A 49092-nucleotide genomic window follows, 5' to 3' on the forward strand; every position below is an offset into this window, starting at 1 on the left:
GCCGTAGCCGGTGCCGATGTGCCAACCGTCCGGCGGGGTGATCCCACCGTCGCGCAGGGCCGTTTCGTGCATCTGCAGCGTGCGGTCGGGGGCGTAGTGCCACTTGTCGCCCGCGATGTTCTCGACGATGTGCCCGCGGGTGGGGCCGGCGTCGGTGACGCTGTGTCCGGCGACGGCTACTCCATTGGCGTCGGCCAACGTGAGGTTGGTCGAGCCCGGCGTGGTGCGGATGTGGGTGGCGGTGCCGCCGGGGGCCGGGCCCGGGCCGTGCGTCAGCTGCTGATCGAAGTGCTGGAGCGTGCCGTCCGCACCGTAACGCCACCTGTCTCCGGCGGCGTTGGTGAGGGTGTGCCCGGTCCCGTCGGAGGCGAGGGTGTGGGTGCCGACCGGCGCGCCGTCGCGGTTGAGCAACGCGTGCTCGTTCGTGGCCGCGTTGGTGCGGATGCCGGCGACGCCGTCCGGGGCCCGCATGCCGCGCAAGGTGACGTCGCTGTGCTGGAGCGTGCCGTCCGCGCCGTAACGCCAACTGTTGCCGGTCGCCCTGTCGGTGAGCGTGTGCCCGGTGGCATCGCTGGTGAGGCGGTGGGTGTCCACCGCTGCCCCGTCGCCACCGACCAGGGAGCGGGCGTCCATGGCGTCCGTGCGGATATGGGTGACACCGGCCGGGCCGTTGGCGCCCAGCGAAAGGTCGTGGTGCTGGAGCCTGCCGTCCGCGCCGAAGCTCCAGCGGCTGCCGGTGACGTTGTCGGTGACGGTGTGCCCGGCCGCATCGCTGACGAGGGTGTGGGTGCCGACCGGTGTCCCGTGACCATCGACCAGGGAGGCGGTGCCCGTGGGGTCGGTGCGGATGTGGGTGATGCCGGTCGGGGAGTTGGCGCTCCGCAGTTGGAGTTCGCTGTACTGGAAGTCGCCGTTCGCGGCGTAGACCGAGCTCGGCCCACCGTCCCTGGTGATGACGAGGGTCCCGTCCGGGTTGCGGGTGACCGAACTGCCCGTCACCACTTCGGCCCGGTCCATCAGCAGGGTACGGTCGTTTGCGGCATTGGTCGTGATGCTCATGTCGCCGAACTGGCCACCCGTGAGCCGGACCGGCCGCTCCGGCTGCATCATGCCGCCGAAGGCGCGGAAATCGTCGGGCGAGCGGGTCACCATCATCGCCTGGAGGTCGTGCTGCATGACCTGCGGGTTGATCCCCATGGTCTCCAGGGTGTGCTCGGTGTTGGCGACCTTGAGCTCGGCCTTGCTCACCTCCAGCTTCGCTTGCGCCTCTTCGAGCGAGACGCCCTTGGACGATTCCCCGGCCGTGCCGAGCGTCGGGTCGGCGCCCTGGATCTCCTTCAACGTCCGCTGGGACTGGCCTAGTTCGCTGAGCGACTGCTCGTAGTTGGACCATGCCTGGACACGCGCCAGGCCCTCGCTGTCGGCCTTGCCGCCGGAGATGATCTCGAACCGCCCCCTGCGGCCGGCGTCCATGTTGGCGGCGGAGGTCTCGCCCTTCATCGTCCAGCCGTTGTCGGGCACCTGCGTCGGCTGGAGAGCCTCCTTGCCCTTGTCCAGGCTCTGCGCGGTCTCCAGTGCGCTGTTTGTCTCGGTTCCGGCCGGGGAGTGGCCATGGTCCAGGAGCTCCAGGGCAGGGTTGGCCGGGCCGGGCTCGGGGCGAACGGCCACCAGTTGCTCGTCGAGGGCCGAGAAGGTGTGGCTGCTCTCGGATCCGGCGAGGTCGAAGCCCGTGACCTTGGCGCCGGCCTGGTCGAGTTCCCCGGCGGCCGACACCCCGTCCGTACCCGGTGCCTTGATCGCGGCCTCCTTGACGACGGCGGACTCGTCCAGTGCGTGCGAAGCCGTGCTGGAAACCGAACTCGGTTTGACGGCCGGCGCCTTGAGGGATTCCTTGCCTCCGAGCAGGTTCATCGCCAGGTCGCGCGAAGCGGTCGGGTCGTGCGTCAGGGCGGTGGTCTCGACGGCCTTGAAGCTGCCGAGACCCGCGTCCCCCTTGGTGCCGACTGCGGCGCTCCCCCCGGCGGTGTCGACACTGTGCGTCGTGAGGGCACTCCCGCCGACGGTTTCGACGCCGTGCGTCGTGGTGGTGCTGCCCAGGGTGGGGTGCACGCCCGGCGAGACCGCCGGGGGCTCCCCGATCTGGAGGGTGATGCCGTTGTGGCCGGTACTGACGATCCTGACATCGCCATCCGAGAGGGCCTTCAACTCCGGTATGCCGAACTCGAACGCGGAGTCGGCGTGCTTGGTCGCGCCGTGTGCGAAGCCGAGTCCGTCTCCGACGCCGGCCGTGTTGATCCCGCCGATCTCGATCTTGCTGGGGAGCAGCGTCGAGTGCTGCGTCATGTCGAGGCCGTGGAAGCCGAGCGACTGGCTGCCGGTTCCCACCGACTCCACGTGCGTGGACGGCATCGACAGGTCATGGGAGCCGAGCGAGGTGATGCCTGGGGAGTCCAGAGAGGTGGACGGCACCAGCAGACCGCCGTCGGTGCGGCTCAGGCCGGAGAATTCGTCGAGCGCGTGCAGCTTGTCCGTGGCGTTCAGGCCGTGGCCCACGTCGCCGAGGCCGCTGCTGACGCCCTGCAGGGGCTGGATTCCGTTGCTGCCCAGGGTGAGCGGACCGTTCTCGGTCAGGTGCGTGAACGTGCTCGTGGTGAATCCGGCGTTGTCGAGGTGGAGTCCCGGTCCCGACAGGCCGGCGTGCATCTCCGTCGGGGAGACGAGGGATGACGTGGGATGGTTCAGTTCCAGCCCGGCGTGCGCGACCTGGCCGACGATGAGCTTCTCCAGACCGGGCTGGGCCAACCCGAATCCGCGTTCAAGCACCGCGAGCTTGAACGCACCGCGGTAGCCGACCGTCGCGATTTCCCCGTAGTGCAGCGGCATGAGGGCGCTGACCGCGAGGTCGAAGGCCCGGCCGCCGAGGGTCAGCACATAGGCGCCGACCTTTCCCATGGTGCCCGTGGCGAACCAGGTGCTGAGGAAGAAGTCCTGCTTGACCGCGAGGGTGAGGCTCTTCCACTGGCTGGCGACGAACCCGCCCGCCGTGGCGAGTATGGCCGGTACGGCCCGCAGGCCGGCGGCGATCGCGCCGGGGATGGCCTTGATCGTGCTGAGGATCAGCTTTCCCACGCCCGCCGGGTTGGTGACGATCTGGTAGAAGCCCTTGGCGGTGGCGACCACGGCCGTCTTGGCGGCGATTCCCAGGGCTTTGGCGCCGGCGCCGATCCCCTTCAGGACGCTCAGGAAGCTGATCGCCTTGGTCGTGGGACCGAGCAGGCCGAGGACGGACAGCGCGAGTTCCACACCCGAAGCCTTGCCCTGGGCGAAGTCGACCGCTGTCTTGGCGAACAGCGCCGCGTTCATCGCGAACGCCAGCAGGCCCAGCGGGCCGCCGACGAAGATCGCCACGACCGAGACGGCGATCGCCATGTAGCTGAAGATCTCCCAGAAGATCTTCCAGCCGCTGACCGGGAGTTTGACCTTCTCCCCCGCCCGGCGCACTTCGCCCTCCATGGCGCGGTTGGCGGCGAGGAAGTCGAGGCGGGCGTCGGTCGCGTCCTTCTTGGGTCCGGCCAGCTGGGTCTGGTGGTCGTCGGCGTTCTTGTCCAGGGCCTGCGCGGCCGTCAGCGCGCGATCCGCCTTGGACTGGTACTCCTCCATCTTGGTCTTGTAGGCGCTCATACCGGCGGAGGCGATGGTGAAGGACTCCGACAGCGCGCTGATGAACGTTTTGAGCTCACCCGAGATCTTGGCGCGCAGCGCGTCCGCGGTCTTGCCGACGAACTTCCCCTCGCCCTGGTTGAGCAGGGCGGTCAGGCCGTCGTTGACGTCGTCGGCGAGTTGCTTCAGGGTGTCCATCTTGTTCTGGATCTCCTGGATCACGGTGGTGTCGCCGGGGGTCGGGTCCTTTCCGAAACCCAGCACGCTCCAGTCCCCGCCGCGCGCCATCGCGCCTCCCCTGTGGTCAGCCCGTCCATTCGATGGATGAACGGGGCGGCCCGGCGGCCGGGTTCACATGAACCTCGCGCTCGTCGCGCTCCGTTGAGCCGGTATCGGGACATCTGCCGGCAGAGAGGAGGAGGCCCTTGCCTGATTTCCTGATCGACTACGAGACGCTCTACAAACTGGGCACCAAGGCCGGTGAGTTGAAGAAGACGGTGGACGACGCCCAGGCCCATGACACGGGTACCACCCGGTACACCGAGGACCAGCTCGGGTCCTGGACGACCCCGGAAGTCCTCGGCGACTTCTACCAGGCATGGCGGTACGCGTTCCAGCGGGCCCAGGAGGTCCTGGGCAGCGTGGAGGGCACGTTCACCAGCGTGGCCAAGGCGTGGTTCGACCAGGACGCGGCGCTGGCCGCGGGCGCGCGGCAGCAGGCGGCCCAGTTCGACTACGCCGACTACCAAGGCAGGGCTGCCGCGTACCAGTCCTGGGAGAAGCTGTCGCAGACGTACGTGACGATGCACCACTGGGACGAGAGCGGAAACCTCGTCGAGGAGAAGGTCGCGCTCGCCGACCAGAGCAACAAGCCCGACCTGCCGGGTGAGCCGCCCAAGGAGTTCAACTACACCAACCCGGACGGCAGCACCAACAACACGACCTTCACCTACGGCGACGACGGCAAGGTGAAGGGCACCACCACGTCCGTCACCAACAAGGACGGCCTGTCGTACAAGGAGAACACCTCGTTCAGTGGCGACGGCGGCTACAAGACCGACATCGACCACTCCGACGGCAAGTCGACCCACGTCGCGATGGTCGTCTCGCCCGACGGCAGCACAGGGACTCGGACCCTCACCGATGAGGACGGCAAGAAGACCGAGTACAAGGGCGACCTCAAGGACGATCCCTCGACCTGGTCGAAGACCTACGACCAGAAGGAGAGGGAGAAGCAGGACGCCGCAAATGCGCAGAACGTGAACAACCCCAACTACTGAACCCACCCCACCACTCACCCAAGGAGTTCCCATGGCCGCGAACGACATCCAGCTCAACTACGCGCAGATCGAAGCCGTCTCCGCCAAGCTGAAGGGGGCCGTGACGGAGGTCGTCCCGGTGCTGAGCGGACTGCGGACCGACGTCTCGAACCTGCTCCATGACGGCCTGGTCTTCCGGCAGAGCAGCCCCGCGCTGGAAGCCTCCTACGACAAGTTCAACAACTCGCTCATCCAGGCGGTGAACAACATCAACAGCTTCGCCAAGCAGTTCACCGACATCAAGCAGCAACTGGAGGACATGGACGGCAAGATGTCCAGCTCGATCTCCTCGGGCTCGTCCGAGTAACGTCGGAAACGCTGCGGCCCGTCGCGACTGTCGCGACGGGCCGCAGTGCTGTGTGGATGGTCAGCCCCGCAGGACGGTCTCCGGGACCAGTACGGTGATCAGCGCTCCGGTCTGCGGGTCGGTGGTGAGACCGCGGCCGGCCGGGCGGTTGACGCGCAGCAGGTTGTGCGCGAGGCGGGCGCCGATCAGGTCGCCCTCCATCATGGACTGGGGCGAGAGCAGGATGCCCTTGCGGCCTCGTTTGGCCTCGGAGAGCCAGCCCGAGAGGCAGTTGGTGAGGGTCTCCGCGGTGGCGGCGCACGCCAGGCCGAGGCCACGGTCGCGGCCGGAGGCGATCAGGTCCTTCAGGACGGGCTCGGCGGCCGGGAAGTTCTCTATCAGGTCCGCGTCGTCGACCAGCACCACCGCCGGGCCGCCCAGCTCCTCGATGGCGCCGCGCAGCTCCTCCGCCGAGGGGTTGGTGCGGGCCAACACGCGTGCCTGCGGGTGTTGGTCCAGTGCGCGCAGCGGCGATTCACGGGGTGTGACGGCGACGATCTTGGTGCCGCCCGCGAGCAGGGAGACCCCGAGCGAGGCCAGGGTCGTGCTGCGGCCCGTTCCGGGTGGCCCGGCCACCACGAAGGTCGGCGCTTTGTCGGCGAAGTCCACGCCGACGGGGGCGACGTCGTCTCCGCCAAGTCCGAGCAGGGCCCACAGCGGGCGCCGCCGCTCGGCCGGCACCTTGTCGTACGCCTCCTTGAAGTCCACCCGGGCGGGCAGTACGCCGACCCGGAACGGTCGCCGGCCGGTGGGCACCTTGGCATGCCGGGTGGTGGCCGTCTTGCCGATCGCCCGCAGTGCCTCGGCCTGCTCCTGTCCGGTGCTGCCCGGCCCGAGGAGCGCCACCTGGAGTTCGGCACCGTTGGTGGTCCGCCAGCCGCGACCGGGCGGTACCGCCGCCGGTACGCGTCGGGCGTCGATGCCCGCGACGGAGTACTCGGTACGGTCGTTCAGGCGCAGCAGCAGGTGGTCGTCGTTGAGCACGGAGAGCCGGCCGCTGGCGAGCGCGCGTTCCGAGGTGGCGATGACGTGCATGCCCGCCGCCGTGCCCTCGCGGAGCAGCGCGAGGAGGTCGTTGAGCAGTCGGCCGTTGTCGTGTTCGGAGATGATGCCGTTGAGCGCGTCGTAGCCGTCGATCATCAGGATGATGTGCGGCGGGCGCAGCCCGGCGGGCAGCGTGGCGCGCAGTTCGGTGAGGTTGCCCGCGCTGTGGGCGGTCAACAGCTCCTGGCGACGGGCCAGTTCGGCCACCAGTCGGCTGATCAGGCGGTCCAGTCGCTCAAGGTCGGCGCGGGAGACCACCGCGCCGCAGTGCGGCAGGACGGTCATGGCGGTCAGTGCTCCGCCGCCCGCGTCGATGCCGTAGAGGTGGACGTCTTCGCAGCTGAGAGTGGAGGCGACCGATCCGGCCAGGGTGCGCAGCACCTGGGTACGTCCGGAGCGCGGCATGCCGAGGACATACAGGTGGCCGAAGTGCGCGAGGTCGAGGGTGACGGGGACTTGCAGCTGTAGGGCGGGCAGGTCCTCCATCGCCCAGACGACCGGGGCGAGTTGGCCGCGCCCCGGGGGTGGCGGCTCGGGGAGGTCGCCGAGCCGCACCTCGGTGCCGAGCGCGGGCAGCCAGGGGCTGGGGAGGGGGGTGTGGTCCAGCGACGCGGCGGCGTCCGAGACGGCCTCCACCAGCGCGGTGAGGTCGGTCGGGACGTCGGGCAGCTCGATCTCGGCCGTCTCCTCGCCCGGGCTCGGTGCCTCGGCCGCCCGGCCGAGGCGCTGCCAGGGCAGTTCGGCGGACCACAGCCGGGACCGCGGCTGCTCGTCGGCGGACTCGTCGGGCAGCCGCGGGGCGCCGACGAAGGCCGTCTGGAATGCCTGCACCGAGCGGTGTCCGGTGCGGGCGAGGGCGCGGCCCGGGGTGGCAGAGGAGATGGTGACGGCGTCGGAGGTGTCGAGGACGTCCTGGCTCTCGCCCGCGTCAGTGACGCGTAGGGCGATGCGCAGGTTGGTGTTGGCGCGGATGTCGTTGGTGACCACGCCGGCGGGTCGCTGGGTGGCGAGCACCAGGTGGATGCCGAGCGAGCGGCCCCGCTGGGCGATGCCGACCAGACCGGGGATGAAGTCCTCGACGTCGCGGGCCAGAGTGGCGAACTCGTCGATGATCAAAAGGAGTCGGGGCAGCGGCGGCAACGACGGGTCGCGGCGGCGCATGGCCCGGTACTCGGGGTGGTCCTTGGCCCCGGTCTTCGCCAGGATGTGCTCGCGGCGGACCAGTTCGGCGGTGAGGGATTCCAGCGCCCGCTGGACGAGGTGGCTGTCGAGGTCGGTGACCATACCCAGGGTGTGCGGCAGCCGTACGCACTCCTTGAAGGCGCTGCCGCCCTTGTAGTCGACCAGCACGAAGGACAGTTCCTCCGGGTGGTTGGCGACGGCCAGCGAGGCGACGAAGGTCTGCAACAGCTCGGACTTGCCGGAGCCGGTGGTGCCGGCGATCAGGGCGTGCGGGCCGTCCCGGACCAGATCGAAGGCGACCGGCCCGTCGTAGCCACTGCCGAGCACGGCGGAGGTGTTCGCAGGCCGTTTGCGCCAGCGTTCGGCGATCTGCTCGCTCTGCGGCGGTTCCAGCTCCAGTACGTCGAGCAGGTTGACCTTGTCGGGCAGCCCGCCATCGGCGTCCGGGGTGACGTCGCGCACCGGGGCAATGCCGCGGGCCAACCGCTCGCACCAGGCGGGCTCGACGAAGTCGGGGCGGATGCCGGTCTGGTCGGGCTGACCGGTACGACGGGCCGTCAGTTCGTGGCGGCCGACCGAGACGACGGTGACGCACTCCTCGGGCAGCAGTCGTTCCTCCTGGTCCACACAGAGCAGGAAGATCCGGAAGGCCGGCCCCTCCTTGAGTACCTGCACGACCCCGGGGATGTCACGCAGCCGCCGTGCTCCGTCCAGGACGACCATGATGTCCGGCTCGCTCAGCAGCGCCCGGCTCATCGTGGCCCGGTCGGCCTGGGATCGGGTGCGGATCGCGGAGACCAGTTCGGCGACCCGGTTGGCGACCGTCTCCGGGTCGTTGCCCAGCAGGGTCACGGGCTTCCCACCGTCCTCCTGCCCGCTCCCGGACCCGGTGCGGGCGTGCGGCAGCCAGCGGATCCAGGACCAGGAGTCCGCCGATTCGGCGTCGGTGAGCACGGTGATCCGCAGGTCGCGGGGGCTGTGCAGGACGGCGGCCTGCGCGACCGCCCAGCGGGCCAGCGCACGGGCCTGCGGACCCTCGCCGGCCAGGCCGACCACCCCGCTGCCCGCCAGATCGACGGCGACCGGCACGTCCGGGATCTGCCAGCGCACGCTGCGGTGGTTGTCCTCGCGGGCGCCGTCGTCGACCAGCAGCAGGGAGGGTTGACGGGAGGTGCCGATCCGGAGCATCAGGTGGTCCGGATCGCTGCGGCGGCGCTCCCAGAGCCGGGCCCCCGGCCCGACTGCCATCAGCCCGACGGCGGCGGGGTCCGGTGCGGACAGGACCCGCAGGCGGCGCTCGTCCTCGACCTTCTCTCGGACGTCGGCCTCCAGGTTGGCGCGCCTGGCGCGGTAGTTGCGCACGTTCTCGTGGTACTCCCGCCGCCCCTGTCGCCGACCGCTGATGTGGTTGCCGATGATCATGATCGGGCTCATCAGGGTGAACAGCAGGAAGTAGTACGAGTGGAGGACGAAGACCATTCCCGCGCCCATGAAGAGGGGGGCGATCATGATCAGCATCGGAATGGGACGTCGGCCAGGCGCCTTCGGCGGGCCGGGGAGCCGGAACTGCTCGGGCGCCAGCGGGGGGATGAGCCGGGGCGGCCGGTTGTAGTCCAGTCCCGTGCCCTCCTCCGAGGGGGCGACGGCGGCGTCGGCCTCGGTGGGTGCGGCCAGGCGCAGCAGGTACTCGCCGATCACCATTTCGCCGCCGAGGGGCCACTCGACCCAGCCGGCCGGGATGTCCGACGGGACGTCATCCGACGTGCCCGCTGCCGGGTCGTCGGCCGGCTCGGGCGGCAGATCGGGTTCGTCGACGCGGCGGCGCTCGGGCGGCGGCTCTGGGAGGGAGAGCCGGACCTCGCCCTGCGGGGGAACGGCCGCGATCGCGGTCCCGTCCGGGCGAACGGTCAGCCGGATGCCGGCGGCGGGCACGTCCCGGCCCGGCAGCGGTACGGCGCTGCCCGGGGCGGGGCCGATGTCGTGGGTGCCCAGGCCCAGCAGGTGGACCCGGCCGGCATCCGGTCCGCCGACCACCTTGAGCTCGACCGTCGGACCGGTCCCGACGTCGTCGGGTGGCTCCACCGGCAGCGGCATCTCGTCTCGCTCGGGCCCATAGGCGCCGGTGCCGCGTGGCACGGGCCGGCCGAGGCCGAGCACCGATCCGTTGCGGATCCCACTGTCCGAGAGCGGGGTTTCGGGGTCGAGGAGCTCCTGGCCCAGGTAGCAGTCGGGGACGGATCCGCCGGTGCCGGCCAGGTGCTCGACGAGCTCGCGGACGGTGGTGGCGCCGGACGCCCCGAGGACCACGTCCTGGGGTGCGGAGCTGTCGCGGTCGACGGTGCTAATGAGGAGTTTCACGGTGACTACCTCTCGGCTCACGGGTGTCTCAGTCAGTGGTCCGGGGCCCTCGGGCATGCGAGGCCGCGGAGACGCCCCCGGGCGAGGCTCCTGCTCGATCGGGCTCGTCGAAGGCGTGCGTGATCCGCATCGCGGGCGCCTCGGACGGGGGCAACGCCGCCGCGGCCGCGGACGCAGGCCCGTCGGAGCGGGGCAGGGGGGCGGGCTCGCGCGGCGGCCGCACGACGGGTACACCGCGCCTGACGGTGCGGGCCACCGCTCGGCCGAGTGGCCCGGCCTCGGCGCGCAGTGCGAGCCCGGGTGCCGTGATCCAGCCTTCGGTGTTCGCGTGCAAGCTCCACCGGTGGCCCGACAGCCGGCCGCGGACCAGGAACCGGGCGGACTCGGAGGCGGCGAGCCGCTGGATGCGCCGGGCCTGCTCCTGGTTGGGATCGACGCATACGAGGGTCACGGTGCTGTCGTCCGAAGGACGCTCCAGGGCCTCCAGCGCCACGTCGAGTCCGGGCCCCTCATAGCGCGGGTGGACACCACGAGCGACCGCCAAGTCACCCTGGTCGTCGAGCAGTTCCCACTGCGCCGCCAGCGCCTGCACCAGCGTACGAGCGCGTATCGGGTCTCCCTCGACCGTGAGCACACCAGGCCCGCGCAGCAGGTCCAGCACCACAGCGCCGCCCGCCTCGGCGCCGACGACGACCGGCAACCGCTGACGGCCGCTCGCCACCGCCTCCAAGCCGCCCGCGGGCGCCTCCCAGGACGTTGGTCCGACCACCCGCCACGGCGCCGGCGGCTCGGGCAGGCCACGGCCCGCCACCCGCACCACCACCGTGGCCCGATCGATCCGCACGGCGTACGCAAACGCACCGGGTGCCTGGGCCAGGACCGCGTCCGCCGCGTCCAGTGCCTGCTCGGCACGGGCCACCATCGTCGGATCGGCGATCCGATCCATCAACAGGCGTACTGTGCGCCGATGATGACGGAACGAGCGGAAGGGCTCGGTGAACCCCCGCCCGGTCAGCCTGAGCTCCCGCATCGCCCAGCGCCAGCCCCGCCGCCAGCCACCCTTGCGGCGGGCCAGCCGCCTCAGCAGCAGCCAGAGCACCACCATCGCCAGCAGGGCGGCGAGGACGCCGAGCACCAGGCCACGGTCCAGGTGGGCGAGATTGAACTGAGCTACTGTCATGAGGGTCCCCTTCAAGTGCGCCGGCTCTGCCGCATGTGGCCTCGGCCTCCCAACGGAACGCCGGGCTCCTACGGTTCACCGCTCGACCCAGCTGCGATTACCCGACGGGTCCAGCCGACCGCCCTCCGGCAGGCGGGACTCTGACGACAGGGCCCAACCCGCCCGCAGCCACGCCAAGTGGCCGCTCCGGCAACGGGGGACATCGCGCCGGAGCGGCCACCTCCCGGGCACCGCCGCGCCCGGAACACTGGATGGCGGCGGCAGCGATGCCACCCAGCTCACTTCCCTCCACGGCCCCGAGCCCCCTGCGGTTCACCCGGACATGGATGCACCAACAGCAGTAGAACGCTGAGCTCGTGACGGCGTCTCCACGGTCGATGGAGTGTCACTTCCAGCAGAGGGAGCACGGCGACGGGTGCCTGGAGCCTGGCTGCCGACCGGGGGTCGATGGCCAGGACGTCTCCACGGCCATGGCCGGCAGCCGGTCACCCACAGCCAGTGGGTGACCCATTCCACGTGCTGCTCGATGGAGACGACCATGTTGCTGAGCACCGACGGGCTGAGCGGCCCAGCGATCGTGAACAGGTTGGGGAATGAGGTTCCCCCGGGATGCGAAGGAAGCTGACGTCAAGTCAGATGGGGTTCATGAGAGGACCTGTGACCATGGCTGCTCCCAGAAAATACCCGCTGGAGTTGCGTGCGCGTGCGGATGTATCGCGACTGTGACCCGAAGCCGCAGATCAAGCGCCTGCCCATCGAGCTGGCCGAGCAGATCCGGCGGATCCACGCCGATTCCGGCGAGATCTACGGCTCGCCACGTGTCCACGCGGTGCTCAAGCGCGAGGGCGTGCACGTCGGCCGAAGGCGGGTCGAGCGATTGATGCGCGAGGACGGACTCACCGGGATCAGTCCGCGCCGCAAGACCCGCGGCTTCACCCGCCGCGGCCCAGAAGCCACCCTCGCCCCGGATCTGGTGGACCGCGACTTCACCGCGCCCGCGCCGAACAGGCTGTGGGTCACCGACCTGACGATGATCCCCACCGGCGAGGGACCGCTGTGGCTCTCGGCGATCCGCGACGCGTTCTCCCGCCGGGTGGTGGCCTGGGAGACCTCCGCCCGCGCGGACGAGGAGAAGTACTACGCCGACCAGGCAACGCCCAAGCGAACGAATCTGACATCCGGTCAACTCTCCCTGACCTGCTGATCAGCGCCTCCCGCACTGCGTGGGAACCTCAGAGAAGAAGCGCCCCCAGGAGATGGCCACGCTCCACCGCCTCGCAGTCAACGCCTACCAGGTCTGGGGCTATACAGGGTGGACGTATATCCGGACCGCAGCGTTCACTGTTATGCGGCCGAAGGAGATGTGGGGGCTGCAGCGGTGCTTGGCCTCACCGAACTGGCCGGCCTCGGATCCGCTCGACTCGGACGACGAAAAGCGTGAGCCGGACCTGGAGCGGTACATGAGGATGCCGGCTCCGGGCGCAGTACCAGCATCAGTGGGTCGAAGGGGAACGGGCGCTGCTGGCGTCGCAGTTGGCTCGGATGCGCTGACGGCCATTCCGGGTGTCGACACGGAACGGAGAGCCGTCACGGCACCGGAAGTCAGCAGGATTGCTCTTCGTGAGTTCGCATCAGGGTCAGTTCCGGGTGAGTTGCTGGCGGACGCACTGCTTGTACTGCTGGAAACTGTCGGGCTGGTAGCACTCCTGCGTCTCGTTCGCGTACCAGACCATGAAGACGGCCACCAGGACCGCCACCACGATCGCGATGGCCGAGGTCACCACGCCGGCGACGGCCTTGCCCCGGCCGCCTCGTGCCCGCCCGGTTCTCACCAGGGCGACGATGCCCAGGACCAGTCCGACGACTCCGAGCAGGCCGCCGAAGAAGAGAACCGAGGTGCTCAAGCCGGTGATGCCCAGCACCATGGCGGCCCCGGCCAGCCGGTTCTTGCGGCCCTGAGAACCGGGGAGATACGGATCCGCCGCACCGGTCCAGGCCGGTCCCGTGCCGCGCGGCGACGCCTCTGCTGCTTGTGTGTTCATCGGCCATCCTCCGGTCGAGTGCTCAGGGGGATGATTCTGGTTCTGGGAGCCGTGTCCGCACATCGCGGAAAAGCGGGAGACTTTCCTCCCCCGATCGAGGGAGGGCCGCGGTCGGCCGGCCGGTCATACTGGTCGAATCATGATCTGGGGAATCCGGCCGCTGCTGCGCGGCTCCACATATACGGGGATGCTTTTCGCCTCTTGCGGTGCGCTGGCGAGCATTCCGTTGCTGCCTTTCGCCATGCTCCCGACCCTGGTGTGGTCGTCAGCTCCTTATGGCGTGAAAGCCGTTCTGGCTCTCCTGGTCTGGGCAGCACTGGTCGCTGCGGTCGGTCTTGCCCGCACCACGCGGCGGGCGCTCATCGCGTGCGCCCGCAGGCTGCTGAGGGTGCCGTTGCCGGATCCCGTGGCATCGGGCGGCGACCGCTGGCGGACTCCGTTCTGGCTGCTGCTGCACGTAGCGCTGGGGTGGACGGGGGCGCTGGCCGGCGGCGTGCTGCTGCTCATGGGCCTGACCCTCCCGTTCGGCTGGTTCCGCAGCGAGGCAGAGCTGAGCCTCTTCGGCCGATCACTGCGGGTGGAGGGCGGCTGGCAGAGCTGGACGCTGGCCCCGTGCTGCGTACTACTGGCCGCGGTGGTGTGCGTGACGGTGACGGAGACCCTGCGCCGACTGGCCCCCAGGCTGCTGGGTCCCTCGTCGGCGGAGCGGCTCAGGCTGGCGGCCGAGCGAGAACAGGCGCTGGCCGAACGCAACCGGCTCGCCCACGAACTGCACGACTCGATCGGTCACACGCTCACGGCGACCACGATCCAGGCCGCGGTGGCGAGCGAACTCCTCGCCGCCGACCCGGTGGCGGCGCGGGCCACCCTGCGCAGCATCGAGGAGTCGTCCCGGACCGCACTGGAGGACCTGGACTACGTACTGGGTGTGCTGCGCGAGCAGCGGGCGGAGACAGCACCGACCCGCACCCTGGCCGACCTGCCCGAGCTGATCGACCGGTTGCGGCACGCGGGCGCCATGGCGGAGCCGGAACTGTCGGGCGACTTGGCGCAGGTGCCGGGGACGCTCTCCCGAGCGGCGTACCGGATCCTGCAGGAGGGCCTGACGAACGCGCTGCGGCACGGGGCGGGCGGTCCGATCGAACTCCGTGTGGCGGCCACGCCAGACAGCCTTGAACTCGACGTGGTCAACAGGACCGGCCCGGGAACGAGTTCGGGCCCGGGCACCTTCCCGACGTCCGGGCACGGCATGCCCGGTCTCGCCGAGCGCGTGCGGCTGCTGCACGGCCGGATCGAGGCGGGCCCGCACGGGCCGCAGCACTGGCGACTCGCCGTCCGCCTGCCGATACCGGCATCGGCATGACCGGCTCCGACACGAGCGCGGCCGCCGCCCCCGCAGACACCCCCGTCACCCTCCTGATCGCGGACGACGACGAAGTGACCCGCAGCGGCCTGCACATGCTGCTCACGGCTCAACCAGGCATCGCGGTGGTCGGTGAGGCCGCCGACGGCATCGAGGCGGTCGAACAGGCACGGCGACTGCGCCCGGACGTGGTCCTGATGGACGTACGCATGCCGCGCTGCAACGGCATCGAGGCCACCCGGCAGCTCCTCGCCGACCCGTCCGCCACATCGCCGAAGGTCGTGGTGATCACCACCTTCGAGAACGACGACTACGTCACCGCCGCACTCAGCGCGGGCGCCGCCGGGTTCGTGCTCAAGCGACTCCCGGTCCGCAAGATCGCGGAGACGGTACGGGTGGTGGCGTCCGGGGAAGCGATCCTCTTCCCCTCGGCACTGCGCCGCATGGTCGCTGCCCGCCCACTGGCCTCCGCCAAGGCGCTGCCGAAGGCTGCGCTGACGGCCCGGGAGGAAGAAGTGCTGCGGAGCATGGCCACGGGCCTGTCCAACCCGGAGATCGCGACGGCACTCACGGTGAGCCTGGAGACGGTGAAGACCCACGTAGGAAACGTGCTGACCAAGCTCGGCGCACAGAACAGGACGCACGCGGTGGTGATCGCGTACGAGTCCGGCCTCGTAGTCCCCGGCCTCACCGGCTGAGAGCCGGCAGGCCACAGGCCACAGCTTCGGGACGGTACAGCGGGCGCCTCGGCGGCCCGGAACAGGGCCTGCCGGCGGCCCGCTTCGGTCATGACGTCGGCTCCTGGCCGACGGCCTCGGTCACCGCGCGCGCCGCACGCAGGAGCCGCTCGCTCAACTCCTCCAGTTGGGCGGCGAGTTCGGGCCGGGTGTGCGCTGCGGGGTGGACGGTCGCCTCGGGGCCGAGGGTGAGGAGTTGTACGGCGATGTGGAGCGGGTCGTCGGCCGCGAGGTCGACGTTGCAGTGGTGGTCGTCGACGGGGTGGATGCGCTGGGGCAGGGCGTTGGTACGGGCACGGGTGGTGGCGGCGTCGAGGGGGACGGTGGCCTGGAGCGTGTGGCGAGCGGGGGCCGCCGCGATCGTCGCGGCCACGTAGCCGGCCGGGTCGCCGCCGGGCAGCTCGCGCGCGGCGACGCGGCGCCCCGTGGGGGTGGGGCCGGTGAGCCGGTCGACGCGGAAGGTGCGCCAGGCGTCCTTGGTCAGGTCGAAGGCGACGAGGTACCAGCGGCTGCCCGCGGCCACCAGGGAGTGCGGTTCGACGCGGCGGGCGGTGGGGTCCGGCGCGTGCTTGCCCCGGTAGTCGAAGGTGACGACCTCGTGGTCGCGGCAGGCCGCCGCGAGGGTGGCGAGCGTGGCCGGGTCGGCCTGGGGGCCGCCGTTCCAGGGCAGCGGGACGGTGGCCTGCTGGAGGGCTGCGACCTGGTGGCGCAGGCGGGCCGGCAGGACCTGTTCCAGCTTGGCGAGGGCGCGCAGGGCGGTGTCCTCGATGCCGGTGACGCCGCAGGTGGCGGTGCGCAGGGCCACCGCGATGGCGATGGCTTCCTCGTCGTCGAGGAGGAGGGGCGGCAGGTCGGTGCCGGCGGCCAGGCGGTAGCCGCCCGAGTGGCCGGTGGTGCCCTCGACGGGGTAGCCGAACTCGCGCAGCCGGCCGATGTCGCGGCGCACGGTCCGGCCGGTCACGCCGAGCCGCTCGGCGAGTTCGACGCCTGACCATTCACGACGGGTCTGCAGCAGGGAGAGCAGGCGCAGCATGCGGGCGGGCAGGTCCTGGGTCATGCCGTCCAGACTGCCAGCCTTTTAGGAAGTGAGCTGTCCTAAAAGCGCTCTAACGTCGTGGACGGATCGAAAACGCCCGACGGCCGCGTGGCCGGGGAATCGCCTGAGCGCGCGGAATCCCCAAGGGGCGTGGCGGTCGCAATCGAGAGTGTCACCGTGCGTGACGAACGTTGCAGGAGGAACTGTCATGGGGTTCATGGACCCGGGGAACATCGTCTGGTTCGAGATCAGCACCGCTGACGAAGGGGCCGTCAAGGACTTCTACGGCGCACTGCTGGGCTGGAGCTTCGCAGTCGACCCCGACTCGTCGGTCGGCGGCGTCACGTACACGCGGATCATGGCGCCGGGGATGCCGTTCCCGATGGGCGCGATCTACGACAACGCCGACAGCCCCGAGGAGACGATGAACGTCTCCGTCGTCTCGGCCGACGTCACCGCCGACCAGGCGAAACTGGAGCAGCTCGGCGCGTCCGTGGTCGTCCCGGCCACCCGGGTCGGCGACGTGACCGCCTTCGCCCGCCTCGCCGACCCGCAGGGCAACGTGTTCTCCCTCTTCCAGAACAACCAGACACCCGAGCGTCTCAAGGGCTTCGCCGAGCAGGGCCAGGAGCAGATGCAGCAGATGGCGGCCCAGCCGGTGCCCGGCGCGTACGCCTGGTTCGAGGTCGGCACCACCGACCCGAAGGCCACCGAGGACTTCTACCACCGCGCGTTCGGCTGGCGCTTCGACTTCGACGACACCGCCGGCGGCAAGCAGTACTACAACGTCTTCACCGGCAACCAGTGGCCCTCGGGCGGCATGTACGACCTGGGCCCGGACGGCGTGAACTACCTGATGCCCGACTTCCTGGTCACCGACGTCCCGGCCACCACCGCCCAGGCCGTCGAGCTGGGCGCCACCGTCGAGTTCGGCCCGGACACCAACCCCGACGGCCTGGTCTACTCGCGGATCGTCGACCCGCGCGGCAACCGCTTCGGCCTGTTCTCCGCCCCCACCGGCCCCACAGTCTCCTGACTCCCACTCCCACTCCCACTCCCACTCCCAGTACCCATACAAGTACCCGTTCGGCAACGGAGGAAGAGGACACCCCATGAAGATCGCTCTGCTGGGCACCGGATTCGGGCAGGCACACGCGGCCGTCTATGCCGCACGCGGGGACGCGGAGGTGGTGATGTTCGGGCGCGACCCGGACAAGACCGCCAAGACGGCCGGACGGTTCGGCTTCGCCCATTGCACCGACACGGACCGGGCGTTCGACGACGCCTCGTTCGATCTGATCGACATCTGCCTGCCGATCCCCCTGCACTCCGAGTACGTACTGCGGGCACTGGAGGCGGGCAAGCACGCTCTGGTCGAGCTGCCGCTCGCCGACAGCCTGGCCGACGCCCAGCGCGTGGCCGAAGCCACCGCGCGTAGCGACAAGCAGGTGTTCGTGGACATGTTCGAGCGCTTCATCCCGGCCAACCGGGCGCTGTTCGACGCCGTACGCGAGGGCACCTACGGGCGACTGGAGCAGCTGTCCCTGTGGAACCGCACCGCACCACTGTGGCCTGGCTTCTCCCTGGGGCTCAAGGCGCTCCCGCTGGAGGCCATGCACAGCGACATGGACATCGTCATGCACACCCTCGGCACGCCGACGCGCCTTGACATCACCACGGTCGCCCGCGACGCCGACCACGCCGCGGTCGAGGTCGTGATGGGCTTCGACGGCGCGTTGGCCCGGGAGTCGGTGTCTGCGCTGATGCCCATGCCGTGGAGCGCCCGCGGTGGCTACACCGCCACCTTCACCGGCGGCGTGCTGGAGTCCCGTTCCACGATGGGATTCGACGGCAAGCCGTCCGGCACCGTCACCGCGTACACCCCGGAGGGCGTAAGGGAGTTGGCGCTCCCCAAGGCCGATCAGTACGCCGCGATGATCGACCACGTCCTGGCCTGCCTGCGTGGCGAGGCCGAGAACGAGATCGCCCCGGCGAGCGTGCTCGACGCCCTCCAACTCACCCTCGACATCGACCAGCGGGTCAACGCCAAGGAGTAGTGCTTTGTGGGGTGGTGTGGTCGGGGTGGGGGTTTGGTTGTTCGGTTGCTCCACCCGGTTGTCGCACGAGTGGCTCTACGAGCTGTTGCTGCCAGAGGTCCATCGCCGGTCTTGGTCGAGGGGCGCCGCGCCGCCGTGCAGCAGCCGCTGCTTCGGTCCGCGCCGGCTACCCGTCGAGCAGGTCGGCGAGTTGGGTGCGGGAGCCGATGCCGAGCTTGGGGAACGCCCGGTAGAGGTGGTGCCCCACCGTGCGCGGGCTCAGGAGCAGCTGGGTGGCGATCTCCCGGTTGGTCGCGCCGGTCGCGGCGAGCCGCACCACCTCGCGCTCCTGCGGGCTCAGCCGCGCGATGGGGGAATCCGGGGCGAGCGCCGGGTCGTGGTGTCCGCCGGCTGCGCGCAGCTCGGTGCGGGCCCGCTGTGCCCACGGCTGCGCGCCCTCTCGGTCGAAGCGTTCCAATGCGACGTGCAGTTGGTCGCGCGCGTCGAGGTTGCGGCGCTGCCGGCGCAGCCACTCGCCGTAGAGGAGTTCGGTGCGGGCCCGCTCGAAGCCGTCGTCGGGCGGGTGCAGGTCGAGGGCTACGAGGTAGTGCTGCTCGGCGCAGGAGTTCGGTCCGGTCAGGGCTCGGCAGCGGTGGGACTGCGCGCCGATCGCGGGCTGCCGGAGGGCGTCCGCGCAGGCCGCGAGGGTTTCTGCGGGTGCCGTCGCCCGCTCCGGGCGGCCGGCTCGCACGGCGGCCTCGACGAGGTCGGGCAGGAGGTGGCGGGCCATCAGCGGATGGCCGGCCGCATCCCGCGCCTTCTCCAGCCGGTCCAGCGCCCGCTGGCCCTGCCCGGAACCGAGGTCGAGCAGGCCCAGCGCCCACAGCGCGTCGGTGGTGCCCCGGCCGACGTCCCGGGGGCGGGTGTACTCCAGGGCCCGGTGGGCGAGTTCACGGGTGCGGTCCTCCTCGCCGCGGGCGGCGGCCAGCACGGCGAGCAGGGCGCGCAGGTGGGCGACCCGGTGGTCGAGGTCGTAGTAGTCGGCGAGTCGGAGCGCCTCGGCGGCGTGTGTCTGGGCGTCGTCGCGGCGGCCGCGCGCGAGTTCCACTTGGGCGAGCAGGTGCAGTGTGGTGGGCAGCCAGCCGCCGACGCCGCGATCGCGGCAGTGTGCCACGGCGGCGGAGGCGACCCGGTGCGCGGTGCCGTGGTCGCCGAGCAGGTGGCAGTAGTGCCCGGTCATCAGCCGTTCCATCAGGCCGACTTCGGCGCGGTCGCAGGCGGCCACCAGCTCGGCGAGCGGCTGGCGCGCGCCGCGGACGGTGGGGAGAGTGGAGACGGCGGAGGCGGCGGAGACGGCGTCGGGGACGCGGTCAGCGGCCGGGTCCCCGTCCCCGCGCCGGGCGCCCCCGCTCCGGGCGTCCGCCGTATCGGCGAAGAGGTGCGCCGGCACCGCGAGGACCGGCAGAGCGGGCGCGCGGGCCGCGATCCGGGCGATCAGCGCGGTGTCACCCGCGGCGAACGCCGCGTGCAGGGCGTCCGTCAGCAGCACGGGGAGCTTGTCGGGGCGCTCCGCGGCGATCGCGTCCGCGCCCTGGGCCAGGAGCAGGGCGGCGCGCGCCGGGCTGCCGAAGCCGAGTTCGACCACGGCCCGCACCCGGGCGAAGTCCGCCGCCGTGCCGGGGTCCTGCAGCGGCTGCGGCACCTGGTCGGCGAGGGTGCCGCAGCGCTCGTCCTGTCCGGCTTCGCTGGCCCGCTGCGCCGCGCCGATCAGGCGCCTCGCCCGCAGTGCCGGGTCCGCGGTCAGGTGCGCGGCCCGCTCGTAGGCGGCGGAGGCCGACGCCATCGCCTGCCGGCTGCCCGCCCACTCGGCGACCCGCTCCAGCTCCGCGGCCACCCGCTCGTCCGGCCCGGTCGCCGCCGCTGCCAGGTGCCAGGCCCGGCGGTGCGCGTGCCCGGCGCCGTCCAGTGCCTCCGCCAACGCCCGGTGCGCCGCGATCCGCTCCGCGAGCGGCGCGCTCCGGTAGGCGGCGAACCGGACCAGCGGATGCCGGAACCGCAGCCCCGTACCGGAGACGGCCAACAGCCCGGCCCGTTCGGCGGGCGCCAGATCGTCGACCGATCCCCCGGACCGGGCCGCCGCCGCCAGCACCGCGACCAGGTCCCCGGTGTCGTCCGCGGCGGCCACCGCGAGGATCCGGCGGGTGGCCTCGGGCAGCCGGCGGATCTGCTCGGCGAGCGACTCCTGTAGCCGGCTCGGCAGCGTCGACGGCGCCTCCGGTAGCACCAGCGGCCCCAGTTGGCCGGACCGCTGCGCCGGGGTGAGCGCTGCGGACAGCTCCCGCAGCGCCAGCGGATTGCCTTGCGCCTGGTCGATGACCCGCTCGGCGACGTGTGGTGCGAGCCCGGGCAGCAGCGCCGCGGCCGCGGTCCGGTCGATGCCGGTGACGTGCAGCCTGGGCAGCGCCCGCCCGGTGCTGCCGGGCCAGTCGCCGCGGGCGGCGAAGAGCATCGCGACGCCCTCGGCGCGCAGCCTGCGGGCGACGAACGCCAGCACGTCCGCGGACGGCTGGTCCAGCCACTGCACGTCGTCGACGAGGCACAGCAGGGGCGTGTCGGCGGCGGCCTCGGCGAGGACTGACAGCGCGGCGAGGGCGACGGTCAGCCGGTCCCGCACCGGGGCGTCGACGAGGCCGAAGACCGAGCGCAGTGCCTGGGCCTGCGGGGCGGGCAGCCGGTCGAGCACCTGGAGGACCGGCAGGAAGAGCTGGTGCAGCCCGCTGAAGCCCAGCTCCATCTCGGACTCGATGCCCTCGACGCGCAGCACCCGCAGGCCCTCGGCGCGGGTGGCGGCGTGCTCAAGGAGCGCGGTCTTGCCGATGCCGGCCTCGCCGTGCAGCAGCAGGGCGCCGCTCTCGCCGCGCAGGGCGTCGGCGAGCAGCAACTCGATCCGCCGCAGCTCCTCGTCGCGTCCCTGCATCCGTGCCCCACCCCGGATCCGCCAACCCGGCCACCGTCGGGCCTCGTTGATCATCACTGTACGCGGACCGGGCGGGACGGGCCCGAGGGGTGGTGCCCGCTGCGCCTACGGCGTTCGCTCCTCCTCCTCGACCACCGGTGCCGACCAGATCATCCGGATCTCCGTGGTCCGGTAGCCGGCCCGGGCGAAGGCGGCCGCCATGGGCGCGTTCCCGGTGTCGGTGGTGGCGGTGATGCGCTCGGCGCCCGCCTCCACATGACTCCGGGTGACCTCGGCAAGCAGGTCGTCCACGTAGCCGCGGCCGCGGAACTCGGGCAGTACGCCGAGGAATCCGACGTTCCGGGCGTACGGCGTCGCGGAGGGGATCGCCATGCCGACCAGCCGCCCGTCGGGGCCGTACGCCAGCCGCCACCACTCCCGCTCGCCCGGGCAGTCGAGGTAGAACTCCAACTCCGCTCGGGCGGCCGCCTCGGCGCCCCGTGCGGCGACGTTGCGGCGGGTCTCGTCGTCCAGGCTGCCGACCGCGATCCGCCGGAACGTCCCGAGGAACTCCTCGTCGGCGGCCGGGGCGAAGGTGAGCCGGCCGTCGCCGCCCGGCAGCGCATCGCCGCTCGCCCACTCCAGCCGCAGCCGCTCCACCTCGTGGCCGAGGCCGGCGGCCCGCGCGGCGGTCCGGCGCCAGGCCACCGCGTCCACGGCCAGCGGGTCGTCGCGCCAACCGACCGGCAGCGTCAGGTTGTACAGCGGCGGCTTCGGCGCGCCCGCGGCGGCGAACGCCTGGAGTCCGGCGGTGAGCAGCCGGGTCGCCACCCGGGCCCGGTCGCCCGCCTCGGGGGCGACGTGCAGGCAGTCCAGGGCGACCGGGTGGGCGCTGTCCGCCCGGCCCCACCACAGGGCGCGGGCCAGCAGCCGGCCGTCGTCGTCCTCGGCGACCCAGGTCCACTGCGGCCGGTACATCCCCTGCCCGAGTTCGTCCCGGTAGCGGTCGGCGTCGATCCAGCCGACGGGTTCGGGGACGGTCACCGCGGTGACGCGGTCGAGATCGGCCCCCGTCGTGGGTCGAATCAGCATGAGTGCTCCTGGCGTCGGACGTAGCTGGTCAAGGTGGTGCCGGTGAGGAAGACCCGGGAGTCGCCGAGCAGCCAGTCGGCAGGGGCGAAGGGGGCGCGGAACAGCGGGATGCCGCTGCCGAACACCACCGGGTAGCGCTTGACGAGCAGTTCGTCGATCTCGCCCAGCAACTGCCCGGCGAGGCTCGCCCCGCCGCACAACCAGATGCCCGCGCCCGGCTGCCGCTTGAGGCCGCGGACGAGTTCCACCGGGTCCCCCGACACCACCTCCACCTCGGGGTCGGTGCGGGGCAGGGTGGTGGAGAAGACGTACTGCCGCAGGTGCGGATAGGGGCTGGTGACGCCGATCCGCAGGGCGGGCTCGTAGGTGGCGCGGCCCATCAGGATCGTGTCGAAGACCTTGTTGGGCGCGTCGACGAGACCCAGTTCCGCGCGGGCGTGGGCGGGAATCGTCTCGGGGTACTCGGTGAGGATCGCGTCCTTCAGGTCGCCGTCGAAGCCGGAGGAGTCGGTCTCCCCGTCCGGTCCGGCGATGAAGCCGTCGAGGCTGCAGCCGATGTAGTAGGTGAGCCGGCGCATGGCCGCCTTTCGCATGTCGCTGGTGACTGTCGGACCGCGGACGACCGACGAGGACGCTCCGAACCTAGGCCGCGGTCACCGCCCCGGGCATCGGTCACGATGACCCAATGTGCCGGTCCGACCTGCCGAGCCTGCCGGCTGCCGGCTGCCGGCTGCCGTGGAGACGGTCGGTCGGATCGCCTTGCCGGCGGTGAGCCGCACCACCAGGTCGTCCTCGACGACGTCACCGAGCACGGGCCGGGCCGGAACCAGTCAGCCGGCCCGGCCCGGCTCGGCCCGGCGGAGGCCGGCGCAGGCGATGTCGTCGTGGGCCGGGTCGGGCGACCGGGGGAGGTGGGGGGCCTGTGGTTTCCCCCATCAGTGGGATGGGGTTCGCGCCGGCGGGGGTGGATCGTCGCAGGTACGCACATCCGTAGGGAAGGTCGTTGCCATGCCTGAGCTCCCCGTCCGCCGGCGTGGACTGGTTCTGGTGGTCTGCTGTGTCGCCATCCTCATGGTCGGCGTCGATGTCACGGCGCTGAACGTTGCGCTGCCTGCGATGGAGCGGGACCTGGGGGCCTCGGTCTCCGGCATGCAGTGGGCCGTCGCGGCGTACAGCCTGGCCATGGCCACGCTGATGCTGTACGCCGGGTCGACGGGCGACCGGATCGGCCGCAAACGGGTGCTGGTAGCCGGCATGGTGATCTTCACGGCCGGTTCCGTGCTGTGCGCCCTCGCGCCCGACCTGCCCGCGCTGATCGGATTCCGCGTCCTGCAGGGCGTGGGGGCTGCCGGGCTCGGGCCGGTGGCCATGGCCATCGTTGCCCAGGCCTACCCCGACCGCCACGAGCGCCTGCGGGCCATGGGTGTGTGGATGGGGGCCTACGGCCTCGGGCTGGCCCTCGGACCGGTGGTCGGCGGCCTACTGGTGGGGGCCGTGGGCTGGCGGTCGGTCTTCTGGCTCAACGTCCCCTTCGGGATCATCGGGGCACTGGCCGCGGTGCGTGGCGTTGCGGAATCGCGGGCCCAGCGAGCGCGCCGTCCCGACCGTGTGGGTCAGCTGCTGGTGATCACTGTGCTGGGGCCGTTGGCCTACGCGGTCATCGAGGCGCCGCGGGCCGGCCTGGCTGCGCCGAGCGTCGTGGCCGGCCTGGCCGTCGCCGTCGCCTCGTGTGGTGCCTTGATCGTGTACGAGCGCCGATGCGCAGAGCCGTTGATCGAGCCGGTGTTCTTCCGTGACCCGCGGTTTTGCGGGGCGATCGCCGCGGTGACGGTCGTTTTCGGGTCCTTCGGCGCCTTCTTCTTCCTCGCCGCGCTCTACCTGCAAAACCCCCTGCGGATGTCCGCCTCGCAGGCGGGACTGTGGATGCTGGTGCCTGCGGGCGTACTGGCAGTCTCCTCGTTGTGCGCGGCCCCGCTCGCCCATCGGTACGGCGCACGGCCGCTGTTGGTCGGCGCCGGGCTGGCACTCGCGACGAGCGCCTCGTTGATGGCGTACTTCGCCGCGGACTCTGCCCGTCCCTTGCTGGTGGTCGAGTACGTCCTGTTCGGCCTCGGCATCGGCCTGTCCAACCCGCTGCTTCTCACCGCCGGCGTCTCGGGCCTGCCGGCGGACCGATCCGGGCTGGCCTCAGGCATGCTGACGACCTTCGGCCGCTCGGCCTTCGCGATGGGCGTCGCCGTCCTCGGCGCCCTCCTCAACACCGGACTCCACGGCGCACCCCTCACCGATCCCGCCGCCTTCGCTGCCGCCATCCAGCCCGCCTGGTGGATCCTCACGGCCAGCGGCCTCGCCATCGTCCTGCTCGGCACGCTGATCACCAGCGCGCCAACCCACCCGCCGGCCGGCAGCCCCCCGTCAGCCGCGGCGGCGGTTGCCCTGAAGGAGCACGCACAGCCCTGACGCAGGTCCGAACCGGCGAAGGAAAGGGCAGGCCGCCAGAGGCCGAATCCTCAGATCAGCCGCGCCGCCGAGATCGCCTCCGAGGAGGGGCCGGACGGCATCGCCATCGGCCGGCTCGCCGAGGAACTGGAGATGAGCCAGCCCGGAACCGCCGGGAGGCCGGCGGGCGTCGCAGGCGCGCGAGACCGCGAGCGGGGGTTCGCGTCCCTGGGCACCGCGCGCCTCTGCCCAACGCCGACGGTACTCCGGTACTCCGGTGGTCCTGTGCTCCGGTGCTCCGGTGCCGAAGGGTCCACCTGGTTGGCGCCCGGGTGGCAGTGTGACGGGATGAATTCGATCATGCGGGCGGCACTGCGCACCGCCAGTGAAGTGGTCGAGGCGGCAGTGGCCGAACCCGTGGTGGTGGGAAGCAGTCCGCGGAGCACGGTGCTGCGCTGCCTGCTGCACGACGGGGCCAGCAGCGTGTTCGTGAAGGTGTTCAGCGGGACGCCGGAGGGGCGGAGTTCCTTCACCTCGGAGGCGGCCGCACTCTCGTGGGGACTGGGTGGGCCGACACTGCTCGGGGCGGACGCCGAGGGCTTGGTGGTGGTGAGGGAAGACGTCGGCCCCGCCCTGTCGTTGGCCGAGGTGCTGGTCGGCGCGGATGCCTCGGCCGCGGCGCGGGGGCTACGGGGGTGGGCGCGGGAACTCGGTCGCTTGGCCGCCGCGTCGGTGGGGCGGCGGGACGAGTTCGACAAGCTGCGCGAGCGGTACGGCACGGGTGGGTTGTGGTGGGGAACGAGCCGTGGATCGAACGGAACGGCCGGGAGTTCCTTGCCGCGTTCGAGGCCGACGGCATTGCGGTCCCGGTCGGGCTGGCGACGGAGCTCCGCCGGATCGCGACGGCCGGGGACCAGGCGCTCTCGGCCTTCACACCGGGAGACCCCTGTCCGTACAACGCACTGGTCGCGCCCGGCGGTGTGCACCTGATCGACTTCGAACTGTCGGGGCACCTACCCGTGTCCCTGATCGCCGCGTACTGCCGCAGCCCGTTTCCCAGCTGCTGGTGCGTGTACCGAATGCCGGACGAGGTGCTGGCAGAGGTCGAGCGCGCGTTTCGCACCGAAATAGTCGGTGCCTTAGCTCAGTTGGCCGACGACGCGGTGTGGGAGGCCGGCATGAGGTGGGCGACCGCGGTGTGGACGGTGGATGCCACGGCGTACTGGCTGCGCCGGGTGGCGGCCGCCGACGGGCCGATGCAACCGAAGCGGTCCACGGGGCCGACGCGACGGCAGGTGCTCAGGTACCGGTGGGAGCGGGCGGAGGAAGTCCTCGTGGACGGTGACTACCCCGCTGTGCGGGACGTGGTGGGGGCGCTGTTGAGGCAGGTGGCCAAGAAGTGGGAGATACTGACGTTGCCGGTGTACCCGGCGTTCGCGCGGTCCCGCGAGCGGCGCCCGGGCCCTTCGGGGCGGTGACCGCGGCGCCCGCGACGACGCGCCGGCGACTCCCCCGGCGCCGGACCACAGGATGCCCCGATCCGCCCCGGGGCCACGTCCTCGGGCCCGCGGCGGGTATGAGGACCTGGTTGCGTGGAGTGCACGGGCGGCGGAGCGCTGAGCGGAAGGGCCTGGCGGAGCAATGTTGATCTGCGGCATCAAGGTCACGCACGACGGCGGTGTGGCCGTCATCGACGGCAACCGGCTCCTGTTCAGCATCGAGGTGGAGAAGCTCGGCAACGGGCGGCGGTACGACTACCTGGGCGACCTGGCGCGGGTGGCGGAGATCCTCACGGCGGAGGGCCTGGACGTCCGGGACGTCGACCGGTTCGTCGTGGACGGCTGGTTGGAGGAGGGCGCAGCCGAAAACACCCTCGTCCGTACCCGCCGGGACGGCCGACCGACGACGCTCACGGTCGCGCCCTATCAGGATCGTCCCGGCACCCGGGACCCGCTGTGGCGCTACGCCTTCGCCGACCACGACTTCGCTCCCGGGAACCGGGGGTACGCGAGCTACCACCACGTCAGCAACCACCTCTTCGGCGCCTACTGCACCAGTCCGTTCGCGGCACGCGGCCAGGACGCGCTCGCCCTCGTGTGGGACGGCGTCACGGTGCCCCGCCTCTACGACGTCGACGCGGTCGGACGCACGGCGACACCGGTGGCCGAACTGATGCCCTTCACCGGCAACAGCTTCGCCGACTTCAGTGTGCAGTTCGACCCGTTCCGACCCCGGACCGAGGCGGGATCGGAGGAGGAGAGCACCCGGCGCCATCTGTCCGTCGCGGGCAAGGCGATGGCCTACGCGGCGCTCGGCCGCATCGAGGAGTCCGCCTACCCGGTTTTCGACGAACTCATCGCCGCGTTCCCGACCGTGTCGCCGGACAACGCGGCGTACTTCGGCAAGAAGGTCGCCGCCAACCGCGACGAGTTGTTACCCGGACTGACGGACGCCGACCTCATCGCCACGTTCCAGGGCTATCTCGGTGACCTGCTGCTGCGCCGGCTCTCCGCGACGCTCCGGCGACGGCTGCCCGCCCGCGGACAGCAGCGCGAGGCTTCCTCCCGGCGGCCTCGCCTGGTGTTCGGAGGAGGGTGCGCGCTGAACATCAAGTGGAACAGCATGCTGCGGGCCAGCGGTCTGTTCGAGGACATCTGGATCGCACCGTTCCCGAACGATTCGGGTGCCGCGATCGGCACCGCCGCCTGCGAGATGATCCGGGCGGGCGGCCACCCGGCACTGGAGTGGGACGTCCACAGCGGGCCCCGCATCACGACCGGGACGCTCCCGGCCGGGTGGCGGGAACGCCCTTGCGACGAACGGCAACTGGCAGGGCTGTTGCACACCGAGGGAGAACCGGTCGTCGTCCTGTCGGGGCGCGCCGAACTCGGGCCGCGTGCGCTGGGCAACCGCAGCATCCTGGCCCCCGCCACCGACCCAGGCATGAAGGACCGGCTCAACCACCTCAAGAACAGGGCCGGTTACCGTCCCGTCGCACCGATCTGTCTCACCACACGTGCCCAAGAGGTCTTTTCCCCCGGCACCCGCGACCCGTACATGCTCTTCGAGCACCGCCTGCGGCCCGGCTGGGCCGACCGCGTCCCCGCGGTCGTCCACCTGGACGGCACCGCGCGACTACAGACCATCGACCCGTCCCAGAACACCGCCACCGCACGGATCCTGACCGCCTACGAGCAGCTCAGCGGCGTACCGGTGCTGTGCAACACCAGCGCCAACCACGAGGGCAGGGGCTTCTTCCCCGACGTGGCCTCCGCCGCCGCGTGGGGAGGCACCCGCTACATCTGGTCCGAGGGCACGCTGTACACACACCCGTCGGCCACCTGACGGGGCTCTCTTCCAAGCGCCCTCCCCCTGATGATGCGGGCCCCAGGGTCCCGGCGTCGGCCGTCACCCGCCGGCCGTCACCCGCCGGCCACCAGCCGCCGGAAGGCAACGACGGATACACCACTACCGGCGGGCGCCGGCGCTCAGCCATAGGCCCAGCTGCGCCTTCCCGTCTGGCGACACGAACCAACAGCCATCGACGACCACTTCCCAACCACCCGGCCCGCTCCCACTCCTGAGCGCGGGCCGGTTTCACACGGCCTCACGCGGCCTCCCACGGCTTCACGCGGCCAGGTCACCCGCCTTGGGCTCGCGGCGGCCCCAGCGTGGGCCCGTCTCGGGGTCGTGCGCCCACATGTACTGGGTGTGGGGTGTGCGCGTCATGCCGAAGTCCCACAGCTCCGGGGCGCCGGCCTGCTGCCATTCGCGCCAGCCGGAGGTCAGCTCGTCGGCCAGGCACCGCGGACCGCCCTGCTGTGCGACCGCCGGGCCTCGGCCGTCGTATTCGACCAGTGCCCAGGAGGACCGCCCGTCGTGGACCCAGGCGGTCACGCCGTGCTCTCTCGCTGCGGTGCGGACCTGGATGTCGGGACGGATGACCCGCAGCGCGAACACCGCGTGGTGGTCCGCATGGAGGGCTGCGAGGTCAAGGCCGAACACCGTCTCCACAGCGGTCGGGTGCCCGTCGCGTACCTGCTCCCAGAGGGGCCCCTCGGCGCCACGGGAGGGCATGAACGTCGCCAGCCCTTGGACCCATCCGTGCGCCGACTGACCGTCGGCTGCCACCGTCAAGGCAACGTGCCCGAGTCGGCCCCAGGGCATGACGATCCGGCCACCGGGACGGGTCTGCTCCACCCAGGCCCACGGCACCGTCTCGACGGCGTAGGTGGAGATGACGCGGTCGTACGGGCCGTCTTCGGGGGCACCGACGTTGCCGTCGCCCACGCGGACTTTCACGCCGCCGCCCGTGACCTCCAAGTTGGCGGTCGCGGCCGCGGCGAGCTGCGAGTCGTACTCGACGCTGACCACGCGGCCGGGACCGGCCTGGGCGGCGAGGAGTCGGGCGTTGCGGCCGGTCGCGGTGCCCAGTTCCAGCGTGGTGTGACCGGGCTCCAGGACCAGCGAGTCGAGCATGTCGGCGACGACCGACTCGCACGAGAGGCCGGAGGTGGGCAGCCCGCCGGCGATCTGGGTGACGGTCGACTCGTACGGTCCGGCGTAAAGCAGTTGGGCCCAGCCCGCGGGCTCCACGTCACGGTCGACCACTTCGTAGTCGTGCCCGTTCCAGGTCCACAGCCGCGGTGGCGGGGAAAGGCCTCCGCGGCGTGGCGAACCCACGGGGAGTCCACCGGCCACAGCCCCTGGACAGTGCAGCGCGACGAGGAGCGGATCGAAGCCGGCGAGCAGCCGCAGGGAGCGGACGAACGACCCCTCCCACACCCGCAGTCAGTTCGCCGGGGGCTCCAGGAGCCGTCGGCAGGCTCGGCCGTCTCGAACAGGACCTCCTCGACGCCGGAGCCGGCCGCGGGCACGAGCGCGTACGCGCACTCCTGCCGCTGGCCCGCCATGACCGCGGGCCGGCCACCGGCCCGCGGTCAGAAGGACCTGGCCGAAGGACCTGGCCGAAGCACATGACTGGGGGTGTCACTGCTCGTCGACGGGTGGCTGGCGGGCAAGGAACTCCTCGAACGCCGCCCGTTGCTTCGGATCCATGAAGCCTTGGCGGACGTTGCGGGCCTGCTCTTGGAGCCAGTGCGCCTCGCCGGGGTCCAGCAACTCGGCGACCACCACGCCTCCGCGGGCGACCGCCGTGCGCCCTCCTATCCGACGGCGAAAGAGCGTGAACGCACCGAATTCCTCTGGATGAGCCAGTTCCGGTCCTGCCTCTTCAGCTCGGCTCTCGCCCCCGGCGTCACCCTTCGGGTAGGCGGTGGGGGCCCAATGCTCCCAGAGCGCCAGCGTGACCGCGGGCACCAGCACGGCGCGCTCCGCCGCTGTGCTCCCCTCCCACTTGAACGTGACAGTGACGGGCTCACCGACCGCCTCGGCCAACCCGAGCACCCTCTCCACCTCATCGTTGATCGGGTAACCCACGACTACGTCAATCTCAATTCCCATGACGCCTGAGGCTACTTGGCACCTCTGACATCCCAGGCCCGCGGCCCCGTTGGCCAGATAGGCGGCGGTGCGGGAGCAGCAGACGGCCCGGGAACCGCGGCGCCGCCGTCCCCGGCCGCGGCCAGGGCGCGGGCTGCCGCCGGCGAGCCGTGCGCGGCCGCGAGGTTCGCCAGGTCCTCTCCGTCAACGTCCATGGCGCAGCGCTGCCACGAACGGTAGGAGAACTTCGGATAGCAGTCGGCTCCCGGCACCGCATGGGGCCGTACGCCTGATGGGGTGATTGCTGCCGCGGTTGAGGATGGACGGGTTGGTCTGCGGAAACCCACTCGGTGACGTGATGCCGGGAGTTTCCCGCTGCGGCCGGCTCGTGGCGGAATGGCGCAGAGGTGAGGGCTTGCATGCGGGAGTCGCTGTTCCGTGCGGCGCAGCAGGGGGAATGGCATACGACGGAGGAGAGGGTCGGTCAACGGCAGTCGCCGCGGCGTACCCGAGAGGTGTGGGAGGGGTCGTGGCAGCGCTTGGAGCCGCTTCAGCCGTCGGGTCCGCCGCCTGACGGTGCCGTGGTGGCCTGGCTGTATCCCCGGCGAACCGCCGCGATCATCGACCGCGCCAATTGCGCCGACCGGTTCCTGCGGGCCGACCCTCAGTACCGGGTCGTCACGGAGCACTTCCTCGACGGCGACGAGAGCCCTCTGTCGAACCGGGAGGAGAAGCTACTCCTGTTCTGCCCGTTCGACGCCGCGATGGACCGTCTGACCTGCACCGAGCAGGGACAACTCGCTGTCCACGGGCGACGGATCGACGTCGTGGCCAGCGAGATGACGGTCGGCTACCTGGCCCGCGCCGGGCACACTCCGCATCCGGCCAGGCCGCAGGAGGGCACGCTGGCGCCCCGACTGGACGGCTTTCGCACCCGGTTCGTCAACGGGACCGGCATCACGCTGCTCAAGGCGGCGCAGCTGGCACTGGGCGCACGGGAGCACGAGGCGCTGAGCAGGCTCGGGGTTGCCGTTCCTGACTTCGCTCTTGCCTGGACGCGTGAAGAGATCCGGGAGGCCGTGCTGCCCTGGCTGGCGGACAGGCAGGGCGTGGTTCTGCGGCCCTTCGCCGCCTCCCGGGGCGCCGGGGTGACGTTCCTCGGCCCCAACGACGTCTTGCCGCGTGCTCAGGCGATCGACCGCGCCGTGGACGAACTGGAGCACTCCGTACTGCGCGCGTACGGGCAGACGGCCCCCTATCCGGTCACCGTCTCGCCCTTCGTGGAGTCGATGAAACTCGATGGTCGGGTCTGCGACCTGCGCATGTTCGTGACCGCTGATCCTGAGACCTCCGGTCTGCGTGCGCTGCCCGGCATGGTGCGGACGGCGTCCCAACCCTTCAGCATCCGGGGCGAGTTCGATGCCGCCATGTGCTCGTCCAGTTTCTCCGGAACCGCGGACCACCAGGCCCGCGCGGGCCTGCAGAGCCTGCCGCTGACGGCACCTCACGTGCAAGCAGCACTCCGCCTGACCGGCGAGGACCTCGTGCGGCTCGGTCAGGCGGCCAGTCTGCTCTGGGCGGCCGCAGTGGCCGATGCGCGCCAACGCTCCGACGGCCCGGTGCCGTTCGCCTACGGGTCCGTCGACTTCCTGCTCACCGACGACGGTCGTGCGTGGCCCATCGAGATGAACGGCGCGAACGTCGGGGCTCACTCCTGCGTGCACCCCCTGTTCGTCGACGCGTTCCCCATCGCGATGTGTGCGGCGCTGAAGGACTGCGGGTTCTAGGGTGCCCATGAAAACGACGGAGCGCAGCCCCCGCCAGTCCCGCCGGCACGCACCATGGCCAGACATCCGGGTGCGGATCGCCGTGACCAACGCCGCTCCCTCCCCGACCGCTGTCCTGCACGCGGAGAACCTTCCGCACGACCCCGCGCAGCGCACGGACCTGCTGCGCCGGGCCCTTCGCCACGTCGGGCAGGCCGGTTGGCACTGCACCAAAGTGGTGATCATCGAGCACTGCACCGATGCCGAGATCAGCTGCCGCTTCCTCCAGGTCCAACCCGGCACGGACGATCGTTCCCGTCAGTTCGAGGAATCCGCGGACTGCGGGAACTCCATGATCGCCGCAGCTGTCGCCTGTGTTGCAGCGCGCCCTCCGGTTCGCCTCACCATCGTCAACAGCGCGACCGGGCTGCGGATCGACACCCACTTCGGCGACACCTCGACGCGACACGTGCCCGTCGAAGCCGACGTCACGCCCCGCTTCCACGGGCAACGGCCCGAGAGCTTCACCCTGCCCGGCAGCGATGCCTGCTGGAAGGTCGACGGCACACCGACCACCCTGCTCAAGGCAGCCAACCCGTACGTCATCGTGCGCGCCGCAGACCTCGACGTTGCCGTGGAAACCCTGAGGAAACCCGACCCGGGGGCCCTGTTGCTGGACCGGCTGCGCCGGATCCGACGGCATGCCGCCAGGCACCTTGGCCTGCCTGGCAGTAGCGAACTCCCCAAGATCGCCGTTGCAGAATGGACAGCGGCCGGAGTGCTGACCGCACGCACCGTCTATCTCGGCCGGTGGCACCCGCACCTGCCACTCAGCGCAGGCATCAGTGTGGCCATGGCAGCCCTGGTCCCGCGCAGCACCGTCTTCCGGTCACCACGCGATGAGGTGAGCGTCAGTGCCCGCGCATCCGACATACAAGTCCACCTGGCGCAGCACGACAGCCTCATCACGCGCTGCTCCATCAACGGACTCGCCGGCGAACTCCTCGCCGAGGTGACCGTGCCGGCAGAGCAGCAGTGAACGCCGCACCGACCACACCACACCCGGGGCTTCCGAGCCGCCCGGGCCCTCCGAAACGAGCGCCTTCCTTGTGCGACGAGTTCGGTGACGCTCATTCATCACCCGCAGAGCAGACCAGACGGAGTCGCAGTACTGCGATGCCGGACAGCTGAGGCGGTCAGGGGTGCGGGTGCCGGTCCTGGGACTTGCTTCCGCCGAGTCTCAATCGTCTTCGGTGATGAAGTCGGTCAGCGCGGTAGCGACGGCCTCGGGCTGTTCATCGGGGATGAAGTGTCCTGCGTCCGGCACGACGATCCCGGTGGTGTGGTCGGCCCACGGCCTGATGGAAGCTGCCATGTCGGGGATGGAGCCGTGGCTGCTGGAGATCCCAAGAACCGGGACCGTCAGGCGCTGTTGTTCCAGCGCTTCGTGGTTCTTCTGCGCCGACTCGGCGGCGTCCCGGTAGTAGGCCAGGGACGCACGGAGACCGCCGTCGGCGGCCACGGACGCGGCGTACTGCTCGATTTCGGCGTCGTCGAAGGCGTCGGAGGAGAGGGCCTTGACCTTCAGGAACCAGCCGACGTACTCCCGTTCGCGGCCGGCGAGCAGTGCCTCGGGCAGGTCGGGCACGAGGTGGAAGGCGAAGTGCCAGGTCTTCCACGCCTGCTCGGGGTCGGTCGGAATGGCGGCAGGGAGTGTGATGCCCGGGATGCCTGCGTCGAGCAGTGCCAGGCCGCGCAACTGGCTCTGGTACTTCAAGGCGAGGGAAAAGGCGACCCACGCGCCGATGTCGTGGGCGACCAGCCAGTAGGTCGAGACTCCGAGCGCCTTGACCGCGGCATGGACGTGCGCGGCGACCGTGTGCGTGTCGTAGCTGATGTCCGGGCGTTCGGAATGACCCTGGCCCGGCAGGTCGATCGCGATGACGTGGAATCGGTCGGCCAGGCACGGCATCACCTTGCGCCATGCCCACCAGGTCTGCGGGAACCCGGCGAGCAGCACGACGGCTGGGCCGTCCGGCTGGCCGCCCTCGACCGCGTGAAGCCGGACGCCGCCCGCGTCGACCCAACGGTGGGTGAAACCGGCCAGGTCAGGCAACGGCAGGTCCCGGACCGGGTTGCCGGAGACGCTGGGGGCACTGTCGGGGTCGTTCATGATTCTCCTCCACTGGTGTGAGGTGTGTTGACAGTCTGCTGACGGTGTCAGGTGCGCGTGTCGCTGCGCTGCCCGTTTGCCTGGGACCCGGCCATGATCACGCCTTCACCCTAACCCATCTTGGACCGATTGGTTCAAGATGGGATGATGGGCTTCACCAAGAAGGCAGAGCACGAGGGAGGCGCCGGCATGGCAGGCAAGAAGCAGTTCGACATCGCCACGGCGCTCGACGCCGCGATGATCCAGTTCTGGCGGGCCGGCTACGCGGACACGTCGCTGGACGACCTGTCCCGGGCGACCGGGCTCAACCGCAGCTCCATCTACTCCTCCCTCGGCGACAAGGACACGCTCTTCATGCGCTGCCTGGAGCGCTACACCACGCGCTACGGAGCCAAGTACGACGCCGCGTTGTCCTGCGCCGCCGACCGGCCCCTGGCAGCCGCGCGGGCGTTCTTCGACATCACCCTGCGACGCATCGCGGACCCCGGCCTGCCCGACGGATGCCTGGTGGCCCAAACCGTCATGGCGACCCCAGTGCTGAGCGCGAACGTCGCCGCGCGCGCACGGGAGGCGATCGGCCTCCAGCACACCCGGCTACGCGCCGCACTGAAGGCCGGCCGACTGCACGACGAGGCGGCCGAGTCCTTCGCGACCCACCTTGCGGCCGTGAACCAGTCCCTCGCCGTCATGAGCCGAGCCGGAACGAGCACGGAGCAGCTGCGCGCCATCGTCGACGTGACCCTCGACGCACTTGCGCAGACTCTCGACGCGAGCGACTGAGACGTCTCCGGCGATGCGGACTTCGCCGTCTGCCTGAGCAGAACCCGCGATGCGTCAGGGTGCGCGTCAGGGCCCCCGCACCCGACAACACCCACGACATCCACAACACCCGCCTGGAACTCAAGCGGCTCGTCGAGCGCGGGATGCTGTCCGAGACCGAGCAGGGCTTGTTCACCCAGCCGCGGCCGTAGGACGCCCGCCGCCGTCGCGACCTGCCCGCTCACCCCGGACGAAGCAGCGAATCGGGCACCAAGTCGCATACCGCCATCTCAAAGACGCGCGTGGTTCCTCGCCCCAGCCCTGCCTGGCCCACCGCAGCGCCCGGCGCCGCGTCATCGCTCGCGTCTTTCGTGTCGCTCGCCGTGTAGGGCGTGGCCGCGGGCGAGCAGGATGCTCAGCGCCGCGTAGTCCGATCCGGGTCGGCGGACGGGCATGAACACCTCCAGCCGGTCCCCTTCGGTGCGGTAGCCCGCCTTTGTCGCGCGCGCCGCAAGGGCCTGGCTGCCGACGTGCCTGGCCAGTCCCCGTACGTCGAGCCGGACGCCGCTGCCCGGGCTCGCGGAGACGAGGGCGATCCGGGACCAGTGCAGCGGGCCGGGGAAGGGGTTGAGCGTCAGTCCTTCGCCGGTGAAGGTCAGGGCGCCCCAGCGGACCGCGCCACCCGCGTCGAGCTCGTCCAAATGGCGTTGTGCAACGGCCTCGGCGACGGCTCGCGTCGCCGTCGTGACGAAGCGTGCGCCGGTGTCGGGGCTCGCTCCCGAGAGCAGCCGCCAGAAGCCGGACTCCTCACGGACCTTGACGTAGTCCAGGCCCCTGACCCGGATCCGGCCGCCCGCGTACGGACGGATCACGGTCTTGAGCACGTCGTGCGAATGGCTCAGGTTGATGTGGACGGACACCCGGGTCGACTCGACGGAGGCGATCTCCTGCCAGGCGTACCGCAGGGTGCGGCGCCCGGGCCGGCGCAGTTCGAAGCCGTGCTCGTACTCCCGGATCCGGATCCGGGTGTGCCGCACGCACAGGGCGACGCACGCCGCGCCCGCCCCGGGCACCGCCCAGAACGCGAGGCGGAACGAGGACTCCTGGTCGTAGTGGTCGCCGGCGAGGGTGCACAGCACGATGAACGAGATGACGAGCGGGACCAGCACGGTCAGGGGCCTGCGAGGCAGTGTCCCCTGGTAGGTCCACACCCGCTCCCCCAGCCACTCGGCCCGCTCCCGCCCTGCCGCCGCCGCTGCCGACAACACACACCCCCGTGATCGTCCGATGTCGCGTCGTCGAGTCTCGGGCGGGTGCGCGCGCGGGGCAACGGGAGAACTACTCAATTCCCGCGCGCCCGCGGTGCCTGTGCCGTCGCCGTGCGTCCGTAAGATGGCCGCTCATGGAAACGATGGCCGTTACGAGGGCGTTCGGCCTCGACGGTGAGCGGACGTCGCTGATCGGGCGGCGGGCGGAGACGGCTCGGATCGCCCGGCTGCTCGCCGGCGCACGCCTGGTCACGCTCAGTGGCGTCGGCGGCGTGGGCAAGACCCGGCTGGCGCTGCGCGTCGCGGCGAACGCGGCGCGCTCGGCGTTTCCCGACGGCGTGTACGTCGTCGAACTCGCCGACCTGCGGGACCCCGAGTTACTCGCGCCGAGCGTCCTCGGCACCCTCGACGTGGCGCCCGCGGGGCACCCTGGCGTCGACGCGACGGCCGTCCTCGCCGATTGGTTGCGCGAGCGGCGCGCACTGTTGGTCCTGGACAACTGCGAGCACCTGCTCGACACGTGCGCCCGGCTCACCGACGCGCTGTTGCGGGCCGCGCCCGGGCTGCGCGTCCTGGCGACCAGCCGGCAGCCGCTCGGCATCGCGGGCGAACAGGTCTTCTCCGTGGAGCCGTTGCCGGTGCCGGACGCCGCCGCGGGTCACGACGTGCGCGCCCTGAGCGGCAATCCGGCCGTCGCGTTGTTCGCCGACCGGGCCGCGGCCGTCCTGACCGGCTTCGCCTTGACAGCGTCCGATGCCCCTGCCGTCGCCGAACTCGTGCGCCGTCTGGACGGGCTGCCCTTCGCGATCGAGCTGGCCGCGGCCCGCGTGCGGAGCCTGACGCCGCAGGAGATCCTGGAGCGGCTCACAGACCGGTTCGCGCTGTTGACCGGGGGCAGCCGCGTCGCCGCCGAACGGCAGCGCACCTTGCGCGCGCTGATCGACTGGAGCCACGAACTGTGCACGCCGGGTGAGCGGTTGCTGTGGGCGCGGGCCTCGGTCTTCCGCGGCGGCTTCGACCTGGAGGGCCTCGAACGGGTCTGCACGGACGCCGAACTGCCGCCCGCCGCCGCGCTCGACGCCCTCGACGCACTGGTGGCCAGGTCGATAGTCAACTGCCGCCAGGATAGCGGGCGTTCGCGCTATCACATGCTGGAGACGGTACGGGAGTACGGGCTGGAGCGACTGGCCGCGTCCGGCTCGCTCGACGTGCTGCGCGGCCGTCACCGGGACCGGTACGCCGAACTGACCGCAGGGGCCGGGCAGGAGTGGTTCGGGCCCCGGCAGGTCGACTGGTTCACGCGACTGCGCCTGGACCATCCGAACCTGCGTGCGGCCCTGGAGTTCTGCCTGGAGCGGCCCGGGCAGGCACGGGCCGGCCTGGCCCTGGCCGTGTCGCCCCGGCACTACTGGATCACCGCGGGCCTGCTACCCGAGGGCCGCCGCTGGCTGTCGCAGCTGCTCGCCGCCGACCACACGCAGGACGACGGCGCCGACGCGGCCGGCCCGGACGCCGCGGTCCGCGTACAGGCCCAGGTCACCGACACGTACCTGGGCATACTGCAAGGCGCCCCGGACGTCGATGTGCAGCGCGCACTCGCCGCGTGTGAGGCGGCGGCCCGACAGGGCGGTCACCAGCGGGAGTTGGCGTGGGTGTGGCACCACCACGGGATACTCGCCATCTGGCGCGAGGACTTCGCGAGCGCCGCCGGGCTGTTCGCACGGGCGGACACCGAGTTCCGTGCGCAGGGCTGCCTGGACGCGGCCTTCGAATGCCGGGTCAAGTTCGCCATCGCGCACGCCTACGGGGGTGAGGTCGCCGCGGCCGACGAGGCGTGCGGCGAGGTCGAGGCGGCCGCCCGCGCGCACCACGAGTCGTGGCTGTACGGCATGGCCCTGCTCGCCCGCGCCCTGCTGGCCTGGCGCGCCGGTACACCCGACGACGCGATCGCGCAGGCCAGGGCGGCCATCGCCCGGCTGCGCCCGTTCCACGACTGGTGGGACGTGGCCATGTGTGTGGAGGTCATCGCCTGGAGCACCCAGGACACCCCGCGGCGCGCGGCCCGACTCCTGGGCGTGCTGCGCCTGTTGTGGGAGTCGCTGGGCGGGCGACTGGCCTCGGCGCCGTTCATGCGCGCCCAGCACCTGCGCTTCGAGACCGCGGTGCGCAAGGCGCTGCCCGCCGCCGCCTTTGACCGGGAGTTCGACCGCGGGGCACGCGCCACCGTGGACGAGGCGATGGCCTACGTGCTCGACGACGCGGCCGGGGTGCCGGGGCTGACGCGGCGTGAGAGCCAGGTCGCGGAGCTGGTCGCCGAGGGCCTCACGAACAAGGACATCGCCGCGCGCCTGACGATCGCGCAGCGCACCGCGGAGAACCACGTCGAACGCATCCTGGGCAAGCTGGGGTTCACCTCGCGCACGCAACTGGCGGTGTGGACCTACGAACGGCGCGACGAACCCGCCGGGAACTGAGGCCGGCAGCGCTGCGGGTCGATGCCGGCGAAGGGCCGTTCCCGGACCCAAGGCGCGGCCCGCCGGCGCATCCGCCACCGGAGCGTCCGGGCGTTCACTGTGCGGGCGTTGAGCAGTTTGACGATGCCGTCCGGCAGGACGCCCTTGCCGTACGTCACAGCCCGCAGAATCCGTAAACTCAGTAGTCCCGGAGACCGAAGGTCTACGCGAAAGCGCTGACGTGGTCGGTGACGAAGGTGCGCAGGGTGCGGGGGCTGCGTCCCGTGAGGGTGGCGATGTCGTCGGACAGCCACGCGGCATCTCCCTCGGCGATCAGGCCGAATGCCTGGGCGTTGGAGGTGGCGACCGGCTCGGGGAGTCCTGCCTGGATCATTGCCTCGCGGTGCTGATGGGGCGTGACCCGGTGATACGCGATCTCTTGGCCCAGGGCGCGGGTCAGCTCGGCGGCCACGTCCGCGTAGGTGACGAGTTCCGGGCCGGTCAGCAAGTAGGTGTGCGCCTCATGGCCGTTGGGATCGGCCGCCACGGCCGCCGCGGCTGCGGACACGTCGCGGGAATCGATCGCGCCGAACTGCCCGTCGCCGGCCGACATCACGAATCCGTGCGTCTGCTTGATCATCGGAGCCACGCGGAACAGGTTCTGTAGGAGGACGTTGGGCGCGAGCAGCGTGTACGCCAGTCCGCTCGCCTTGAGGTGAGCCTCGATACGCGCGTGGCCGCGGCGACGGTCGACGGGGGAATCCTCGGTCGCCTTGTGGTTCGTGATCTTGACGATGTGCTGCACGCCCTGGCCGACGGCGCTGTCGATGACCGCAATCTCCTGGGCGGGGACCGAAGGGCTGATGAGCAGCAGGGTGTCGACACCGGCCAGTGCCGCGTCCAGCGTGCCCGGCCGGTCGAAGTCGCCCACCGCGATCTCGACGCCGCGCCAACTTCCATCCTGCGGGGCGCGCGACGCGTCCCGTACCAGGGCCTTGGTGGGGAGGCCCTGCCTGGCCAGGAGCCGGACCGCTTCCGCGCCGATCTTGCCGGTCGCTCCAGTTACCAAAATCATGGTGCCTCCGTCGTCAGCTTCAAGGGGAGTGATCTGCTCCGCAGCGCGGCGCAGTTCCCTGCATAGCCTGCACACGGCCGATATCGGTTGTGAAGTAGGCACCGTTTGGATATATAGGTACCTGATGGATACCGACTCGAAGACCACGTACTCGAAGGACTGCCCGTCGCGCACGGTTCTCAGCGTGCTGGCGAACAAGTGGACGCTGTACGTCCTGGGCGTGCTGGGCCGGCACGCCCGCCCCCTCCGCTTCACCGAACTCCGCCGCCACGTCGAGGGCGTGACCCAGAAGTCCCTCACCCAGGCACTACGGAACCTCGAACGCGACGGCCTGGTCGGCCGCACCGCGTACCCGACCATCCCCCCACGGGTCGAATACGCCCTCACCGACCTCGGCCGCGACGCGGAAGCACTCACCACCGCCATTGCCGACTGGTCCAAGACCAACGCAGCCCGCGTGCACACGGCCCGGGCCACGTACGACGCCGGCCCGACCGACCAGCCCGGACGCAACGACTCCCAACGCCCCTGACGCGACCCGACCACCGCCACGCCTCCGTGCGGCCGGGCCCGGGCACCACCAGCTCGCGCTGATGGCGCCCTGCTGGCGCTAGGCCAGCTTGAGGAGCAGTTCGCTGAGTTCGCCCGGCATGGTGATCATGCAGTCGTGGCCGGTCGGCAGCTCCCGGACCTGCGCGGGAGTGCCGTTGGGCTGGATCGGGGGAACGGGGCGACGGGTGATACCCGACGGCGTGGCGCCGACGTTGTGTATGTGCGTGCGCGGAATCTCGTTCACGGCTGGGTTGTCCAGGCGTACCGGCTGCTGCAGGCAACGCACCGGCTGGTCCGAGAGCATCCCGCGCAACCAGGCAACGTCCTCCGGGTCGGTGACGCCGAACAGGCCGAAAGGCGCGGGCCGCTCGGGCATCGGCGGCACGCGCCAGCCGCTCTCGGACTTCTCCGCGAGTTCGATCAACTGCCGTGCCACCGGCTGGACATCGACCGCGGACTCGCCGTCCTGAGGGACCATCGCATCGAGGTAGACCAAGTGCGCGATGCGTTCAGGAATCCGGTTGGCCGCGGAGGAGATCACCAGGCCGGCGTAGCTGTGGCCGACGAGTACGACGTCGCTGAGGTGCTGCTCAGCGATCAGTTCCACCACGTCGTCGACGTGCGTATCGAGCCCCACATCCGGACCGAGCAGGTGCACCTTGTCGCCGTAGCCGGTCAGGGACGGCGCGAACACCCGGTGCCCGGCGGCCTCCAGCAGCGGCACCACCCGATCCCAGCACCGTCCGCTGTGCCAGGCACCGTGTACCAGCAAAAACGTGGTCATGGGGTATCAACCTTCCTTCGCAGAAGCAGAAGTACAAGCAGACGGCACGGTCACCCACCCACCTGCCGCTGGTTCACGGCTCTGATGGTTATCTTTCGTGCCTCGGTATCGTTCGAGTACCACCTGCATGCTGGTGCACTCGACGCGCCGCAGGCAATAAGGCACTTTTCGGTGCCCCGGTTCTCTGGAGGTAACCATGGAGGCGGCACAGAGCGATCCGCGGCCGGCGGCGCAGTCCGACGACGCGTGCCGGACCCGGGTGGTGCTCAACATCGTCGGGAACAAGTGGTCCATGCTGGTCGTGCGCCATCTCAGGAACGGCCCGCGCCGTTTCACCGAGCTCAAGCGGGCCACCGACGGCATCAGCCAACGCATGCTGACTGTGACCCTGCGCAGCCTGGAACGTGACGGAATCCTGACGCGCACGGTCCACGAGGTGATGCCGCCGCATGTCAGTTACGAGCTCACCGAGATGGGCATGACCCTGCGCCAGGCCACCGCTCCCCTGCTCGATTGGAGCATCGCGCACCTCTCCCGGATCGACGATGCCCGCGCCACCTACGACGCCCGCGCGGACCCCTCTGCGGCCTCGTAGCGGACGGCGGCCCGTCGACCGTCATCCGACACTCCCCCGCACCCGACAATCCCCCGTTGGAAGTCACGGCCTGAAGAGGCCGGCTCCCGGCCCTCCCGTCGCGTCCCAGCCGTCCAAGAAGGCGGCGAGGGCGCGGCGTTGGTCTTTCTCGCGGGCGGGCTACCCGGCCAGGCCGTCGCGCAGGCACAGCACCGCGACCAGCACGCCGACTGGTCCCCAGCCGCGGAAAGCCCGGCGTGACGGCGGGCTACCTGGGCATCGGAGCCGACCACTACGGATCGTTCTCCAACCCGGCCGAGGCCGGCACCGGCGGGCCCGGGCAGAAGCCCAACAACATGGTCATCCGCGGATCCGGTGACCAGAACAAGGGCTTCGCCTACCTGACGGGCGCGGCCCTGCCCGGCGACCTGTCCCTGACCGCGGACAAGCCGGCGCGCGTGCACCTGACCGTCCTCGACGGAAAAGTGACCGCCGGATTCCGACCCCCGGGCGGCGTGCAGAAGCTCATCGCCGACTTCACGATCCCCCACGACAACGGGCAGGCGGCACTGCCCGACACGCTCAAACTCGGCCTGTCGGCCGCCACCAGCGGCTCCACCAGCAACTACGTGGTCCGCAACCTGGTAATCAGCCTGCCACCGGCCTCCTCACAAAAGCGCGTCGTCTTCGCAGGCAAGTCGCTGCCCGTCGACATCACCGTCGACTACCCGGACAAGAACGACGCCCACAACACCGTCGCCAACCTGCTCGCGCAGCAGAACGCCTGACGGCGCCTGATCCGCCGGCGGGGAGAATTCAGCTGCTGGCCGGCCGACTCCTCGGCCGGCCAGCTCCAACTCGGCCACGAGGCTGTTTCCGGTCATGTGGCCAGGTCCAGCCATTTCCCGACGGCCAGCACGTGCGCGCGCCGTCCGGCGTGGGTGCGGAACTCCTGCTCCGGGTCGGAGACTTCGACGTAGCCCGCGATCTTGTCTGGCTGCTCCGCCTCGTAGTGCATCGGGACGGCGTACCGGGCGTCGAGGATCTCTGCGGCCGCGGCGGCCTGCCTCGGGTCCATCGCGGCGGGCAGCGGGCTCGGCGGCTGGAGGTGCGGCGCATCGACCACCGCGCCGTTGGCGGGTAGGAACGCCACGTCGAACGGGCCGAACCGGCGCGCGATGCGCCACCAGTAGCCGTGGAACATCGTGTCGCCGCCGTGGAAGACCCGCTGCCCGTCGGCCTGCACCACCCAGTTCAGTTGTGGGTCGCCCAGCCCGTCGACGGAGGGAACCGCGGTGACGCGGAACGGCCCGAGGTCGCGGGTGGACCAGGCATCGACGACCTCGGTGGCCATTCGGTGCAGGGCCAGTTCGCGCTCGGCCGGCAGCGTCGTCACGTTGTCCACGTCGTCGCCGTGACCGGGTGCCGGTCGCAGCACCGGCGCCCCCGGCGTCAGCGCTTCCGCGAGTGCGGTCGCGTCGGTGTGGTCCCGGTGCAGGTGGGTGACCAGTGCGGCGGCGACCCTCCCGCTCGGTGCCGCCAGCCACTCGCCGGGCTTCCAACCCGTGAACAGCGGTGAGAGGTCCCGCACGTAGTCGATCACCAGTCGCTCGCCGGCTGCCTCGATCTCCAGTCCGGCCCAGCCCAGTCGCCGCACCCGCATCTCGCACTCCTTCGTCCCGGTGGTTGCCGCTGTCCCCGTGATTGCCGCGGAACTTACCGTACGGTCGTTCGCCAAATCAATAGCGAACGCTCGTACGCTATCCTCGTTGCATGTCACCACGACGCTCAGCGGCCGAAGCTCAGGCCACCAGGGGCCGGATCCTCAGCCGCGCCGCCGAGATCGCCTCCGAGGAAGGGCTCGACGGCATCACCATCGGCCGGCTCGCCGAGGAGCTGGAGATGAGCAAGTCAGGGGTGCACAAGCACTTCGGTACCAAGGAGACGCTGCAGATCTCCACCCTGGACAAGGCGTTCGTGGACTTCTGGCACCGGGTGGTCGAGCCCGCACTGGCCGAACCGCCGGGCCTGCGGCGGCTGCGCGCGGTGTGCGCCAGCTCCGTGGACTATCTGGAATCGCCCCTGTTGCCTGGCGGCTGCCTGATGACCGCAGCGCTCTCCGAGTACGACGGCCGCCCGGGCCGGGTCCGCGACGCGGTGGCCGAGGTGTGGTCGCGCTGGCGCGAACAACTGCGCGCGGACCTGGCCTCCGCGGTGGAGAACGGCGAACTGCCCACCGGGTTCGACGTCGACCAGGCGCTGTTCGAGATCGTCGCCGCCGGACTGGCACTCAACGCGGCCATGCAGCTCCACCACGACCGGGCAGCCGCAAACCGGGCCCGCCGCGCGATCGAACGGGCTCTGGACCAGTCCTGACCGCACGCCAGGCCCGGCACCGGCCAGTCACCGCGGCGAGTTCGACTCCGGTGGCGGACCGCAGGGCGCAGCGCGTACAAGTCAGGCCGGCAGCTGCGATGTTGGCTCACACGGGATGGCGACGCCGGGGCCAGGACGTCCAGCAGCCAACGGAGCACAACGGGACTGGTCATGCTGACGGTGGCGGTCACCACCGCCCCCTCCCTGCCCAGTTCGGCGTCATATCGGGCCGAGCACCTCCCGGGGTACGGCTGCCAGTTCAAGGGTTTCCAGCACGCTGAGCAGTTGCCGCTCCTCGTAGCGGAAGTGGTTCTCCATGAGCGCGGCGATGCCTTCGAGGTGCTGGTCAAGCTCCGCGGGCGTCGCAGCCCGGTCGACCGCGGCACCCAGGCGGCCGAGCAGGTCGGCGATCATCGAGTGATCCTGCTCCAACGAGCGCAGCACCGGGCGCAGTTCGGGGTGCGCAGCTGCGACGGCCGGGAACAGGGTGCGGTCTTCGCCCTGGTGGTGGCTGTCGAGAGCCGTACAGAAGCCATGGCAGTACAGCAGCAGCTCACGGGTGGCCGCCTCACCGGGGGCGCCGTCGGCAAGAGAGGCGCGGGTCACGGACAGCGCCTCGCGCAGTCGGCTGTGCACCCGACGGAGTTCTTGGCTCCAGGCCACGAGCCTGGTCGTCTCGCGCTCAGTCACGCGAGAGCGAAGGGTACGACGAACGCATCGTCGACCTCCTTCGATCCGGCGCCTCCATGCCTGACACGGTCTGCCACCGACACGCGACGCTCCCCACACACTACCCCCCCCCCGCGGGCTCAGGTGCACCATGGTGAACTGGCAACCACATCCTTCCTGTTGCTCTGACAGACACCGCTTCCCCCGCTTCCCCCGACTTCTCCACCTGCCCGGTTCGGGGGCAGGACAGGCATCCATCACGCTGGGCAGCGGGCCCCTGTGATCCGGGGCGATGCGGCACCGCCCGAGTCGACGGTCCGGCGCAGCACCCGCCGGGCCCCGGGCACGAGCACCAGGTGGCCGACGCACGACTCGGCTGACCAACGCAGGATGGGGGCCTGAAGCCCGGGTTCCAGTCCCCCATCCTGCGCACTCAACGTTCGAGTGGGCGAGGCTCGGCCGGGCCAGGCGTGGGGGTGAGCTTGTCCACGATGGTTTCCACGATGTCTTCGAGGTGTCGTTCTCCGTCGCGGGTGTGTGCGCCGGCGGCCAGCGCGGCCCTGGTGAAGCGCCCTGCGACGGGTTCGGCGAAGAGGCTGCCGAACAGCTCGTTCGCCTTTCGCAGGCCATGGGTGGTGGACTCCGTCGCGGCGTCGACCGCTTCGACCGCGGCGCGGGCGACGCCGGGCGGCAGTGCGGCGATGCGAGCGGCGAGGGTGTCGACGACGTGGTCGAGTTCGGCGCTCGGCACGGCCCGGTTGACCCAGCCGATCCGTTCCGCGGTCGCCGCATCGATCAACTGCCAGCCGAGGATGATCTCCAGGGCGCGGGCGCGGCCGACGAGATCGGGCAGGTACGCGGTGCCTCCCGCGCCGGGAATGATCCCCATCCCGCACTCGATCTGTCCCAGGCCGGCGTGCTCGAGCGACGCGAAGCGCATGTCCATCGCGGACAGGAGTTCCGCGCCGCCACCGCGTGCCAGCCCGCGGAGTTTGGCGATGGTGACTTGCGGCAGCGACCGGATGCGCTCATGAAGCCGCATCATCGGGTTCAGCGACTGGTCTTCGTCAGGCGCGATGGGGAGTTCGGCGAACGACGCCGGGTCGTCGGCCATCGTCATGTCGCCGTGTGCGACGAAGAAGTCCGGGTCCGCACTGTCGAAAACGATCACGCGGACGTCGTGGTTGCCGGACATCGAGTCCGCGAACCGGTCCAGATCAAGCAGAAGGGTGGAGTCGAACAGGTTGAGCGGCGGGTTGTCGATGGTGGCTTGGGCCACGCCGCCGGTGACGGAGACCGTGAGGGCCGAGTATGCGTGGGTCATGGGTTGCGCCTTCGCTGGTAGCGCTTGCTAGATATCCTTTGTATACCTCGTAGCAGTGAAACACTTCAAAGAAACCAGGTATCGCGAAGGGAACCGCCATGGCCGGGATGGAACTCGACGACGAGGGGCGTCGCCTGCTGGACCAGCTCTTCGACAAGTGGTCCCTGCTGGTGCTGCATGCGTTGTGCGACCGCTCGCGGCGCTTCAGCGAGCTGCGTCAACACCTGCCCGCAGTCACACCGAAGTCGTTGACCACCTGCCTGCGGCGACTGGAGCGCAACGGCGTGGTGGAGAGAGTGGTTCTGTCCACGGAACCGGTGGCGATCGAGTACCGCATCAGCCGCCTGGGCCGGAGCCTTGAGTCACCCCTGCGAGCCATGTTGGGGTGGGTCGTCGATCATCTCGACACGGTCGAAGCCGCCCGCACCCAGTACGACGAGCGGCGTGCGGACATCTGACGGCCCGACAGGGATCGTCTTGGAGTACCGAGAGCCCCGCTCGTCACCCGTACGCACCAGTGTCGTTGGCGGTGACATCGGGTTTCGCCTGGGGTGGCTCCACTCGCGAACTCGGCATCCGGCCCGAGGCGTACGACCCGCACGTGGACGTCGACTTCAGTCCGCTGCGCGGCGAAGGCCCCCGGCACGAACGGCTACGGCCGAGCGGCCTGACCACCCACCCGTGCCATCCCGTGTCGATACTCCAACGGCAGCGCGATGCTCACACACACGCGCTTTTCACCCCCAGGCAGCGGACTCCTGACGCCCACCCCCTGATCATCCCGTCGCTTCCGCGGCAACGCCCGGCTGCGGCCGGGTCCGCATGCCCCAGTGGGCGACAGATGGGCCGGCAGCACCCAGCGCCGCGAAGAACAACGCCAGCAGCAGCCAACCCGCCGTGCCGAGGCCGAGCACCACCGTGGTGAGGATCGCGGGGGCAAGTGCCTGGCCCGCGCCGAAGCCGAGGCCGAGGAGACCTTGGTACTGGCCCTGGGCATGGTCGGGGGCAAGACCGAAGCCCAGGGCGAAGCCCGCCGAGGACTCCCAGACCTCTGCCAGGCTGTGGACGAAGATCGCTGCCAGGACCAGTCCCGCTGCCGCCCAGACAGGGGCGTACGCTGCCAGCCCCATCATCGGGCAGCTGACGAGGAAGAGCAGCCCCGCGGTACGAAACGCCCTGCCGCCGTCGTGCGGGGTTTCGATGCGGGAGCCGATCCTGGTCTGCATCAGTACGCAGAAGGCGGCATTGACGGCGAACAGTGCGGCCACCGTCCAGCGCGGCGCTTCGGTGTGTTCGGAGATCCAGATCGGCAGGAGCAGGGAAACCACCGGGTATTGCAGTCCCATGGCCCCGTAGAGGGCGGTGAACGTCAGGAACGGGCGGTCCGTGAAGGCCAGCCAGCGACGCTGCTGCGGCGGTGCCGGCAGTACCGGATAGCTGGGCAACAGGAGCAGCAGCACCGCGCACAGGGCGAAGCTCGCCGCGTTGCCGAGGATCAGCGTGACATAGGCGCCGCGGGTGCCCGCGGCCAGTGCCAGCCCGGCACCCACCGTTCCGAGGATGACGCCCAGGTTGACGAAGGTCCGCAACTTCGCCCGGAACAGGGCCGGGCGCTCACCCCCGACCCGGACCACCAGAGCGCCCCAGGCCGCCCCGCCGGCCGCCGCGGCGATCTGATCGACCGTCGCGATGATCGTGAGCGCACGCCAGCTCTCGACGAGGACGAGGGCCGCCATCGACGTCGCCTGGACCGCGAGGGCCAGCATCATGATCGTGCGTGCCCCGCGTCGGTCGGCGAGCTGCCCTCCGGGTATGCCCGCGCACAAGCCCACCACTCCGGCGATGGTGAGCGCGGCGCCGACCTGCACCGCAGGCAGGCCCACGACCAAGGTGAAATAGAGCGCCGACGCCGCGTTGAACAGACCGTTGCCGACCCGGTTGACGAAACTGGCCGCGATCAGCACGCGCTCCGGCCTGCTGCCTCCCGCCATGCGGCCTATTCGGCCTGCCAGGCCACCCTTGATCATGGACGGCAGGCTAGCAGCGGTCGCAGAACCCGCCGCGGGTGCACCACATCGCGTGCCCTCATCGCGACGCGGGCCTCGACGAGGAGTGCGCAACGGCTGCGAAGCTCCGAGGACCTCTCCGTGCTGCGCTCTGGGGTGGGGTTGTTACAGCGTTTCCACGTGGACGCCGAGGTGCGTGAGGGTGCTGGTGATGAACTCGGCCGTCTCCACGTCGCGGCTGAGGTTGTTCCAGTCCGCGACCCGGACGGTGTCACCGGCCCGCACCGTGCCCACCAACTTCCGCCAGCCAGGCGCCCGGGCGAGGGTGCTGACGACGAGGTCATCGAAGACCTGGCTACAGCCCGAGGTGAACAGGGCTCTGTCCAGGTCATCAACATGCAAGCTACCGGAGCAGACATAGCCGTAGACAGTCATACCGGGAGCCTAAGGCCTCCCGTAACTGACCTCGGAGGTGAGCTGCCGGACGACGCCCGGACGGCCGAGCCGGACCAGCGCCCGACCGGCGGGCGGCCGACCGGCCGGCACAGTCAGCCGCCCGGGCAACCTCCGGACCGCGGACCGACGGTCGGTGGCGGACCGCTGAGGCGGCGCAGTCACGGTCCGACCGCCCGCCTCGGGGCACGGCCGGAAAACCGAGCCGGGGCCAACCGCCTCAGGCAGCGCCATGGGCCCGATTCGCGGCCTGCCGCCGCTCCACGCGTCGTTGGTCGGCCATGGAGCGGCAGACGACACCTCGCCTCTCACCTGCGGCCGGGGCGATCACGGGCCCCTGAGCAGGGTCCGTCCGAGGATGAGCCGCAGGACGATGTCGTCGGAGCGGTTCAGTACTGCTCGGGCTCGGCCAGGCCGGTGTCGTCACCCGCGTCGAAGGCGGCGGCGGTCGGGTCGAATCCGGGCGGGCTGTCCCGGAAGGTCAGGCCCATGCCGGCCAGTTTCGCCTTGACCTCGTCGATCGACTTCGCACCGAAGTTGCGGATGTCGAGCAGGTCGGCCTCGGAACGCGCCACGAGCTCACCCACGGAGTGGATGCCCTCGCGCTTGAGGCAGTTGTAGGAGCGGA

40 protein-coding genes (1 of these 40 cut by a window edge) are annotated in these 49092 nt (G+C 70.9%); 20 read left to right on the top strand and 20 right to left on the bottom strand.

The genetic code is table 11. The features are described 5' to 3' along the window. Positions 1–3948, bottom strand: partial view of an RHS repeat domain-containing protein gene (locus tag ABD385_RS29740; RefSeq protein ID WP_344581888.1) — the 5' portion only. The gene continues 3888 nt to the left of window position 1, outside the view; only the first 3948 of its 7836 coding nucleotides appear in the window; the start codon lies at positions 3946–3948; its stop codon lies beyond the left edge, outside the window. Between the two features lie 137 nt (positions 3949–4085). Here ABD385_RS29740 and ABD385_RS29745 point away from each other — a divergent pair, with 137 nt between their 5' ends. Both ABD385_RS29745 and ABD385_RS29750 read left to right on the top strand, forming a co-directional pair. Beyond that, the gene (locus ABD385_RS29745; RefSeq protein ID WP_344581890.1) at positions 4086–4940 is read left to right on the top strand and encodes a hypothetical protein; all 855 of its coding nucleotides are present in this window, start codon (positions 4086–4088) and stop codon (positions 4938–4940) included. A 31-nt stretch (positions 4941–4971) separates the two neighbouring features. After that, entirely contained in the window at positions 4972–5286 is a 315-nt protein-coding gene (locus ABD385_RS29750; RefSeq protein WP_344581892.1) for a hypothetical protein, read from the top strand. A gap of 60 nt (positions 5287–5346) precedes the next feature. On the opposite strand, the gene ABD385_RS29755 is transcribed toward ABD385_RS29750, so the two are convergent. Both ABD385_RS29755 and ABD385_RS29760 read right to left on the bottom strand, forming a co-directional pair. Further along, positions 5347–9909 (bottom strand): FtsK/SpoIIIE domain-containing protein, encoded by a 4563-nt coding sequence (locus ABD385_RS29755; protein WP_344581893.1) that lies wholly within the window; start codon positions 9907–9909, stop codon positions 5347–5349. Positions 9910–9937: 28 nt separating this feature from the next. Further along, complete coding sequence (locus tag ABD385_RS29760) at positions 9938–11089, bottom strand: hypothetical protein (RefSeq protein WP_344581895.1); 1152 nt, start codon at positions 11087–11089, stop codon at positions 9938–9940. Positions 11090–11798: 709 nt separating this feature from the next. Between ABD385_RS29760 and ABD385_RS29765 the strand changes: the two genes are divergently transcribed. Beyond that, on the top strand, positions 11799–12293 hold the full coding sequence (locus ABD385_RS29765) for an IS3 family transposase (protein ID WP_344581957.1): 495 nt from the start codon (positions 11799–11801) through the stop codon (positions 12291–12293). Positions 12294–12726: 433 nt separating this feature from the next. Here ABD385_RS29765 and ABD385_RS29770 read toward each other — a convergent pair whose 3' ends face one another. After that, positions 12727–13131: a DUF4190 domain-containing protein gene (locus ABD385_RS29770; protein WP_344581896.1), complete on the bottom strand. Its 405-nt coding sequence runs from the start codon at positions 13129–13131 to the stop codon at positions 12727–12729. Positions 13132–13411: 280 nt separating this feature from the next. On the opposite strand from ABD385_RS29770, the gene ABD385_RS29775 reads away from it, so the two are divergent. Together ABD385_RS29775 and ABD385_RS29780 are read left to right on the top strand one after the other, a co-directional pair. Next, positions 13412–14494 (top strand): sensor histidine kinase, encoded by a 1083-nt coding sequence (locus tag ABD385_RS29775; protein WP_344581898.1) that lies wholly within the window; start codon positions 13412–13414, stop codon positions 14492–14494. Beyond that, a complete protein-coding gene (locus ABD385_RS29780) occupies positions 14491–15192 on the top strand; it encodes a response regulator transcription factor (RefSeq protein ID WP_344581900.1) in 702 nt (233 codons plus the stop codon). The genes ABD385_RS29775 and ABD385_RS29780 overlap by 4 nt, the downstream gene beginning before the upstream one ends. Before the next feature lie 88 nt (positions 15193–15280). On the opposite strand, the gene ABD385_RS29785 is transcribed toward ABD385_RS29780, so the two are convergent. Continuing rightward, positions 15281–16288 carry a helix-turn-helix transcriptional regulator gene (locus tag ABD385_RS29785; protein ID WP_344581902.1) on the bottom strand — a complete coding sequence of 336 codons (1008 nt, stop codon included), beginning with the start codon at positions 16286–16288 and terminating at the stop codon, positions 15281–15283. 187 nt (positions 16289–16475) lie between these two features. Between ABD385_RS29785 and ABD385_RS29790 the strand changes: the two genes are divergently transcribed. Beyond that, complete coding sequence (locus tag ABD385_RS29790) at positions 16476–17303, top strand: VOC family protein (RefSeq protein ID WP_344581904.1); 828 nt, start codon at positions 16476–16478, stop codon at positions 17301–17303. 76 nt (positions 17304–17379) lie between these two features. Further along, positions 17380–18324 carry a Gfo/Idh/MocA family protein gene (locus ABD385_RS29795; RefSeq protein ID WP_344581906.1) on the top strand — a complete coding sequence of 315 codons (945 nt, stop codon included), beginning with the start codon at positions 17380–17382 and terminating at the stop codon, positions 18322–18324. Between the two features lie 166 nt (positions 18325–18490). Here ABD385_RS29795 and ABD385_RS29800 read toward each other — a convergent pair whose 3' ends face one another. The 3 genes from ABD385_RS29800 to ABD385_RS29810 form a co-directional block, all read right to left on the bottom strand. Further along, positions 18491–21280: a helix-turn-helix transcriptional regulator gene (locus tag ABD385_RS29800; RefSeq protein WP_344581908.1), complete on the bottom strand. Its 2790-nt coding sequence runs from the start codon at positions 21278–21280 to the stop codon at positions 18491–18493. A gap of 105 nt (positions 21281–21385) precedes the next feature. Next, positions 21386–22351 carry a GNAT family N-acetyltransferase gene (locus ABD385_RS29805; protein WP_344581909.1) on the bottom strand — a complete coding sequence of 322 codons (966 nt, stop codon included), beginning with the start codon at positions 22349–22351 and terminating at the stop codon, positions 21386–21388. Further along, the gene (locus tag ABD385_RS29810; RefSeq protein WP_344581911.1) at positions 22345–22944 is read right to left on the bottom strand and encodes a dihydrofolate reductase family protein; all 600 of its coding nucleotides are present in this window, start codon (positions 22942–22944) and stop codon (positions 22345–22347) included. The genes ABD385_RS29805 and ABD385_RS29810 overlap by 7 nt, the downstream gene beginning before the upstream one ends. Positions 22945–23359: 415 nt before the next feature. On the opposite strand from ABD385_RS29810, the gene ABD385_RS29815 reads away from it, so the two are divergent. From ABD385_RS29815 to ABD385_RS29825, 3 genes are all read left to right on the top strand, one after another. Further along, positions 23360–24811, top strand: a complete 1452-nt coding sequence (locus ABD385_RS29815; RefSeq protein WP_344581913.1) for an MFS transporter — start codon at positions 23360–23362, stop codon at positions 24809–24811. A gap of 770 nt (positions 24812–25581) precedes the next feature. After that, complete coding sequence (locus tag ABD385_RS29820) at positions 25582–26268, top strand: hypothetical protein (protein WP_344581914.1); 687 nt, start codon at positions 25582–25584, stop codon at positions 26266–26268. Between the two features lie 163 nt (positions 26269–26431). After that, positions 26432–28135, top strand: a complete 1704-nt coding sequence (locus tag ABD385_RS29825) for a carbamoyltransferase N-terminal domain-containing protein (protein ID WP_344581915.1) — start codon at positions 26432–26434, stop codon at positions 28133–28135. 282 nt (positions 28136–28417) lie between these two features. Here ABD385_RS29825 and ABD385_RS29830 read toward each other — a convergent pair whose 3' ends face one another. Together ABD385_RS29830 and ABD385_RS29835 are read right to left on the bottom strand one after the other, a co-directional pair. Beyond that, complete coding sequence (locus tag ABD385_RS29830) at positions 28418–29401, bottom strand: methyltransferase domain-containing protein (protein ID WP_344581917.1); 984 nt, start codon at positions 29399–29401, stop codon at positions 28418–28420. 378 nt (positions 29402–29779) lie between these two features. After that, a complete protein-coding gene (locus tag ABD385_RS29835) occupies positions 29780–30253 on the bottom strand; it encodes a hypothetical protein (RefSeq protein WP_344581918.1) in 474 nt (157 codons plus the stop codon). A gap of 398 nt (positions 30254–30651) precedes the next feature. Between ABD385_RS29835 and ABD385_RS29840 the strand changes: the two genes are divergently transcribed. Both ABD385_RS29840 and ABD385_RS29845 read left to right on the top strand, forming a co-directional pair. Beyond that, the gene (locus tag ABD385_RS29840) at positions 30652–32019 is read left to right on the top strand and encodes an ATP-grasp domain-containing protein (protein WP_344581919.1); all 1368 of its coding nucleotides are present in this window, start codon (positions 30652–30654) and stop codon (positions 32017–32019) included. Between the two features lie 217 nt (positions 32020–32236). Then, positions 32237–33037, top strand: a complete 801-nt coding sequence (locus ABD385_RS29845; protein WP_344581921.1) for a hypothetical protein — start codon at positions 32237–32239, stop codon at positions 33035–33037. Between the two features lie 201 nt (positions 33038–33238). Here the strand turns inward: ABD385_RS29845 and ABD385_RS29850 are convergent, their stop codons facing one another. Then, positions 33239–34171: an alpha/beta fold hydrolase gene (locus tag ABD385_RS29850; protein ID WP_344581922.1), complete on the bottom strand. Its 933-nt coding sequence runs from the start codon at positions 34169–34171 to the stop codon at positions 33239–33241. A gap of 189 nt (positions 34172–34360) precedes the next feature. Here ABD385_RS29850 and ABD385_RS29855 point away from each other — a divergent pair, with 189 nt between their 5' ends. Together ABD385_RS29855 and ABD385_RS29860 are read left to right on the top strand one after the other, a co-directional pair. Then, entirely contained in the window at positions 34361–34951 is a 591-nt protein-coding gene (locus ABD385_RS29855) for a TetR/AcrR family transcriptional regulator (RefSeq protein WP_344581924.1), read from the top strand. Between the two features lie 59 nt (positions 34952–35010). Continuing rightward, positions 35011–35142 (top strand): hypothetical protein, encoded by a 132-nt coding sequence (locus tag ABD385_RS29860; protein ID WP_344581926.1) that lies wholly within the window; start codon positions 35011–35013, stop codon positions 35140–35142. 141 nt (positions 35143–35283) lie between these two features. Here ABD385_RS29860 and ABD385_RS29865 read toward each other — a convergent pair whose 3' ends face one another. After that, positions 35284–36195 carry a hypothetical protein gene (locus ABD385_RS29865; RefSeq protein ID WP_344581928.1) on the bottom strand — a complete coding sequence of 304 codons (912 nt, stop codon included), beginning with the start codon at positions 36193–36195 and terminating at the stop codon, positions 35284–35286. Between the two features lie 137 nt (positions 36196–36332). On the opposite strand from ABD385_RS29865, the gene ABD385_RS29870 reads away from it, so the two are divergent. Continuing rightward, complete coding sequence (locus ABD385_RS29870) at positions 36333–38672, top strand: ATP-binding protein (protein ID WP_344581930.1); 2340 nt, start codon at positions 36333–36335, stop codon at positions 38670–38672. 202 nt (positions 38673–38874) lie between these two features. Here ABD385_RS29870 and ABD385_RS29875 read toward each other — a convergent pair whose 3' ends face one another. Next, entirely contained in the window at positions 38875–39726 is an 852-nt protein-coding gene (locus tag ABD385_RS29875) for an SDR family oxidoreductase (protein ID WP_344581932.1), read from the bottom strand. A 124-nt stretch (positions 39727–39850) separates the two neighbouring features. Here ABD385_RS29875 and ABD385_RS29880 point away from each other — a divergent pair, with 124 nt between their 5' ends. Then, positions 39851–40258, top strand: a complete 408-nt coding sequence (locus ABD385_RS29880) for a winged helix-turn-helix transcriptional regulator (protein WP_344581934.1) — start codon at positions 39851–39853, stop codon at positions 40256–40258. A gap of 78 nt (positions 40259–40336) precedes the next feature. Here the strand turns inward: ABD385_RS29880 and ABD385_RS29885 are convergent, their stop codons facing one another. Then, a complete protein-coding gene (locus tag ABD385_RS29885) occupies positions 40337–41062 on the bottom strand; it encodes an alpha/beta hydrolase (RefSeq protein ID WP_344581936.1) in 726 nt (241 codons plus the stop codon). Between the two features lie 196 nt (positions 41063–41258). Here ABD385_RS29885 and ABD385_RS29890 point away from each other — a divergent pair, with 196 nt between their 5' ends. Beyond that, entirely contained in the window at positions 41259–41657 is a 399-nt protein-coding gene (locus ABD385_RS29890) for a winged helix-turn-helix transcriptional regulator (protein ID WP_344581937.1), read from the top strand. A 236-nt stretch (positions 41658–41893) separates the two neighbouring features. Beyond that, the gene (locus tag ABD385_RS29895; protein ID WP_344581939.1) at positions 41894–42424 is read left to right on the top strand and encodes an L-type lectin family protein; all 531 of its coding nucleotides are present in this window, start codon (positions 41894–41896) and stop codon (positions 42422–42424) included. Positions 42425–42516: 92 nt separating this feature from the next. Here ABD385_RS29895 and ABD385_RS29900 read toward each other — a convergent pair whose 3' ends face one another. Beyond that, the gene (locus ABD385_RS29900; protein ID WP_344581941.1) at positions 42517–43299 is read right to left on the bottom strand and encodes an MBL fold metallo-hydrolase; all 783 of its coding nucleotides are present in this window, start codon (positions 43297–43299) and stop codon (positions 42517–42519) included. A gap of 110 nt (positions 43300–43409) precedes the next feature. Here ABD385_RS29900 and ABD385_RS29905 point away from each other — a divergent pair, with 110 nt between their 5' ends. Then, entirely contained in the window at positions 43410–44012 is a 603-nt protein-coding gene (locus tag ABD385_RS29905) for a TetR/AcrR family transcriptional regulator (protein WP_344581943.1), read from the top strand. A 219-nt stretch (positions 44013–44231) separates the two neighbouring features. On the opposite strand, the gene ABD385_RS29910 is transcribed toward ABD385_RS29905, so the two are convergent. Together ABD385_RS29910 and ABD385_RS29915 are read right to left on the bottom strand one after the other, a co-directional pair. Beyond that, on the bottom strand, positions 44232–44702 hold the full coding sequence (locus ABD385_RS29910) for a hemerythrin domain-containing protein (RefSeq protein WP_344581945.1): 471 nt from the start codon (positions 44700–44702) through the stop codon (positions 44232–44234). Positions 44703–45114: 412 nt separating this feature from the next. Next, a complete protein-coding gene (locus ABD385_RS29915; RefSeq protein WP_344581946.1) occupies positions 45115–45960 on the bottom strand; it encodes an enoyl-CoA hydratase/isomerase family protein in 846 nt (281 codons plus the stop codon). Between the two features lie 152 nt (positions 45961–46112). Here ABD385_RS29915 and ABD385_RS29920 point away from each other — a divergent pair, with 152 nt between their 5' ends. Next, positions 46113–46463, top strand: coding sequence for a winged helix-turn-helix transcriptional regulator (locus ABD385_RS29920; RefSeq protein ID WP_425585511.1), 351 nt, complete (start codon positions 46113–46115; stop codon positions 46461–46463). 318 nt (positions 46464–46781) lie between these two features. On the opposite strand, the gene ABD385_RS29925 is transcribed toward ABD385_RS29920, so the two are convergent. From ABD385_RS29925 to ABD385_RS29935, 3 genes are all read right to left on the bottom strand, one after another. Further along, positions 46782–48032, bottom strand: coding sequence for an MFS transporter (locus ABD385_RS29925; RefSeq protein ID WP_344581949.1), 1251 nt, complete (start codon positions 48030–48032; stop codon positions 46782–46784). A 144-nt stretch (positions 48033–48176) separates the two neighbouring features. After that, positions 48177–48446 carry a recombinase family protein gene (locus ABD385_RS29930; protein WP_344581951.1) on the bottom strand — a complete coding sequence of 90 codons (270 nt, stop codon included), beginning with the start codon at positions 48444–48446 and terminating at the stop codon, positions 48177–48179. 407 nt (positions 48447–48853) lie between these two features. Next, on the bottom strand, positions 48854–49092 hold a 239-nt coding region (locus tag ABD385_RS29935; protein WP_344581953.1), incomplete at its 5' end, for a DNA-directed RNA polymerase subunit alpha C-terminal domain-containing protein.

It is taken from the genome of Streptomyces lunalinharesii, assembly GCF_039532155.1.
Taxonomy (GTDB): domain Bacteria; phylum Actinomycetota; class Actinomycetes; order Streptomycetales; family Streptomycetaceae; genus Streptomyces; species Streptomyces lunalinharesii.

Excerpts from the sequence above, each read along its gene's own strand:
- ABD385_RS29750 (WP_344581892.1), top strand. The coding sequence starts at position 4,972 with ATGGCCGCGAACGACATCCAGCTCAACTACGCGCAGATCGAAGCCGTC.
- ABD385_RS29760 (WP_344581895.1), bottom strand. The coding sequence starts at position 11,089 with ATGACAGTAGCTCAGTTCAATCTCGCCCACCTGGACCGTGGCCTGGTG.
- ABD385_RS29765 (WP_344581957.1), top strand. The coding sequence starts at position 11,799 with ATGTATCGCGACTGTGACCCGAAGCCGCAGATCAAGCGCCTGCCCATC.
- ABD385_RS29770 (WP_344581896.1), bottom strand. The coding sequence starts at position 13,131 with ATGAACACACAAGCAGCAGAGGCGTCGCCGCGCGGCACGGGACCGGCC.
- ABD385_RS29780 (WP_344581900.1), top strand. The coding sequence starts at position 14,491 with ATGACCGGCTCCGACACGAGCGCGGCCGCCGCCCCCGCAGACACCCCC.
- ABD385_RS29785 (WP_344581902.1), bottom strand. The coding sequence starts at position 16,288 with ATGACCCAGGACCTGCCCGCCCGCATGCTGCGCCTGCTCTCCCTGCTG.
- ABD385_RS29790 (WP_344581904.1), top strand. The coding sequence starts at position 16,476 with ATGGGGTTCATGGACCCGGGGAACATCGTCTGGTTCGAGATCAGCACC.
- ABD385_RS29795 (WP_344581906.1), top strand. The coding sequence starts at position 17,380 with ATGAAGATCGCTCTGCTGGGCACCGGATTCGGGCAGGCACACGCGGCC.
- ABD385_RS29800 (WP_344581908.1), bottom strand. The coding sequence starts at position 21,280 with ATGCAGGGACGCGACGAGGAGCTGCGGCGGATCGAGTTGCTGCTCGCC.
- ABD385_RS29805 (WP_344581909.1), bottom strand. The coding sequence starts at position 22,351 with ATGCTGATTCGACCCACGACGGGGGCCGATCTCGACCGCGTCACCGCG.
- ABD385_RS29810 (WP_344581911.1), bottom strand. The coding sequence starts at position 22,944 with ATGCGAAAGGCGGCCATGCGCCGGCTCACCTACTACATCGGCTGCAGC.
- ABD385_RS29815 (WP_344581913.1), top strand. The coding sequence starts at position 23,360 with ATGCCTGAGCTCCCCGTCCGCCGGCGTGGACTGGTTCTGGTGGTCTGC.
- ABD385_RS29825 (WP_344581915.1), top strand. The coding sequence starts at position 26,432 with ATGTTGATCTGCGGCATCAAGGTCACGCACGACGGCGGTGTGGCCGTC.
- ABD385_RS29835 (WP_344581918.1), bottom strand. The coding sequence starts at position 30,253 with ATGGGAATTGAGATTGACGTAGTCGTGGGTTACCCGATCAACGATGAG.
- ABD385_RS29840 (WP_344581919.1), top strand. The coding sequence starts at position 30,652 with ATGCGGGAGTCGCTGTTCCGTGCGGCGCAGCAGGGGGAATGGCATACG.
- ABD385_RS29850 (WP_344581922.1), bottom strand. The coding sequence starts at position 34,171 with ATGAACGACCCCGACAGTGCCCCCAGCGTCTCCGGCAACCCGGTCCGG.
- ABD385_RS29855 (WP_344581924.1), top strand. The coding sequence starts at position 34,361 with ATGGCAGGCAAGAAGCAGTTCGACATCGCCACGGCGCTCGACGCCGCG.
- ABD385_RS29870 (WP_344581930.1), top strand. The coding sequence starts at position 36,333 with ATGGAAACGATGGCCGTTACGAGGGCGTTCGGCCTCGACGGTGAGCGG.
- ABD385_RS29875 (WP_344581932.1), bottom strand. The coding sequence starts at position 39,726 with ATGATTTTGGTAACTGGAGCGACCGGCAAGATCGGCGCGGAAGCGGTC.
- ABD385_RS29880 (WP_344581934.1), top strand. The coding sequence starts at position 39,851 with ATGGATACCGACTCGAAGACCACGTACTCGAAGGACTGCCCGTCGCGC.
- ABD385_RS29885 (WP_344581936.1), bottom strand. The coding sequence starts at position 41,062 with ATGACCACGTTTTTGCTGGTACACGGTGCCTGGCACAGCGGACGGTGC.
- ABD385_RS29890 (WP_344581937.1), top strand. The coding sequence starts at position 41,259 with ATGGAGGCGGCACAGAGCGATCCGCGGCCGGCGGCGCAGTCCGACGAC.
- ABD385_RS29900 (WP_344581941.1), bottom strand. The coding sequence starts at position 43,299 with ATGCGGGTGCGGCGACTGGGCTGGGCCGGACTGGAGATCGAGGCAGCC.
- ABD385_RS29905 (WP_344581943.1), top strand. The coding sequence starts at position 43,410 with ATGTCACCACGACGCTCAGCGGCCGAAGCTCAGGCCACCAGGGGCCGG.
- ABD385_RS29920 (WP_425585511.1), top strand. The coding sequence starts at position 46,113 with ATGGAACTCGACGACGAGGGGCGTCGCCTGCTGGACCAGCTCTTCGAC.
- ABD385_RS29925 (WP_344581949.1), bottom strand. The coding sequence starts at position 48,032 with ATGATCAAGGGTGGCCTGGCAGGCCGAATAGGCCGCATGGCGGGAGGC.
- ABD385_RS29930 (WP_344581951.1), bottom strand. The coding sequence starts at position 48,446 with ATGACTGTCTACGGCTATGTCTGCTCCGGTAGCTTGCATGTTGATGAC.